At 70.0% G+C, this 55382-nt stretch carries 57 protein-coding genes (1 of these 57 running past the window's edge); 27 read left to right on the plus strand and 30 right to left on the minus strand.

What is annotated here, in order from left to right; all coding sequences use genetic code 11:
- Positions 1-66 precede the first annotated feature (66 nt).
- The gene (locus J4573_RS55040) at positions 67-702 is read right to left on the minus strand and encodes a M23 family metallopeptidase (RefSeq protein ID WP_307797552.1); all 636 of its coding nucleotides are present in this window, start codon (positions 700-702) and stop codon (positions 67-69) included.
- Positions 703-1084: 382 nt separating this feature from the next.
- Between J4573_RS55040 and rpsB the strand changes: the two genes are divergently transcribed.
- The 5 genes from rpsB (at position 1085) to J4573_RS51820 (ending at position 6440) form a co-directional block, all read left to right on the plus strand.
- Complete coding sequence (rpsB, locus tag J4573_RS51800) at positions 1085-2119, plus strand: 30S ribosomal protein S2 (protein WP_208263866.1); 1035 nt, start codon at positions 1085-1087, stop codon at positions 2117-2119.
- Between the two features lie 618 nt (positions 2120-2737).
- Positions 2738-3574, plus strand: a complete 837-nt coding sequence (gene tsf / locus J4573_RS51805; protein WP_208263867.1) for a translation elongation factor Ts — start codon at positions 2738-2740, stop codon at positions 3572-3574.
- A 234-nt stretch (positions 3575-3808) separates the two neighbouring features.
- A complete protein-coding gene (pyrH, locus tag J4573_RS51810; RefSeq protein ID WP_208263916.1) occupies positions 3809-4552 on the plus strand; it encodes a UMP kinase in 744 nt (247 codons plus the stop codon).
- Positions 4553-4620: 68 nt separating this feature from the next.
- Positions 4621-5178, plus strand: coding sequence for a ribosome recycling factor (frr, locus tag J4573_RS51815; RefSeq protein ID WP_208263917.1), 558 nt, complete (start codon positions 4621-4623; stop codon positions 5176-5178).
- Positions 5178-6440, plus strand: a complete 1263-nt coding sequence (locus tag J4573_RS51820; protein WP_208263868.1) for a phosphatidate cytidylyltransferase — start codon at positions 5178-5180, stop codon at positions 6438-6440. Before frr ends, J4573_RS51820 begins: the two co-directional genes overlap by 1 nt.
- Before the next feature lie 89 nt (positions 6441-6529).
- On the opposite strand, the gene J4573_RS51825 is transcribed toward J4573_RS51820, so the two are convergent.
- On the minus strand, positions 6530-7651 hold the full coding sequence (locus tag J4573_RS51825; protein ID WP_208263869.1) for a suppressor of fused domain protein: 1122 nt from the start codon (positions 7649-7651) through the stop codon (positions 6530-6532).
- A gap of 135 nt (positions 7652-7786) precedes the next feature.
- Here J4573_RS51825 and rlmN point away from each other — a divergent pair, with 135 nt between their 5' ends.
- Positions 7787-8986 (plus strand): dual-specificity RNA methyltransferase RlmN, encoded by a 1200-nt coding sequence (gene rlmN, locus J4573_RS51830; RefSeq protein ID WP_243774984.1) that lies wholly within the window; start codon positions 7787-7789, stop codon positions 8984-8986.
- A 704-nt stretch (positions 8987-9690) separates the two neighbouring features.
- On the opposite strand, the gene J4573_RS51835 is transcribed toward rlmN, so the two are convergent.
- Positions 9691-10590 (minus strand): maleylpyruvate isomerase family mycothiol-dependent enzyme, encoded by a 900-nt coding sequence (locus tag J4573_RS51835; RefSeq protein ID WP_208263870.1) that lies wholly within the window; start codon positions 10588-10590, stop codon positions 9691-9693.
- Positions 10587-11129, minus strand: coding sequence for a sigma-70 family RNA polymerase sigma factor (locus tag J4573_RS51840; protein WP_208263871.1), 543 nt, complete (start codon positions 11127-11129; stop codon positions 10587-10589). Before J4573_RS51840 ends, J4573_RS51835 begins: the two co-directional genes overlap by 4 nt.
- A 143-nt stretch (positions 11130-11272) precedes the next feature.
- Between J4573_RS51840 and J4573_RS51845 the strand changes: the two genes are divergently transcribed.
- Both J4573_RS51845 and J4573_RS51850 read left to right on the plus strand, forming a co-directional pair.
- A complete protein-coding gene (locus J4573_RS51845) occupies positions 11273-11803 on the plus strand; it encodes a DivIVA domain-containing protein (RefSeq protein ID WP_307797553.1) in 531 nt (176 codons plus the stop codon).
- A 154-nt stretch (positions 11804-11957) separates the two neighbouring features.
- Positions 11958-12737 carry a DUF1963 domain-containing protein gene (locus J4573_RS51850; protein WP_208263873.1) on the plus strand — a complete coding sequence of 260 codons (780 nt, stop codon included), beginning with the start codon at positions 11958-11960 and terminating at the stop codon, positions 12735-12737.
- Between the two features lie 584 nt (positions 12738-13321).
- Here J4573_RS51850 and J4573_RS51855 read toward each other — a convergent pair.
- Complete coding sequence (locus J4573_RS51855) at positions 13322-14002, minus strand: hypothetical protein (RefSeq protein WP_208263874.1); 681 nt, start codon at positions 14000-14002, stop codon at positions 13322-13324.
- Entirely contained in the window at positions 13999-14703 is a 705-nt protein-coding gene (locus J4573_RS51860; RefSeq protein WP_208263875.1) for an ATP-binding cassette domain-containing protein, read from the minus strand. Before J4573_RS51860 ends, J4573_RS51855 begins: the two co-directional genes overlap by 4 nt.
- Before the next feature lie 50 nt (positions 14704-14753).
- Between J4573_RS51860 and J4573_RS51865 the strand changes: the two genes are divergently transcribed.
- Positions 14754-15182, plus strand: coding sequence for an HIT family protein (locus tag J4573_RS51865; RefSeq protein ID WP_208263876.1), 429 nt, complete (start codon positions 14754-14756; stop codon positions 15180-15182).
- Positions 15183-15439: 257 nt separating this feature from the next.
- On the opposite strand, the gene J4573_RS51870 is transcribed toward J4573_RS51865, so the two are convergent.
- Both J4573_RS51870 and J4573_RS51875 read right to left on the minus strand, forming a co-directional pair.
- Positions 15440-15718: a type II toxin -antitoxin system TacA 1-like antitoxin gene (locus J4573_RS51870; RefSeq protein WP_208263877.1), complete on the minus strand. Its 279-nt coding sequence runs from the start codon at positions 15716-15718 to the stop codon at positions 15440-15442.
- Positions 15719-15846: 128 nt separating this feature from the next.
- Positions 15847-16332, minus strand: coding sequence for an Lrp/AsnC family transcriptional regulator (locus tag J4573_RS51875; protein ID WP_208263878.1), 486 nt, complete (start codon positions 16330-16332; stop codon positions 15847-15849).
- Between the two features lie 194 nt (positions 16333-16526).
- Between J4573_RS51875 and J4573_RS51880 the strand changes: the two genes are divergently transcribed.
- The 6 genes from J4573_RS51880 (at position 16527) to J4573_RS51905 (ending at position 23866) form a co-directional block, all read left to right on the plus strand.
- Complete coding sequence (locus tag J4573_RS51880; protein WP_208263879.1) at positions 16527-17969, plus strand: gamma-aminobutyraldehyde dehydrogenase; 1443 nt, start codon at positions 16527-16529, stop codon at positions 17967-17969.
- Between the two features lie 195 nt (positions 17970-18164).
- Complete coding sequence (locus tag J4573_RS51885) at positions 18165-19352, plus strand: ABC transporter ATP-binding protein (protein ID WP_208263880.1); 1188 nt, start codon at positions 18165-18167, stop codon at positions 19350-19352.
- The gene (locus tag J4573_RS51890) at positions 19349-20650 is read left to right on the plus strand and encodes an ABC transporter substrate-binding protein (RefSeq protein ID WP_243774986.1); all 1302 of its coding nucleotides are present in this window, start codon (positions 19349-19351) and stop codon (positions 20648-20650) included. Before J4573_RS51885 ends, J4573_RS51890 begins: the two co-directional genes overlap by 4 nt.
- 9 nt (positions 20651-20659) lie before the next feature.
- Positions 20660-21523, plus strand: coding sequence for an ABC transporter permease (locus tag J4573_RS51895; protein WP_208263881.1), 864 nt, complete (start codon positions 20660-20662; stop codon positions 21521-21523).
- Positions 21520-22362, plus strand: coding sequence for an ABC transporter permease (locus J4573_RS51900; RefSeq protein WP_208263882.1), 843 nt, complete (start codon positions 21520-21522; stop codon positions 22360-22362). Before J4573_RS51895 ends, J4573_RS51900 begins: the two co-directional genes overlap by 4 nt.
- A gap of 97 nt (positions 22363-22459) precedes the next feature.
- Positions 22460-23866, plus strand: coding sequence for an NAD(P)/FAD-dependent oxidoreductase (locus J4573_RS51905; protein ID WP_208263883.1), 1407 nt, complete (start codon positions 22460-22462; stop codon positions 23864-23866).
- Between the two features lie 114 nt (positions 23867-23980).
- Here the strand turns inward: J4573_RS51905 and J4573_RS51910 are convergent, their stop codons facing one another.
- The 6 genes from J4573_RS51910 to J4573_RS51935 form a co-directional block, all read right to left on the minus strand.
- On the minus strand, positions 23981-24226 hold the full coding sequence (locus tag J4573_RS51910) for an ATP synthase subunit C-like protein (protein ID WP_208263884.1): 246 nt from the start codon (positions 24224-24226) through the stop codon (positions 23981-23983).
- 195 nt (positions 24227-24421) lie between these two features.
- Positions 24422-25885, minus strand: a complete 1464-nt coding sequence (locus J4573_RS51915) for a hypothetical protein (RefSeq protein ID WP_208263885.1) — start codon at positions 25883-25885, stop codon at positions 24422-24424.
- A complete protein-coding gene (locus J4573_RS51920) occupies positions 25882-27621 on the minus strand; it encodes an NAD(P)/FAD-dependent oxidoreductase (RefSeq protein ID WP_208263886.1) in 1740 nt (579 codons plus the stop codon). The genes J4573_RS51915 and J4573_RS51920 overlap by 4 nt, the downstream gene beginning before the upstream one ends.
- A gap of 88 nt (positions 27622-27709) precedes the next feature.
- Entirely contained in the window at positions 27710-28876 is a 1167-nt protein-coding gene (locus J4573_RS51925; protein WP_208263887.1) for an FAD-dependent oxidoreductase, read from the minus strand.
- A gap of 4 nt (positions 28877-28880) precedes the next feature.
- Positions 28881-29798, minus strand: coding sequence for an RNA polymerase sigma factor SigJ (gene sigJ, locus J4573_RS51930; protein WP_208263888.1), 918 nt, complete (start codon positions 29796-29798; stop codon positions 28881-28883).
- A complete protein-coding gene (locus tag J4573_RS51935; protein WP_208263889.1) occupies positions 29795-30109 on the minus strand; it encodes a putative quinol monooxygenase in 315 nt (104 codons plus the stop codon). Before J4573_RS51935 ends, sigJ begins: the two co-directional genes overlap by 4 nt.
- 127 nt (positions 30110-30236) lie before the next feature.
- Between J4573_RS51935 and J4573_RS51940 the strand changes: the two genes are divergently transcribed.
- Positions 30237-30812 carry a dihydrofolate reductase family protein gene (locus J4573_RS51940; RefSeq protein ID WP_208263890.1) on the plus strand — a complete coding sequence of 192 codons (576 nt, stop codon included), beginning with the start codon at positions 30237-30239 and terminating at the stop codon, positions 30810-30812.
- Positions 30813-30815: 3 nt separating this feature from the next.
- On the opposite strand, the gene J4573_RS51945 is transcribed toward J4573_RS51940, so the two are convergent.
- Positions 30816-31247, minus strand: a complete 432-nt coding sequence (locus J4573_RS51945) for a MarR family winged helix-turn-helix transcriptional regulator (protein WP_208263891.1) — start codon at positions 31245-31247, stop codon at positions 30816-30818.
- A 71-nt stretch (positions 31248-31318) separates the two neighbouring features.
- On the opposite strand from J4573_RS51945, the gene J4573_RS51950 reads away from it, so the two are divergent.
- From J4573_RS51950 to J4573_RS51960, 3 genes are read left to right on the plus strand one after another with little or no spacing between them, the layout of a single operon-like run.
- Positions 31319-32128 carry an alpha/beta fold hydrolase gene (locus tag J4573_RS51950; protein ID WP_208263892.1) on the plus strand — a complete coding sequence of 270 codons (810 nt, stop codon included), beginning with the start codon at positions 31319-31321 and terminating at the stop codon, positions 32126-32128.
- A gap of 29 nt (positions 32129-32157) precedes the next feature.
- On the plus strand, positions 32158-32508 hold the full coding sequence (locus tag J4573_RS51955; protein WP_208263927.1) for an MmcQ/YjbR family DNA-binding protein: 351 nt from the start codon (positions 32158-32160) through the stop codon (positions 32506-32508).
- A 20-nt stretch (positions 32509-32528) separates the two neighbouring features.
- Positions 32529-32981 carry a pyridoxamine 5'-phosphate oxidase family protein gene (locus J4573_RS51960; protein ID WP_208263893.1) on the plus strand — a complete coding sequence of 151 codons (453 nt, stop codon included), beginning with the start codon at positions 32529-32531 and terminating at the stop codon, positions 32979-32981.
- A gap of 81 nt (positions 32982-33062) precedes the next feature.
- Here J4573_RS51960 and J4573_RS51965 read toward each other — a convergent pair whose 3' ends face one another.
- Positions 33063-33488, minus strand: coding sequence for an ATP-binding protein (locus tag J4573_RS51965; RefSeq protein WP_208263894.1), 426 nt, complete (start codon positions 33486-33488; stop codon positions 33063-33065).
- A gap of 129 nt (positions 33489-33617) precedes the next feature.
- Between J4573_RS51965 and J4573_RS51970 the strand changes: the two genes are divergently transcribed.
- The 3 genes from J4573_RS51970 (at position 33618) to J4573_RS51980 (ending at position 35320) form a co-directional block, all read left to right on the plus strand.
- Positions 33618-34418, plus strand: a complete 801-nt coding sequence (locus J4573_RS51970; protein WP_208263895.1) for a helix-turn-helix domain-containing protein — start codon at positions 33618-33620, stop codon at positions 34416-34418.
- 2 nt (positions 34419-34420) lie between these two features.
- Positions 34421-34609 carry a DUF397 domain-containing protein gene (locus J4573_RS51975; protein WP_208263896.1) on the plus strand — a complete coding sequence of 63 codons (189 nt, stop codon included), beginning with the start codon at positions 34421-34423 and terminating at the stop codon, positions 34607-34609.
- 159 nt (positions 34610-34768) lie between these two features.
- Positions 34769-35320 carry a hypothetical protein gene (locus J4573_RS51980; RefSeq protein WP_208263897.1) on the plus strand — a complete coding sequence of 184 codons (552 nt, stop codon included), beginning with the start codon at positions 34769-34771 and terminating at the stop codon, positions 35318-35320.
- A gap of 114 nt (positions 35321-35434) precedes the next feature.
- On the opposite strand, the gene J4573_RS51985 is transcribed toward J4573_RS51980, so the two are convergent.
- Complete coding sequence (locus J4573_RS51985; protein WP_372443053.1) at positions 35435-35935, minus strand: PH domain-containing protein; 501 nt, start codon at positions 35933-35935, stop codon at positions 35435-35437.
- A gap of 138 nt (positions 35936-36073) precedes the next feature.
- On the opposite strand from J4573_RS51985, the gene J4573_RS51990 reads away from it, so the two are divergent.
- On the plus strand, positions 36074-36664 hold the full coding sequence (locus tag J4573_RS51990) for a hypothetical protein (protein ID WP_208263898.1): 591 nt from the start codon (positions 36074-36076) through the stop codon (positions 36662-36664).
- Here the strand turns inward: J4573_RS51990 and J4573_RS51995 are convergent.
- From J4573_RS51995 to J4573_RS52030, 8 genes are all read right to left on the minus strand, one after another.
- Entirely contained in the window at positions 36625-37809 is a 1185-nt protein-coding gene (locus J4573_RS51995; protein WP_208263899.1) for a hypothetical protein, read from the minus strand. The two genes, J4573_RS51990 and J4573_RS51995, sit on opposite strands and share 40 nt — an antisense overlap.
- A 139-nt stretch (positions 37810-37948) precedes the next feature.
- The gene (locus J4573_RS52000; RefSeq protein WP_208263900.1) at positions 37949-38794 is read right to left on the minus strand and encodes a glutamate ABC transporter substrate-binding protein; all 846 of its coding nucleotides are present in this window, start codon (positions 38792-38794) and stop codon (positions 37949-37951) included.
- A 53-nt stretch (positions 38795-38847) separates the two neighbouring features.
- Positions 38848-40362 carry a GlnX family signal transduction membrane protein gene (locus J4573_RS52005; RefSeq protein WP_243774987.1) on the minus strand — a complete coding sequence of 505 codons (1515 nt, stop codon included), beginning with the start codon at positions 40360-40362 and terminating at the stop codon, positions 38848-38850.
- Complete coding sequence (locus J4573_RS55835; RefSeq protein ID WP_279575899.1) at positions 40359-41306, minus strand: FHA domain-containing protein; 948 nt, start codon at positions 41304-41306, stop codon at positions 40359-40361. Before J4573_RS55835 ends, J4573_RS52005 begins: the two co-directional genes overlap by 4 nt.
- A 9-nt stretch (positions 41307-41315) precedes the next feature.
- Entirely contained in the window at positions 41316-42614 is a 1299-nt protein-coding gene (locus J4573_RS52015; protein ID WP_208263901.1) for a vWA domain-containing protein, read from the minus strand.
- Positions 42611-43681, minus strand: coding sequence for a PP2C family protein-serine/threonine phosphatase (locus tag J4573_RS52020; protein WP_208263902.1), 1071 nt, complete (start codon positions 43679-43681; stop codon positions 42611-42613). Before J4573_RS52020 ends, J4573_RS52015 begins: the two co-directional genes overlap by 4 nt.
- 113 nt (positions 43682-43794) lie before the next feature.
- Positions 43795-46272, minus strand: coding sequence for a serine/threonine-protein kinase (locus J4573_RS52025; RefSeq protein ID WP_243774988.1), 2478 nt, complete (start codon positions 46270-46272; stop codon positions 43795-43797).
- Between the two features lie 62 nt (positions 46273-46334).
- Entirely contained in the window at positions 46335-47546 is a 1212-nt protein-coding gene (locus tag J4573_RS52030) for a hypothetical protein (RefSeq protein WP_208263903.1), read from the minus strand.
- Positions 47547-47745: 199 nt separating this feature from the next.
- Between J4573_RS52030 and J4573_RS52035 the strand changes: the two genes are divergently transcribed.
- Positions 47746-48237 (plus strand): helix-turn-helix transcriptional regulator, encoded by a 492-nt coding sequence (locus J4573_RS52035; protein WP_208263904.1) that lies wholly within the window; start codon positions 47746-47748, stop codon positions 48235-48237.
- A 163-nt stretch (positions 48238-48400) separates the two neighbouring features.
- Here the strand turns inward: J4573_RS52035 and J4573_RS52040 are convergent, their stop codons facing one another.
- The 3 genes from J4573_RS52040 to J4573_RS52050 all read right to left on the minus strand — a co-directional run bounded on the left by J4573_RS52040 (position 48401) and on the right by J4573_RS52050 (position 50842).
- Positions 48401-49285 carry a lysophospholipid acyltransferase family protein gene (locus J4573_RS52040; protein WP_208263905.1) on the minus strand — a complete coding sequence of 295 codons (885 nt, stop codon included), beginning with the start codon at positions 49283-49285 and terminating at the stop codon, positions 48401-48403.
- 129 nt (positions 49286-49414) lie between these two features.
- The gene (locus tag J4573_RS52045) at positions 49415-50161 is read right to left on the minus strand and encodes an SDR family oxidoreductase (protein ID WP_208263906.1); all 747 of its coding nucleotides are present in this window, start codon (positions 50159-50161) and stop codon (positions 49415-49417) included.
- A gap of 39 nt (positions 50162-50200) precedes the next feature.
- Complete coding sequence (locus J4573_RS52050; protein WP_243774989.1) at positions 50201-50842, minus strand: class I SAM-dependent methyltransferase; 642 nt, start codon at positions 50840-50842, stop codon at positions 50201-50203.
- Positions 50843-50885: 43 nt separating this feature from the next.
- Here J4573_RS52050 and J4573_RS52055 point away from each other — a divergent pair, with 43 nt between their 5' ends.
- Together J4573_RS52055 and J4573_RS56535 are read left to right on the plus strand one after the other, a co-directional pair.
- Complete coding sequence (locus tag J4573_RS52055; protein ID WP_208263907.1) at positions 50886-51671, plus strand: TrmB family transcriptional regulator; 786 nt, start codon at positions 50886-50888, stop codon at positions 51669-51671.
- A 92-nt stretch (positions 51672-51763) separates the two neighbouring features.
- Positions 51764-52861 carry an NAD(P)H-dependent amine dehydrogenase family protein gene (locus J4573_RS56535; protein WP_208263908.1) on the plus strand — a complete coding sequence of 366 codons (1098 nt, stop codon included), beginning with the start codon at positions 51764-51766 and terminating at the stop codon, positions 52859-52861.
- Positions 52862-52900: 39 nt separating this feature from the next.
- Here the strand turns inward: J4573_RS56535 and J4573_RS52065 are convergent, their stop codons facing one another.
- Together J4573_RS52065 and J4573_RS52070 are read right to left on the minus strand one after the other, a co-directional pair.
- Positions 52901-53665, minus strand: a complete 765-nt coding sequence (locus J4573_RS52065; protein WP_208263909.1) for an alpha/beta fold hydrolase — start codon at positions 53663-53665, stop codon at positions 52901-52903.
- Positions 53666-53675: 10 nt separating this feature from the next.
- The gene (locus J4573_RS52070; RefSeq protein WP_307797554.1) at positions 53676-54590 is read right to left on the minus strand and encodes an aminoglycoside phosphotransferase family protein; all 915 of its coding nucleotides are present in this window, start codon (positions 54588-54590) and stop codon (positions 53676-53678) included.
- Positions 54591-54738: 148 nt separating this feature from the next.
- Between J4573_RS52070 and J4573_RS52075 the strand changes: the two genes are divergently transcribed.
- Positions 54739-55382, plus strand: partial view of an NAD(P)/FAD-dependent oxidoreductase gene (locus J4573_RS52075; protein WP_243774990.1) — the start only. Its footprint extends 1327 nt past the window's final position; the window shows 644 of its 1971 coding nt (coding positions 1-644); it begins with the start codon at positions 54739-54741; its stop codon lies off the right edge, out of view.

Genomic DNA, 55382 nt, shown 5'->3' on the forward strand with positions numbered 1-55382 from the left:
GGGGGGCGGTTGGGGGGGGGGGGGGGGGTGGTGGGGGGGGCGGGGGGCCCTCTAGCCACGCGGGGGTCAGATGGGGCGGTCGGGGAGGGGACGGCGGTGGCGGCGTTCCTTGGCCAGGTCGATCACGCCGGGCGGTAGGCGGCGGGATCGCGTGCGGGTGCGGGCCGTACGGGCCAGGAGGGTGAGCGTGAAGGCCAGCAGCATTCCGGCCATGGCGCCGCCTGTGGCCGTGGTGGCGCTGCGTAGGGCCATGGGGGAGTCGGGCTGGCGCTGGGGCGGAGACGGCGGCGGTGAGGGAGTTTGGGGCGTTGAGGGTGAGGGTGGGTGGTTGTACGGGGGCCATAGGGGGAGCAGGCGGACGTGGGGGCGGACCAGGGAGAGCGGGTCGCGGTAGATGTGGCCCTCTAGGAGGCCCCAGTGGAGGCAGGGCTCGGTGGGGCAGTGCTGGGAGGGCTCCAGGACGCCTATGCGGGTGCCGGCTTTGACTTGGGCGCCCCTATGGACGGTTGGGTGGACCGGGAGATAGGTCGTACGGAACGGGCCGTGGGTGACGGCCACCACACCTCGGCCGGCGAGGGTTCCCGCGTACGAGACGCGCCCGGCGCCTGCGGAGTAGACGGGTTGGCCGGGTCGGGCCGCCAGATCGACGCCGCGGTGGCCTGGGCCCCAGGGGACGGCGGGCGGCGAGAAGCCCCGGATCACCCGGGGAACGGGGCTTAACGGCCAATGCCACGGCTGTGGGACGGCGATCATGGCGGTGAGGATCAGTGTGACGAGGGTCATACTGGGGAGCGTGCCGGGCGTGGTGGGTCACGATCCAGGGCCTGGGCGGATTGTGGAAAACCTTGGCGATGTGGGGTGCGCGGCAGCGGTTGATTCCACGTGCACGCCGGTCATCCCATAGAATCTAGGCACGGTCGCGTGGGTGCTAACCCAAGCGACCGAATTCACGCGCTCGCAGGCCACCTGATTCTGGTGGGACATGGCCTCTCGGTCCGTCTTCGACGGCGGGGTCGGTGTCCGGGCGCTGGCACATAACCGAGAACGTGGCCCGTACATCGGGCCGGACAGGAGAACACGGGCAATGGCACCCGTCGTCACCATGCGGCAGCTGCTGGAAAGCGGCGTCCACTTCGGCCACCAGACCCGCCGGTGGAACCCGAAGATGAAGCGGTTCATCCTCACCGACCGCAACGGCATCTACATCATCGACCTGCAGCAGTCGCTGTCCTACATCGACCGGGCCTTCGAGTTCGTCAAGGCCACGGTCGCGCACGGCGGCACGATCCTGTTCGTCGGGACCAAGAAGCAGGGCCAGGAGGCCATCTCCGAGCAGGCCACGCGGGTCGGCATGCCGTACGTCAACCAGCGCTGGCTGGGCGGCATGCTCACGAACTTCTCCACCGTCCACAAGCGGCTCACCCGGCTCAAGGAGCTGGAGGAGATCAACTACGACGACGTCGCGGGCTCCGGCATGACCAAGAAGGAGCTCCTGGGTCTCCGCCGCGAGAAGGACAAGCTCGAGCGCACCCTCGGCGGTATCCGCGACATGGCGAAGGTTCCCAGCGCCGTGTGGATCGTGGACACCAAGAAGGAGCACATCGCCGTCAACGAGGCCCGCAAGCTGGGCATCCCGGTCGTGGCGATCCTGGACACCAACTGCGACCCCGACGAGGTCGACTACCCGATCCCGGGTAACGACGACGCGATCCGCAGCGTCAGCCTGCTGACCCGCGTGGTCGCCGACGCCGTCGCCGACGGTCTGATCGCGCGCGCCGGCTCGGGTTCGGGCGGGGACGAGAAGCCCGCCGAGGGTGGCGCCACCGCCGCCGAGCCGCTGGCCGAGTGGGAGCGCGAGCTGCTGGAGAACAAGGAGCAGGAGTCCGGCGCCGAGACCGCCAAGGTCGCCGACGCCGAGACCCCGGCCGCCGAGGCCGTCGCGACCGGTGAGGACGCGGCCGACGCCGCTGCCGCCGCCGAGGCCAAGGACGGCGAGGCCGCTCCCGAGGCCCCCGCTGCCGAGGCCCCCGCTGAGGCCGCCGCCGACGCTCCGGCTCCCGAGGCCCCCGCTGAGGCCGCCCCCGAGGCTCCGGCCGACGGCGACGCCCCGCAGGCCTGAACGACGTGATCCCCTGGGGAACCGGGGTACGGCAGGGATAGGGGCCGGGACGGTACGGTCTACATGACCGACTGCTCCAGGCCCCGGTCCTCCGGGCCCCGGTTCCATCGGGCTCCACGGGCTCTGGTCCACGGGCTCCGGCTCGTACGGGCCGCCGGGCTCTGGCCTGACGGGTTTCGGCCCACCTGGCTGAGGCTCAATGGGTTTCGGCTCGCCGGGCCTGGGCTGGTGGGTCTGGCTGGTGGGTCTGGCCTTCCGGGGCCGGGCTCAACGGGACCCGGGCCGCCTGGCCGAAAGGCCGGGAGGCTTGGAACGCCGGAGCGAGCTTGGGTCGCGAGGCCTGAGCACGCCGGGTACTGGGCTTCCGGGCACTGGGCTTCCGGGCTCAGGTCCAGCTCCCGGGCTGGGTCTGGATGGTCCGGGACGGGTCTGGCTAGTTCGGCTGGGCCTGCAGGACCTGGTCCAGGCCGGATCGGGCGGCCGGTTCCGGCTGATCCGGTCCGTACTCAAGGTTCGGAACGGTCGGTCGGCCGGCAGGCCGAACGGCCGGGCTTCAGGGGGATCGCCCTCCATCCGCAGACTTCCATCACGACCATCACGACAGAGACGAAGAGAACGATGGCGAACTTCACCGCCGCTGACGTCAAGCGGCTCCGCGAGCTGACCGGCTCCGGCATGATGGCTGTAAAGAACGCTCTCACCGAGGCGGACGGCGACTTCGAGAAGGCCACCGAGATCCTGCGCCTCAAGGGCGCCAAGGACGTCGGCAAGCGGGCCGAGCGCACCGCGGCCAACGGCCTGGTGGCCGAGTTCTTCGACGGCTCCGGCGACGGCGCCCTCCTCGAGCTCAAGTGCGAGACCGACTTCGTCGCCAAGAACTCCGAGTTCATCGAGCTGGCGAACCGGATCGTCGAGTTCGCCGCCAAGAGCGGCGCGGCCGACGCGGAGGCCCTCAAGGCCGCCGAGATCGAGCCTGGCAAGACCGTTCAGGCCCTCGTCGAGGAGAACGGCGCCAAGATCGGCGAGAAGCTGGAGATCGGCCGTTTCGCGCACTTCAAGGGCGTGTACGTGGCCAGCTACCTCCACAAGTCCGACCCGGCCCTGCCGCCGACCACCGGCGTGCTGGTCGAGCTCGACACCGAGAACGCCGAGGTCGCCAAGGACATCGCGCAGCAGGTCGCGGCGATGGCTCCCAAGTACCTCACCCGTGAGGAGATCCCGGCCGAGGCGGTCGAGAAGGAGCGCGCGCTCGCCGAGCAGCTGACTCGCGACGAGGGCAAGCCCGAGCAGGCTATCCCCAAGATCGTCGAGGGTCGCGTCAACGCCTACTTCCGGGACTTCGTTCTGGTCGAGCAGGCGTTCGTCAAGGACAGCAAGAAGACGATCGCCAAGGTCCTCCAGGAGGCCGGCGTCAACGTCAAGCGCTTCGCCCGCTTCAAGGTCGGGCAGGTCTGAGGGCACTCTGGAGACAGAGGACCCCAGACTTAGAAGAGGCAAACCGAGGAGGCCGCCGACGTGCAGGAATCAACCACCAACACGACGGCGGCCTCGTCGTCTGCGCAAGGGCGATCCGCGCAATCGCAAGAGCAGTCCGCGCAATCGCAATCCCAGCAGCAATCGCAATCCCAGCAGCAATCGCAGTCCCAGCAGCAATCGCAGCAGGCCACTCCGGCGTCCACGTCGGCGCACATCCCGGGGGAGCAGCATCCCCACCGGGCGGGCTGGAAGCGCGTTCTGCTGAAGCTTTCCGGCGAGGCGTTCGCCGGCGGTGACCCGCTCGGCATCGACCCCGAGGTCGTGCAGCACGTCGCGGAGGCCATCGCCGAGGCCGTACGCGACGGCGTGCAGGTCGCGGTGGTCTGCGGCGGCGGCAACATGTTCCGCGGCGCCGCCCTGGCCGAACGCGGCATGGACCGCGGCCGCGGCGACTACATGGGCATGATCGGCACCGTGATCAACTGCCTGGCGCTCCAGGACTTCCTGGAGAAGCTCGGGCTCGACACCCGCGTACAGACCGCGATCACGATGAGCCAGGTCGCCGAGCCGTACATCCCCCGGCGCGCCATGCGGCACCTCGAGAAGGGCCGCGTGGTGATCTTCGGTGCGGGCCTCGGCCAGCCGTTCTTCTCCACCGACACCACCGCCGCCCAGCGCGCGCTGGAGATCGGTGCGCAGGCCGTTCTCAAGGGAACTCAGGTCGACGGGGTCTACGACGCGGATCCGCGAAAGAATCCTGACGCGGTCAAGTTCGACCGGTTGGATTACGGTGAAGTTCTACAGCGGGGTCTGAAGGTCATGGACGCCACGGCCATCAGTCTCTGCATGGACAACGCGTTGCCCATCGTGGTCTTCGACCTGATGGGCCAAGGCAACATCGTCCGGGCCGTCCGGGGTGAGAAGATCGGCACGCTGGTCAGCCCGGCCGAGGGCTGACGAGCGCCGACCGCAGGCACCGGCGTTCAGGTGACAGGACAGGCCGACCAGAAGACATGGGAGTCGAAGTGATCGACGAGACCCTCCTCGAGGCCGAGGAGAAGATGGAGAAGGCGGTCGCGGTCGCCAAGGAGGACTTCCAGGCCATCCGCACCGGACGGGTCACGCCCGCGATGTTCAACAAGATCACCGCGGAGTACTACGGCACGCCGACGCCGATCAACCAGCTGGCGTCGTTCACGCTGCCCGAGCCGCGGATGGTCATCGTCCAGGTCTTCGACAAGTCGTCGATGGCCGCGGTCGAGAAGGCGATCCGCGACAGCGATCTCGGCGTGAACCCCACCAACGACGGCAATGTCATCCGGGTGGTCTTCCCCGACCTCTCCGAGGAGCGCCGCCGGGAGTTCATCAAGGTCGCCAGCGGCAAGGCCGAGGACAGCCGGATCTCGATCCGCAACATCCGCCGCCGCGCCAAGGACACGCTCGACAAGCTGGCCAAGGACGGCGAGGCCGGCGAGGACGACGTCCACCGTGCCGAGAAGGAACTCGACGACACCACGCACCGCTACGTGGCGCAGATCGACGAGCTCCTCGAGCACAAGAAGGCCGAACTCCTCGAGGTTTGATGGAACTGGACGAGGCCGGGGAGCCAGCGCGCTCCCCGGGTGACCCGGAGGCCGGCGGCCCGCCGCCGGCCGAACCGGCGGCGGACGGCCCCGCTGAGCAGGCCGAGCCCGCCAACGGCCTGGCCGAACGTACTACCGGCACGCCCGCAACCCCTGGCGCGCCCGCAGGTAGTTCCAGCGAGCCCGCCGCTTCTGCCGAGCCCGTCGCTTCCGCCGCTTCTGGCGGTACGTCTGGCGATGCTGCCATTCCGCCCGGCTCCTCTAACGGCGCGGTCGCCCCCGCCAACGAGTCGCCCGCCGATTCAGGCGATGCACCTACTGAACGAGCCGTTCCGGCCGAGGCGGCCAGCGGTCCAGCTGACCCTGCGGACGAACCGCCCGCGCCTGGAACGACCGGCCCGGCAGCAACCGAGTCCGGGGCGCCGCCCGCCGAGCCTGCCAAGAAGAGCCGGACCGGCCGCAACCTGCCCGCCGCCATCGGCGTTGGGGTCGTGCTGGGCGGGATGGTGCTGCTGTCCCTCTACACGGTGAAGGTCATCTTCCTGGCCGTCATGGCCGTCTTCCTGATCCTCGGCCTGCGCGAGATGACCGACGCGTTCAAGGCCCGCGAGATCCAGGTACCGCTGCTCCCACTGGCCGCGGGCCTGCTGGCCGCCGCCGTCGGCGCGTACTGGTGGGGCGCCGAGCCGCTCCTCGCGATCACCGCGCTGACCGTTCTGACCGTGCTCGTGTGGCGGATGGCCGACGGCCCGACCGACGGTTATGTACGCGACGTCACCGCCGGTGTCTTCATCACCGGCTACGTGGTCCTCATGGGCGGCATCGTCGCCCTCCTGATGGCCCCGCACGATGGCGACGACCGCATCGTGATCTTCATCGCCACCACGGTCGCCAGTGACATCGGCGGTTACTTCGCCGGTACGTTCCTGGGCCGCCACAAGCTCGTTCCGCGCATCAGCCCCAAGAAGACCTGGGAAGGCGCGGCGGGCTCCATCATCACCTGCATGCTGATCGGCGGCTGGCTGGTGTGGTGGCTGCTGAACGACGGCCAGGTCTGGCAGGGCGCGATCATCGGCGCCGCAGCGGCCGTGGTCGCCATCGCCGGTGACCTCATCGTCTCGATGATCAAGCGCGACCTGGGCCTCAAGGACATGGGCAACCTCCTGCCCGGTCACGGCGGCGTCATGGACCGCCTCGACTCCCTGATCGCCACCGCCCCCGTGGTCTGGGTCCTTCTAGAGATCTTCGTCCCCGCCGGCTAAACCGCACCCGGCCCGGCCCAGGCCAGGCCAGGGGCCGGGCCAGGCCAGGGGCCAGGCCAGGGGCCAGGCCAGGGGCCGGGGTCGTTGGTCTAGGAGACGACCCAGGACTTGCCTTGGCCTGACAGGCGGGTGATCAAGGCCTCTGCGCCCTCCGCCTTGGCGTACTGGTGGTCCTCGCGGGTGATCGGGACGAGCCACAGCCAACGAACGGGGTCGCCGCCCGCGGTGAAACCGGTCAGATCAGGTGCCTCCGGCCCGTTCAGGCGGCTCGGGTCGCCCAGGAGCAGCAGGCCCTCGCCGTTGCCGAGCGGGAATGTCCGGGGCTCGTGGTACCACTTGACCACGTCGTCGGGCGCGAACCAGGTCACCGAACGCCAGGGGTACTGCGCCAGCCAGGGGAAGATGCTGCCCGCGCGCTGGCTGGGCATCGTGGTGGCGACGGCGAGCTCGATCCGGGCGAACGGGGCGACGTCGTCCTCGTACAGCTCGATCGTCGGCATGCGCTGCCTGCTCATGCCCACCGTGCTCAGGACGGTGTACTCGCGGTCGCCGCGCGCGGGTCGCTCGGACACGCCCACCATCGGCGAGCCCGGGCCCTTGCCGTTGTGCAGCTGACGGCCGACGTCATGCCAGTAGTTACCGCCGGGACCAAGGCGATGGAGGAGGTGACCGAGCACGGACTGCTGATAATCGGCCCACGATCCCTCGGCGTCGCACAGTTCCCAGTGCCGGCGCGCGTGATCGATCCGCGGCTCGAACTCCTCGATCTCGTCCGCCAGCGGAAACGCGAAAGGAGTCTGCGCGGCGGCGTCCCGGCTGTATCCGGGGACGCCCCGTTCCATATCGGACCAGCCAGGTATCACGCAGAGGAGATCACCGGCCTCGAGCAGCGCCACGCCGTCGCCTTCCTCGAACCACACGGCCTCGAGCGATTCCAGTGGCCCCCGCCCGTCCCGATGCCGTACGTGCTCGGCGGGCAGCACCGGCGCCTGCCCGGCGTCCAGGCGCGCCTTGTCGAACGCCTCGGGCGCCGCCTGGTGGTTCGCCAGCCACGCCGCGCCGATCACGACGTCCCGGGCGTCCTGAACGTAAGCCACGCTGGCCGCGCCGTCGGTCTCGACCACGAGCCGCCTGCTGCCGTACGGGCTGACCTCGTCCAGGACGATCTTGGACCGGTGTGCCGAACCGGACCCCCTGCGCAGTACCGACATGATCGGAAGCCTATTGCCAGCCCAAGGTCATGTGCAGGTATCCGTGAGGTAATCCCGGCGCGTCTCCGGCGCGTCCCGCGCGGACCGGGGTTTACGGACAAGGCATGCCCCAGGGTTTGCGACACTGGAAGGACCATGTCTGCAACCACTGAGCCCGCTGCCGGAGCACAGGCCGAACCCGAGCCTGCTAAGCCCACCGACGCCACCGGGCGCACCGACGCCACCGAGGCCAAGACGCCAGCGAAGCTGGTTTTTGCGGCGCCGCGGAGGGCTAAGCCGCCGCGTCATCTTGCGGACCTGACCACCGCCGAACGGCGTGCTGCCGTTGCTGAGCTGGGGGAGAAGCCGTTCCGGGCCGACCAGCTCTCGCGGCATTACTTCACTCGACTGGCCGACGACCCGGCCGAGATGACGGACCTGCCTGCCGCGCTGCGCGAGCGCCTGACGTCCGAGCTGCTGCCTGATCTGCTCACGTCTGTACGCGAGCTCACCTGTGATGGCGGCAAGACGCTCAAGACCGTCTGGAAGGCCTTCGACGGCGTCCTGTTCGAGTCGGTCCTGATGCGTTACCCGGACCGCGCGACGATGTGCGTCTCGTCGCAGGCCGGCTGCGGCATGAACTGTCCGTTCTGCGCCACCGGCCAGGCGGGCCTCACCCGCAACCTGTCCACCGCCGAGATCGTGGAGCAGGTCGCCGCCGGTGCCCGCGCCATGTCGCGGGGCAAGATCGCGGGCGGCCCCGGGCGCGTGTCCAACATCGTGTTCATGGGCATGGGTGAGCCGCTGGCCAACTACAAGGCGGTGATCGGTGCGGTTCGCCGCATCACCGACCCGGCCCCCGCAGGCCTCGGCATCTCGCAGCGTTCGGTCACGGTCTCGACCGTCGGCCTCGTGCCCGCCATCGAGAAGCTGGCGGCCGAGGACATGTCCGTACGCCTCGCCCTGTCGCTGCACGCCCCGGACGACGAGCTGCGCGACGAGCTCGTGCCGATCAACAACCGGTGGAAGGTCAGCGAGGTCCTGGACGCAGCCTGGGCGTACGCCGACAAGTCGGGCCGCCGGGTCTCGATCGAGTACGCGTTGATCAAGGACATCAACGACCAGGCATGGCGTGCCGACCTGCTCGGCAAGCTCCTGCGCGGCCACCTGGTGCACGTCAACCTGATCCCGCTGAACCCCACGCCCGGCTCCAAGTGGACCGCGTCTCGCCCGGAGGATGAACGTGAGTTCGTCCGCCGCCTGGAGTCTCACGGCGTCGCCGTCACCGTCCGCGACACCCGAGGCCGCGAGATCGACGGCGCCTGCGGCCAGCTAGCCGCCACCACCAAGGACTGACCCCAACAACACCCACCGCCTAAGCCGCCGCCCGCCCGCGCTAGCCCGCCCACGCCCATGCTTCCGCTAGCCCGTGGCCCGTGCCGGTGGCCCGCGCCCGCGTTCGCCCGTGCCCGCGTTCGCCCGTGCCCGCGTTCGCCCGTGCCCGCGTTCGCCCGTGCCCGCGTTCGCCCGTGCCCGCGTTCGCCCGTGCCCGCGTTCGCCGTGCCCGCGTTCGCCCGTGCCCGCATTTGCCCGCGCCTGCCCGCGTTCACCCACGCCCGGGTTCGCATGCGCTCGCGCTCACGCACGTCCGTGCCCGCCCATGCTCGCGCTCACGCCTGCCCGCGCCCGCTCACGCCTGCCCGCGCCCGCTCACGCCCGCGCCCGCGCCCGCTCACGCCCGCGCCCGCTCACGCCCGCGCCCGCTCACGCCTGCGTTCGCTCACGCCTGCGTTCGCCCGTGCCCGCGCTCGCGCACGCCCGTGCCTGCTCATGCCTGCCCGTGTTCCCCGCGCTCGCGCTCACGCACGCCTGTGGTCACGCGCGCATGCGCCGCAAAGGATCAGCCCACTTCGCAGATGGCTAGTCGCGCTACGCAGGGCTCTTGCAGCGGAACGGCGAGCGGGAGAGTGACAGCTTCTTCGCGGGGTGGCATGGGCTCCTCGCGGCGTACGCCCATGAGACGTCCTCGAGGGACTGCCGCTGCTCCTCGGTCGCGGCGGTCAGGGGCCGGAGAGGGAGGGGGCGGCTGTAAGGAGGACGCGGGCTAGGGCCTGGTCGCCGCTGATTTCGGCGGGGAGGGTCTCCGGGTTGGTGCGGCCGCCTAGGAGGAAGCAGAGGTCCACCACGTCGGTCGTGATGTGGGCGTCGGCGTTGCCGGGGGCGTCCTCGCGGACGGGGTGGGCGATGTCCAGCGGGATGAGCCAGGTGCCGCCGCCTGGGCCGGTCATGGTCACGCGTACGGTTCCGGTGGCGTCGCCGCCTGCCGCCAGGAGTGCCCAGGGGAGCAGGCGGGCGCAGAGGTCGGCCATGGGATGAACGTGGGCGGCTACGGGGGCGGGCATTTCGTAGCCGGACGCACGGGCGGCATCGTCGCCGTGGATCCACGTTTCCAGGGCGCGGGCGAGCATGGCGTCGGAGACGGGGATGGGGAGGCCGTCCGGGGATGTGCGCGTGGTGGGTTCGACGTTGATGAGGTGCAGGCAGAGCGCGTCGGCTTGGGCACGCCAGGACTCGCGGGTCTGCTCCGGCATGCGGGTGCTCTCGGCGGCCTGGACTTCGGCCGTACGGTCGAGGGGATCGCGTGAGCCGATGGGCGGGCCCAGTACGGGCGCACCGATGTCATCGGCAACTAGGCCGTCCTTTGCGCTGAGGTGCGCTACCAGTTGCTGGAGCGTCCAGCCTTCTATGACCTCCACGGCCCACTCTTCGTCCGACAGGGACATCAGTACGGCGTCCATGGCGGCGACCCTGCTCGCGTAAGGGGCGGCCCAGGGCGTCGTGGAAGGTGCGGGGCGACGGCGCGTACGGGCTGAGGAGAGGAGACGGGTGCGCGGGGGTACTTCGTGGCGTCGTCCGTCGGCCTCCAGGGCGTCCAGGTAGATCCGGTCCAGGGGATTCATCGCACGCCCTCCTCGGCCAGCATTTCGGCGAGGTGCCGCAACCCTTGCCGGATCCGCGTCTTCACGGTTCCCTCTGGGAGGCCCAGCCGTTCGGCTACCTGTCGATAGGTACTTCCACCGTAATAGGCAAGTTCGAGTGCCTCTCGCTGGCCGGGAGGGAGACTTTGCAGGGCTTGCTTCACCCGCAGGGCCTCATCAGCGGCGAGGATGCCTTCCTCTGGCGGTTCAGGGGCCCGTTCAAAAAGGCGGGGACCCAGCAGCGACGCCTTGCGACGTTCCTCCGCGCGTACGTGGTCCACCGAACGGCGATGCGCGATCGTGGCCAGCCAGGCCCGCAACGTACCCCTGCCGGGATCGAAGCCGAGCGGGCGCTCCCAGTACGTCAGGAAGACCTCTTGCGTGATGTCCTCGGCTATGGCGCGGTCGCGGGTGACCCTTACGCACAGACCGAAAACGAGGGGCGACAGCAGGTCGTACAGCTCGGCCAAGGCCGCCTCGTCACCGCTCACCACGCGCTGGTGCAGCAGCCGGTCGTCCACCTGGCACCACGCTCCCGTAGGTCCATCGCTGGCCGCAGAACCGAGCATGTCATCATCGGGGCAAATTGGGGAGAACATGCCGATCTCTACAGAACGGCGGGAACCAGTTGCGCCGTTCCGCCGCCACGCGTCAACCTGATCCCGTGCCGCACGAAGAGCTGCTGGAACCGGCGAAGCAACGCCGCCTGCCGGTCGCGTTGCGCGGTTACGATCGCGGTCAGGTGGACGAGTTGCTCGGCCGGATCAGGACCCGGCTGGCGGGCAGCGGAACGCTGACCGCCGACGAGGTACGCGCGACCCGCTTCGACATCGTGCTTCGCGGCTACGAACCGCGCACCGTGGACGAACTCCTCCAGGAATGCATCCGCGAGCTGCAAACGGTGGGACCGATCGGCCGCCGACCCGGCCGCCCTCGCGTTCACCCGGGCTGGCTCATCAACTGGATCCAGAACGCGAAGTTCGCGGGAGCGGGACTGCGCACCGGCTATGACGTACGCGACGTGGACGCGTTCCTTGACCGCGTGGTGTTGGGCCTGCGCGGCACGGTTCCGCCGGTGACCGCTCGTGACGTGCGCGAATGCGTGTTCCGTACGACCCGTATCGGCCCTGGCTATGACGAACGCGAGGTCGACGCGTTCCTCACTCAGCTGGCCTCCGCGCTCGAGCGCCGCTGAACGCCTGAACGCCGCTGAGCGCTCGAGTGCCGCTGAGTGCCTGAGCGCCGCTGAGCGCTGATGAACGGCCGCTGGCCGCAAGAAGACCGGCCGGTTATCCACAGATCTCTGAAGGTACTGGCGCACGGCCTCCGGACACGGAACGCTACGTGACATGGATCACTTCGTCGCGCAGCGCCAGCGGCTGCGCTCCCTGTTCGGGGTCTTCTTCGCGCCCGAGGTCACCGGCGCGCTCCTGCCGCTGGCCCGCCCCGCCCTCCGGCTCGGTGTCGGCGGCGACGCGACCGTGCATCTGGGCGGCGACCCGCTGCTCCCGCCCGGCGAACCGTGGCCGACCTGGCAGGACCGCCCGCTCGACTTCCTCGCCTCGTTCGACTTCGGCGAGCTGGCCGAGGTCCTGGCCGTTCCCGGCCTACCCCAAGAGGGCCGCGCCGCCTTCTACTACGCAGCCTCGGCCCCGCGCCCGTGGGGAGACGACGCCGCCCAGCGCGACGGCTGGCGCCTGTTCACCGGCGATCTGGTGGCCACCGAGGCACAGGGCCAGACCTTCCCCCAGCTCTCCCTGGGCGTGGCCCCGTTCCTTTCCCTGCCCGCTCCCCAAGAGCCCGCCGTGCACCAGCTCGACGAGCGCTACAGCGGCGTACGGCAGGTGTACGAGCAACTCCACGCCGCCTGGCTCCAGCACGTCTGGCCCGACGACGCCCCCGTCCACCAGCTCGGCGGCTGGCCCGCCCTGGTCCAGACCCCTCTCGACCAGGGTGACCTGAGCTCGATGATCCCCAAACAGGCTGCCGCCGACCAGGAGCGCAGCCTCCTCCTCCAGCTCGACTCCGACCCCCGCCTCGGCTGGGACTGGGGCGCCCCCGGCCGCATCTACTTCTCCGCCTGCACCAACGAACCTCTGGAGAACGCCTGGCTGACCCTCCAAGCCTGACCCACCACCCACGCACCGCCCGCCGCCCGCCGGGCGCGGGATGCCGGGTACCGCACGTCGTGCGCCCCAGGTCGGGGCGCTGCATGTCGGGCGCCGCGCTCCGGGCGCTGATCCTGCGTGCCGGATGCCGGATGCCGGATGTTGCGTGCCGCCCGCCGGACGTTGCCCGCCGGGCGCCGAGCACCGGGTGCGGGATGCCGGGTACCGCACGTCAGGCGCCCCAGGTCGGGGCGCTGCATGTCGGGCGCCGCGCTCCGGGCGCTGACCCTGCGCGCCGGATGCCGGACGTTGCGTGCCGGGTGCGGGGTGGGGGGTGCTGGACTCTGTATGCCGGGCGTCGGGCGGCTCGGCAGGGGGTGGGTATTCGGCTGCACGCGTGCGGGCGATGGACCCAAGGGTGGCGTGCACGTGGTGACGCGCGGGTGTGGCAGTGGAGGCACGTGGGGTGCTTCAGGCTTCGGTGGCCGCGCAGTGCATTAGGGACGGGTGGCTGGGGGCGCGGTCTGTGCTGTGCCGGGGCACGGGCGTGCGGTGTGCTGGGGTGGGCGTGCCTGCTGTGGCTGTCCTTCAGGCCGCGCGTGGGGTTAGGGGCGGGTGCGGCGGTGGAGGATGTAGGCGGTGGCTACCAGGGCGGTCCAGATGGCTATGTGGGCTGCCAGGGCTGGGAGAGCGTTCACTAGGGCTGCGGGGCCGTCGTGGCCTGCCTTGAGCCACTCGACCATGGGGATGGTGAGCCAGGCCAGGGGGCCGAGGCTGAGGAGGAGGATCGCGGCGGCGCCGCCCAGGAGGGAGAGGAGGGAGATGCCGGGGTCGGGGATGATGGCGCGGCTGGTCCAAGCACCGAGCATCGTGGCGGCGGCCGCTACCAGGGCGTTCAGCGCCAGGCCGGAGAGGATGGCCTGGCCGGTGACACCCGTGGAGGCGGCGTAGAGGGTCGGCACGGCCAGGACGATCGCGCCCAGGGCCACGTTCACCGTGTAGGCGGCGATCAGGCCGGCGAACGCGGGGGTCGTCCGGGCGCCGGCGGCCGTGGCGGAGAGGGAACGCTGCTCGTCCGGCTGGGTGTCGAGGAGAGCGCGTGCGGCCCAGGCCCACAGGGGGAACATGAAGGCGGCCACGTCGACCAGGGTTCCGGCGGCCAGCTTCGCGCCGGCGGGCTTCTGCAGCAGGATCATCGTGATGAAGAGGAACGCGACGATCAGCGGCTGCAGCGCGCGGAGCGAGCGGACGTAGCCGGAGACCTGGAAGCGGGCCAGTGCGATCACTGCGGCCTCCTGACCTCGTAGCCCTCGGCGCGGAGCTTGGCCTCTACGGCTTCCAGGTCCTCCTGGTCAACGACCACTTCCAGTAGCGCCTTGTCGGATGGGGCGGTCGCCTGGGTGAGGGTGGCTTCTTCTATGCGGACGCGGGTGATGCCGGGGACGGCCTCGATGACGCGCTGGTGGTCGCTCACCACGACGGTGGTGCCCGCGTCGGCCAGGTCGGTGATGAGGGCCGGCAGTTCGTCGCGGGTCTGGGCGTCCAGGCCCGCGAACGGTTCGTCCAGGATGAGGAGGGCGGGGTCGGCCATCAGGGCTTGGGCTAGCCCTACCTTTTGGGCGCTTCCCTTGGAGAGGTCGGGCAGCTTCACGTTCAGGAGGTGGTCGAAGCGGAGGCGGTCGGCCCAGGTGGTGATGGAGGACTCGGAGATGCCCCGGATCGCCGCCATGTGCTTCAGGTAGGCCAGGACGGTGAACGGCTGGTCCACCGGGAAGCGTTCGGGGGCGTAGCCGACTCGCGTGGGGCGGCCGGTGACGGTGCCCCGGGTGGGGGTGCGGAGGCCGGCCAGGAGGCGGAGCAGGGTGGATTTACCTGCGCCGTTGCGGCCGGTCACCTCGGTGACGCCTTCGGGGAGGGTGAACGAGACGTCGCGGAGCACCCACGGGGACTTCCGGTGGTAGCGGAAGGCAACTTCGGTCAGCTGCATAGGCTACGCACGGTAGCGAGCCCGGTGTAAGGGCCATGTTAGGTGGCACAATGCCGCGCATGGCCTGTGTGTTCTGCGAGATCATCAAGGGGGAACGGCCGGCGTTCTTCGTCATGGAGGCGGAGGACGCGGTGGCGTTCCTGGACACTCGGCCCTTGTTCAAGGGGCACACGCTTCTCGTTCCGCGTGAGCATTACGAGACGTTGACCGATGTGCCCGCCGAGTTGGTCGGACCCTTCTTCGCGCACGCGCAGCGCCTTGCCGGAGCGATGGAAGAGGTACTGGGGGCGGCCGGGTCGTTCGTCGCCATGAACAACCGGATCAGCCAGAGCGTTCCGCACCTGCATGTGCACGTGGTGCCGCGCAATCGCAAGGACGGCCTGCGCGGGTTCTTCTGGCCCCGCGGCAAGTACGAGTCCGACGAGGAGGCGGCGGACTATGCCGCGCGCCTCCGGGACGGAATTCAGCCTCACGCGTGAGCGTGCGCCGTCAGTTGAGCGTGTGTGCAGTTAGTTGAGCGTGTGTGCGGCTAGTTGGGCGTGTGTGGTCAGCCAAGCGTGTGCCGTCAGTTGAGCGTGGGTGGTCGGCTGGATGCGCTGCGGTTGAACGCGTGTGACCAGCTAAGCAGTTGAACGTGTGCGTTCAGCGGCGCGGGTGGCGTCGGCTTGGGGCTTGAGCAGGAGTCGTTGGCCGGGGGTGTGAGCGGTGCCAGCGGTGACGGCGTGAGCGGGTGCCATCAGCCGAGGGCGTGAACGAGGGCCAGCAGGGGTTCGGCGGCGTTCTCGTCGGAACCGCCGGGGCCCGGGCTTGTGCGCACGACGCCGGCGGCCGCGGCGTGCTCGTACAGATCGCGTTCCGCACGGTCGAGGACCGCGGACATCACGTACTGCGGGACCGTCCAGCCGAGTAGATCGGCCGCCTTACGGATCACAAGGCCTTGCTCATCGGAAAGATCGAACTCGATGTGATCTGTGTGCCGGGAGGCGGGAAGGTCCGGGCGAACCGACTCAGACATGGCCGGTCTCCTTCCTTACAGCATCCAAAAGTACGCCCGCGGACGCTGCTGGGGCATCCCCAATAAGAAGGAGAATATGAAGGCCGCCGGTTATCGGTCGCCCTCAACGGCGGGAAAAGCGCGCAGGATCAGCGGGTTCCCCACGAATAGGTCTGCTTGCGGAGCTTGAGGTAGACGAAGCTCTCGGTGGCGACGACGCCGGGGACCGTCCGGATGCGGCCGAGGAGCTCCAGGAGCTGCTCGTCGCTCTCGCAGACCAGCTCCAGCAGGATGTCGAACGAGCCGGCGGTGATGACGACGTAGTCGATCTCCTCGACCGCGGCGAGCTCGTCGGCGACCTTCTCCAGGTCGCCCTCGCACCGGACGCCGATCATCATCTGCCGGGAGAAGCCCAGGCTGAGCGGGTCGGTGACGCCGACGATCTGCATCACGCCGGTGTCCAGCAGCTTCTGGACCCGTTGTCGGACGGCGGCCTCCGAGAGCCCGACCGCCTTGCCGATCGCGGCGTACGAGCGCCGGCCGTCCTGCTGGAGCTGCTCGATGATCTGCTTGGAGGTCTCGTCCAGCTGCACGGGCGGGCGAGCGGACGACCGCGCCGGGGGGCGCTCGGTCATGGTGGCCTCCTCATGCGGCATCGTGTCCGCCTAGGCATAGAACCAAGGGAATCCGTCGTGAAATCCGATCGTAACAACGGAATCACTTGTATTGACGCTCGACCTCTGTCAAGGTCGGGCCTAAAGCAGGTTATGGGGGATGTGGGGCACCGATCCCACGATGTCAGGACACATCCGGCTGTGGAGGGGCGAAGGTGACCAGCGACGGCAGGACCAGGCTGCGCAACTTTATCGGCGGCGAGTACGTGGACGCCAAGGACGGCCGGACCATGGAGGTGGTCGACCCCAGCACCGGTGAGGTGTACGGGGAGGCGCCGGTGTCCGGGGCCGGTGACGTCGACGCAGCCTTCCGCGCCGCCGCCGAGGCGTTCCCGGCCTGGCGGGACGCCACGCCGAAGGACCGCAGCCTCGCGCTCCTGCGCTTCGCGGACGCGGTGGAGGCACGGGCGCAGGACCTGGTCGAGGCCGAGAGCCGCGACACCGGCAAGCCGCTCCAGCTGACCGCCGACGAAGAGATCCCGCCGATGGTGGACAACATCCGCTTCTTCGCGGGAGCCGGACGTGTCCTGGAGGGCAAGGCGTCGGGCGAGTACATGGAGGACCACACCTCCACGATCCGCCGCGAGCCGATCGGGGTGTGCGCCCAGGTCACGCCCTGGAACTACCCGATGATGATGGCGGTCTGGAAGTTCGGCCCCGCCCTCACGGCCGGCAACACCGTCGTCCTGAAGCCTTCCGAGACCACGCCCGCCAGCACGCTGCTGCTCGCCGAGATCGCGGCCGAGTTCCTGCCGCCGGGCGTCTTCAATGTGATCTGCGGCGACCGCGACACCGGCCGCGAGCTGGTCAGGCACCCGGCGCCGCAGATGGTGTCGATCACCGGCAGCGTACGGGCCGGGATGGAGGTCGCGCGGGCCGCCGCCGACGATCTGAAGCGCGTACACCTTGAACTGGGCGGCAAGGCCCCGGTGGTCGTGTTCGACGACGCCGACATCGCGTCCGCCGCCGAGGGCATCGCGGGCGCCGGATACTTCAACGCCGGTCAGGACTGCACCGCCGCCACCCGCGTCCTGGTCGCCGAACGGCTTGCGGACGACTTCACCGCGGCCCTCGCCGAGGCGGCGCGCGGCACCAAGGTCGGCCCGCCGACCCAGGACGACGCCGACTTCGGCCCGGTCAACAACGAGAACCAGCTCTCCCGCGTTCAGGGGTTCCTGGACCGCACGCCGGACCACGCCGAGGTGCTGGCGGGCGGCGAACGGGTCGGCGACCGCGGCTACTTCTTCGCCCCGACCGTCGTCGGCGGCCTCCGCCAGGACGACGAGATGGTCCAGAACGAGATCTTCGGCCCGGTCATCACCGTTCAGCGCTTCTCGGCGGAGGAGCAGGCGATCGAGTGGGCCAACGGCGTGAAGTACGGCCTGGCCGCCAGCGTCTGGACCCGCGACCACGGCCGCGCCATGCGCATGACCAAGGCGCTGGACTTCGGTGCCGTCTGGGTCAACACACACATCCCCTTCGTGTCGGAGATGCCGCACGGCGGCTTCAAGCACTCCGGTTACGGCAAGGACATGTCGCTGTACGGAATCGAGGACTACACCCGCATCAAGCACGTCATGCACTACATCGGCACCTGAGCGACCACAACGGCGCCTGAGCGACCACAACGGCGCCTGAGCGACCACATCAGCACCTGAACGACCACATCAGCACCTGAGCGACCACAACGGCGCCCTGAACGACCGCATCAGCACCTGAACGACCACATCGCCTATCGCCTATAGAGTCCCGCCCCCCGCGTAAGAGGAACCCCGCGACAAAGGAACCACGCCATGACGGAGACCAGGAACGTCCCCGTGCGCGACGACCCGGACGGGCCGGACTCCGCGCTTCCCGCCATCGAGCTCTCTGGCGTGGTCAAGGAGTACCACGCGCATGGAGAGACCGTGATGGCGGTCAGGGGCATCGACGTGACGATCGGGCAGGGGGAGTTCTTCTCCCTGCTCGGCCCGTCCGGCTGCGGCAAGACCACGACGATGCGGATGATCGCGGGCTTCGAGGAGCTCACCGAGGGCTCGGTCTTCCTGCACGGCAAGGACGTCAGCGACGTCCCGGCCAACAAGCGCGACGTCAACATGGTGTTCCAGTCGTACGCGCTGTTCCCGCACATGAGCGTGTTCGAGAACGTCGCGTTCGGCCTCCGCCGCAAGGGCACGCCCAAGGACGAGGTCAAGAAGCGCGTCGGCGAGATCCTGGAGATCGTCGACCTCACCGGCCGCGAGAAGCGGCGGCCGCGGGAGATGTCGGGCGGCCAGCAGCAGCGGGTCGCGCTGGCCCGCGCGCTGGTCAACCGGCCGCGCGCGCTGCTGCTGGACGAGCCGCTCGGCGCGCTGGACCTGAAGCTGCGCCAGCAGATGCAGGTGGAGCTGAAGCGCATCCAGCGCGAGGTCGGCATCACGTTCGTGTACGTCACGCACGACCAGGGCGAGGCGCTGACGATGTCGGACCGGATCGCGGTCATGAACGACGGCAGCATCGAGCAGCTCGGCGCGCCCCGCGACATCTACGAACGGCCCGCGACCAAGTTCGTCGCCGGGTTCATCGGCACGTCCAACCTGCTGACCGGTGAGGTCGGCGAGGTCACCGGCGAGCACGCGATCATCTCCTACGGCGAGGACGAGCGGATCATGGTGCCGCTCGGCACCGGCGCGAGCGCCTCGACGGGCGACCGGCTGGAGCTGACCGTACGGCCGGAGAAGATCGAGATCGGCACCGACCGGCCCGGCGACGAGAACGGCTCGCGCGTGCGCGCCACGGTCTCGGAGGTCGTCTATCTCGGCACGTCCACGAACTACCACGTCACGACCGCCTCCGGCGACGACGTGACGGTCTTCCTGCAGAACGCCACCAACGCCGACGACATCGCCGTGCGCGGCGACGTCGTCTGGCTGTCCTGGGAGCCGCGCCACTCGTACGCGATCGGCACCTCCGACGCCACCACCACCGTGGGCGCGCCATGACCAGCCCCAACCCCCCGGGCGGCCACCACGCGCCCGATCTCCGCAGCGACCCCGCGTTCATCAGGGGCATGACCACCCGCCGCGGCGCCGCAGCGGCGACCCTCGGCGGGCCGATGACCTCGCGCCGCGACGCGTTGCGCCTCTTCGGCGCGTCCGCCGCCGGCCTTGCGCTCGCAGCCTGTTCCATTCCCGGGCAGGGCGGACGCGGGAACGTCACCCAGGCCACCATCAACGCGTACTGGAAGGGCAAGGAGAGCAAGGGCCACGTCAACTGGGCCAACTGGCCGGGCTATATGCAGGACGACCGGGCCACTATCAAGGCGTTCACCAAGGCCACCGGCATCCAGGTGACCTACAAGGAGGTCATCCAGGAGGCCTCCGAGTGGTTCGGCAAGATTCAGGCACCTCTCGCTGCCAACCAGTCCATCGGCTTTGACCTGATGGTCGTCACTACGGGCATCCAGGCGACCAAGTGCATCGAGCTCGGTTACCTTGCCCCGCTTGACCACTCCCGGCTGCAGAGGTTCGAGAAGTACGCCGGTGCGCATTTCAAGAACCAGTCCTACGACCCGGGCAACGCGTTCACCATCCCCTACGAGTCCGGGGTAACCGGCATCGCGTACAACACCAAGTACGTGAAGGAGCCGATCACCAGCATCGCCCAGCTCTTCGACCCCAAGTACAAGGGCAAGGTCGGGATGATGGGCGACTCCCAGGAGCTCGGTAACTTCGGGATGTTCGCGATCGGGGTCGATCCGCAGAAGTCCACCCCCAAGGACTGGGAGGCCGCCGCGCACAAGCTCCGCGAGCAGCGCGAGGCCGGGATCGTACGCAAGTACTACGAGCAGAACTACATCGACGCCGTCACCAAGGGCGACACCTGGCTGACGATGGCCTGGTCCGGGGACGTGTACTCGCTCGCCAGCGACGATGTGAAATTCGTGGTGCCCAAGGAGGGCGGGACGTTGTGGACCGACCTCATGATGATTCCCAAAACGGCGAGCAACCCGGTCGACGCCCTCACGCTGATGGACTGGCTCTACGATCCACGCCAGAACGCCACGCTGACCGAGTTCATCAACTACATCCCGCCCGTCCCGTCGGCGCAGAAGTACGTCCAGGCTGACGCCAACACGGCCACCGGTGATGACAAGGCCGATCTCGAACGGCTCTCCACCAGCCCCCTGGTGTTCCCCTCCGAGGCCGACCTCGCCAAGCTGCGCACCTACCGGGTCCTGACCCAGCAGGAGGAGACGCAGTACCAGAAGATCTTCCTCCCCATCGCGCAGGGAAGCTGAGGGACCGGGATGCGACGTCTCAAGGGGCGGCTGACCCCCTACCTGCTGATGCTCCCCGCCGGGCTGTGGCTCGTGGTCTTCTTCGCGATACCGATGATCTACATGGCGTCGGTGTCGCTGATGACCGGCAACCTGATCGACGGCTGGAAGCAGACCTGGCACTGGCAGAACTACACCGACGGCCTGGACGTGTACGGCGACAAGCTGGTCCGGTCGCTCTGGTACGGGCTGATCGCCACGGTCGCGTGCATCGCGCTCGCCTATCCGGCCGCGTACTGGATCGCGTTCAAGGGCGGGCGGCACAAGTCGACCTGGCTGTTCATGCTGCTGCTGCCGTTCTTCGTTTCGTTCGTGCTGCGGACGGTCGCGTGGAAGCTGGTGCTGACCGACAACGGGCCGGTGCTGTCGCCGCTGAAGAGCTGGGGCCTGCTGCCGAACGACTACCACGTGCTGGACAGCGGCTTCGCGGTGATCTCCGGGCTCACCTACAACTTCCTGCCGTTCATGGTGCTGCCGATCTACGTGGCGCTGGAACGGATCGACTACCGGGTGATCGAGGCCGCCTACGACCTGTACGCGGGGCGGTTCGAGGTGTTCCGGCGGGTGGTCTTCCCGCTGTCGCTGCCGGGCGTGTTCGCCGGGGTCATCATGACGTTCGTCCCGGTGACCTCCGACTACGTGAACGCCTCGGTGCTCGGCGGGCCGGACAACACGATGATCGGCAACGTGATCCAGGCCGAGTACTTCACCAACAGCAACTACGCGTCGGCCTCGGCGCTGTCGTTCACCCTGATGGCGCTGCTGCTGGTCGGGATCTTCGTCTACGCACGGGCGCTCGGGACCGAGGACGTTCTGGAGGCGGCAGGCCGATGACCACCACACTCGCCCCGAACCGGCCGACCCCCGCGCGCCGCCGGCGCCGCCGCTTCCCGCTCCGCGGCAAGGGCCTGCAGGTCTACACCGTCGTTCTCGTCGCGTGGCTGCTGCTGCCGATCGCCGTGATGATCCTCTTCGGGTTCAACGACACGCACAGCAAGCAGAACTTCCAGTGGGAGGGCTTCACGCTCAAGTGGTACCGCCACTTGTTCGACAAGAAGGACCTCACCGACGCGCTGGTCAACTCGATCACGATCGCGCTGCTCACGACCGTGATCGCGACCGTTCTCGGCACGCTGCTGGGCCTGGCCATCGGCCGGTACCGCTTCCGCGGGCAGGGCGTGGCGAACCTGGTCATGTTCGCGGCGATCTCCTGCCCCGAGCTGGTCATGGGCGCCTCGCTGCTGTCGATGTTCGTCGCGACCGAGACCCCGCGCGGCTACCTCACGATCCTCGCCGCGCACGTGATGTTCTCGGTGTCGTTCGTCGCCATCACCGTCCGGGCGCGCGCCGTCGGCCTGGACGCCTCCATCGAGGAGGCGGCCCGCGACCTCGGCGCCGGCCCCTGGGACACCTTCCGCCTGGTCACCCTGCCGATGATCATGCCGGGCGTCCTGTCCGGCGCGCTGCTGGCGTTCGCCCTGTCGGTGGACGACTTCGTCATCACCAACTTCACCAGCGGCGCCACCACGACGTTCCCGCTCTGGGTCTGGGCCTCCACCCGCACCGGCACCCCGCCCCAGGTCAACGTCATGGGCACCCTGATCTTCGCCGTCGGCGTCCTCCTGGCGGCCGTCAACATCGTCGCCGCGCGCCGCCGTTCCCGCCGCACCTAACCTTCGACCGCGCAGACCACCGAACGCCACCGAACATCGTCATCACCGGGCTCCGCCGCGCCGACCTCGGCTCGCAGCCCCGCAGGGAGTTGAAAATGTGAACGCGCTGAAGTCTCTCGCCGAGGCCGAGCCCACCCCGTACTGGCTTGAGGATCCTGGGCGTCCTGAGGCGGGGGCTGCGCTCGTGCGGCGGGAGACCTGCGACCTGGCGGTGGTGGGGGGTGGCTACACCGGGTTGTGGGCCGCCTTGCGGGCCAAGGAACGCGATCCTTCGCTGGACGTGGTGGTGCTGGAGGCCGATCGGATCGGGGCCGCCGCGTCCGGGCGTAACGGCGGGTTCTGCGCGGCCAGCCTTACGCATGGGCTGGGGAACGGGTTGGAGCGCTGGCCTGACGAGATGGCCGCGTTGGAGCGGTTGGGGCGCGACAACCTGCAGGCCATAGGCGAGACCCTGGAACGCTACGGAATCGACGCCGAGTGGGAGCGTACGGGGGAGCTCCATGTGGCGACCGAGGCGTGGCAGGTGCCTGAGCTTGCGGAGGAGGCCGAAGCGGCGCGTGAGCTAGGGCGCGAGCCTGTGCTCATGTCTTCTGCGGAGGTACGGGCTGAGGTCGCCTCGCCTACATATCTGGCCGGCCTGTGGGATCGGGACGGGGTGGCCATGGTCAACCCTGCCAAGCTGGCCTGGGGGCTTGCCGAGGCGTGCCGTTCCCTGGGCGTGCGTATTTACGAGAACACGCGGGTGACCGGGCTGTGTGCCGATCGGCGCCTTCACCTGACCACCCCGTACGGGACGATCGAGGCGCGGCAGGTGGCCTTGGGAACGGGTGTTTTCCCGCCTCTATTGAGGAGGCTGCGGCACTTCCTGGTTCCTGTGTACGACTACGCCTTGGTGACCGAGCCGTTGAGCAAGGAGCAGCGGGAATCGCTTGGCTGGGAACGGCGGCAGGGGCTGGGGGACAGCGCCAACCAGTTCCACTACTACCGGCTGACGAGTGACGACCGGATCCTGTGGGGCGGGTATGACGCGATTTACCACTTCGGTAACGAGATCCATGCGGAGCTGGAGCGGCGGCCTGCCACGTTCGCGACGTTGGCCCGGCACTTCTTCACCACGTTCCCGCAGCTGGAAGGGGTCGGCTTCAGCAACGCGTGGGGCGGGGTCATCGACACGTGCAGCCGCTTCTGCGCGTTCTTCGGAACGGCCTACGACGGGCGGCTCGCCTATGCGGCGGGCTATACCGGCCTCGGGGTCGGGGCTACGCGCTTCGGGGCGGACGTGATGCTGGACCGGCTGGGGGTCGGTCTTGCGGAGGGGGAGGAGACCGAGCGCACGCGGCTCAAGATGGTGCGCTCCAAGCCGATTCCGTTCCCGCCCGAGCCTCTTCGTTACGGAGTCATCGAGCTGACGCGCAGAGAGATTGCGCGTGCGGATCGCAATGCCGGACGCCGTGGCCTCTGGTTGCGGACTCTTGACCGGCTGGGGCTCGGCTTCGATTCATAGACCGCGAGTCTGCGCGTCCGGGCGTTCGCCCGCCTGGGGACCGTCGCCCCCTTTTACGGGGCGACGGTGCGCGTCTTTGGTGCTTGCCCTGCCTTGTAGGTCAGGCTCGGGCGGTCAGTCCAGGTTCGCGTACACGAACGGTACGACGAACGCGATCAGTGCCAGGGCCTCCGCCATCGCGAATCCCAGGATCATGTTCTGCCTGATCACGGCGGTGAGCTCGGGCTGCCTGGCGATGGCGAGGCACCCCATTCCGAAGATCAGGCCGATCGCGATGCCGGGTCCGACGGTGGCGATGCCGAAGGCGACGGCATCGATGTGCCCCTTCACCTCGGCGGCGGCCAGTGGCGCATTGGACATGTGTGATCACCTCACTGTGCGCGAGGCTCTCGCGGTCGCCTGCCGCGTTGCTAAGGAGGATGGCTGCCGAACACGAGGAACCTCGTCTCTGAAATGGATGTTTCGGGGTGATCATGCCCAGTTCGCCGGGACTTCATGATCGGGGCCGTGGGCCGAAACCGGCCGCCCACAGTGACCGAATCTCTGATAAAGCGCTCACGGGGGAGCCACCAGGACGGGGATGGTGAGGGCGATGAGGACGGTCAGGATCCAGAGCGCGGGGGCCGAGCCGAGGACCTGGTCGCGGCGGGCGGTGGCTCGTACGGCCTCGGTCTGGCTGCGGGCGACCCACCAGGGGTTCTCGCGGTGCTCCAGCCAGGCGAAGATCGCGCCGAGGCCGGCGCCGTAGGCCAGGTGGCCGACCAGGCCGGGGAACGCGGTGGCGATGGCGGTCGCGTTCCAGCGGGGTGGCTGGCCGAGCAGCACGGGCAGGAGGGTGAGGGCGCCGAACACCCACCAGAAGAAGCCGTACGACAGGCCCCAGCCGAGCCCGGACGCCAGGTCGTAGCTGCGCCCGCGGAAGAGCAGCGCGTACGAGACGCCGATGATCTGCGCGATGACGAGGTGAACGATCCAGCCGGCGACCTCGCCTTGCGCGCCGACCAGCCGGGCCACGCTGGGCAGGACGTCGACCGTTCCCCAGACGAAGCCGAAGATGATGCCGCCGATGAGGCCGGACAGGGCGCCGTAGGCGAGGACGCGCAGGCCGCGGGTGCTCGTCTCGTGGTGAAGGAGGCGGACGTCGTCCACGAAGAGATTGCGGGCCAGGCCTCCGAGCCAGCCGAAGATGGCCGCGATGCCTGCGCCCGCCAGGAGGTACGGGGGTAGGCGGGTGGTGGCCGCCGCGATGGTCGGCTGGGACCAGTCCAGGCGATTGCCGTCCAGGAGGGGCGGGAGGGTGAGGCTTACCACCACCCACCAGAGGAAGCCGTAGGCCGTACCGCGGATGAGGGCCGGGCCGGTGCCTTCCGCCTTGCCGGTGAAGACGAGCGGGTAGCCGATCCCCATGCACACGGCCACGGCGGGCAGCCACCCTAGGCGGGCCCCAGCACCGACGCCGAACGAGAGGACGAGGAGGCCGCCGACTATGGCGGCGGCTATCAAGCCGCGGAGGAGGGTTCGGGGCCGCAGGTGTTCGCGGGCCACGGCGGCGGCTTTGCCGTCGCGGTGAAGGAGCGCGAACGCGACGGCGGTGACCGCGCCGTAGTAGAGGTGGCCGAGCAGGCTTGGAAGGGACGCTTGGGCGGTCTTGAGGCTCCATGTCATAGGGAGGCCGGACAGGAGGGGGAGGAGCGTCAGCGTTCCTAGGAACCACCAGAACATGCCGTACGCCAGGCCCCAGAAGAGGAGTTCGCTGGACCGGATCTGCTGATGTACGACCAGCAGGCCGAAGACCGCGCCGACGACGACCGCGATCGCCATGTGCAGCGCGAAGCCCACCCAGGGCACGTCCGACCGTACGAGAGCGGCGACTGTGGGGAGGGCGCCCAGGGAGGCCATCGCCCCGCCGAAGACAAGGCCTCCCGCGATACCCGCGAGCGCGCCGGGAAGCGCACCGTTCCGCAGGTAGGAGGTGGGCGTGCCCTCGCGGACGGGCACGGGGGAAACCGCGGTGGTCATCGCCCCTCCCGTACGGGCGCAGGGGCCTCAGCCGAGGACGAGTGGGCCGGGGGAGAGGTGACGACGATGTCGCGTGGGAAGACCAGGTCCAAGCCCCAGTCGAGCAGGACCCTAACCCTGCGTTCGATGCCGGGAAGCTTGGCGAGGTAGATGCCCCGCCACATCAGCCAGGCGATCAGGCCCGAGAAGGGGCGGCCACGGATTTCCCCGGCGGCCGTGCGGTGGCCTAGCGCGACGAAGATGCCGATGGTGGCGAAGCGGAACGGCTTGGGGCGGCGCTTGCGGACGACCGCTGCGATGTTCTCGGCGACGGCCTTGCCCTCGCGCATCGCGTGCTGAGCGGTCGGCGGGTACGGGTTGCCGCCCGCGTCGGGAATCTGGGCGCAGTCGCCGATCGCCCACACGCCTTCGAGTTCGAATGCGCGCAGTGTGGCGTCCACGATCACCGACCCGCCACGGCCGCGTTCGCCGGGCAACGAGGCGAGTAGAGGGCTCGGGCGGTTGCCCGCGGTCCACACAAATGTGGCGGTCGGGATCACCGATCCGTCGTTCAGGCGTACGTCACCCGCTGAAGCGGAGGCCGCGCGGACGCCGAGACGGAAGTTGATCCCGCGCGCCTCCAGCTTGCCCAGCGCGTACGCGCCGAGGCGTTCCGACAGCTCGGGCAGGATACGCCGGCCAGAGTGGATCAGGATGAAGCGCGGCTCGTCCGGGTCGATGCCGGGGTAGAAGTGCAGGACGTCGTGGGTGAGGTCGTACAGCTCGGCGACCGCCTCGGTGCCCGCGAACCCGCCGCCCGCGACCACGAACGTCAGCATCCGGGCGCGTTCGGCGGGATCGGTCTCCTGGTCCGCGCGCTCCAGCATCGTCAGTACCTGGTCGCGCAGCAGGGCGGCGTCCGCGAGCGACTTGAGCGTGAACGCGTGCTCGGCCATCCCGGGCAGGTCCAGGAAGTGCGGGACCGACCCGACCGCGAGCACCAGATGGTCGTACGGCACGTCCTCGTCGCCGAGCCGGACCGTGCGCCGGGCGACGTCGAGTGCCGTGACGCGGCCGTGCCGGAAGCGGGTGTGCGGGACGGCCGCGCGGACCGGCGCGCTGATGTGCTGCGCCTCCAGCCCGCCCGAGGCGACCTCGGCGAGCATCGGTGTGAACAGCAGGAAGTTGGAGTCGCTGATCAGCGTGACCGCGAAGCGCTGCCCGCGCAGGTTGAGGCGTTCGAACCGCCGCGCCGCGCTCACGCCGCCGAACCCGCCGCCGACGATCACCACCCGCGCCGACGGCTCCCGCTTCTTCCCGGCGGGCTCCACTTCACCGACCCTGACCCTGACCAGGTGGAACAGCGCCCCGGCGAGCGTGCCCTGCAGCAGCGAGCCGACCAGCTCCGGGTAGGCGGCCGTCGCCGCGGCGATCGACCAGGCCGGCGTGCGCCCGTGTAGGAGCGGATCGACGGTCAGCCACCACACCACCCAGCCGAGCAGGCCGAGCAGCAGCCCGCCCGCCGCCGACACCGCGGGCCCGTACGGCCGCCGCCCGACGACCGCGCCGAGCAGGCTGCCGGTGATCGCCGCATAGAGCGCGAACGCGGCCCACGAGTGCGTGCCGTGGGACTCCAGAAGCCCCTGCCACGACATCAGCGCGCCGAACGCCAGGCCCGACGCCAGGCCGCTGCCGACCCCGAACAGCAGCGCCGCCCGGCCGCCCGGTGCCGTAGGTCCGTACTCCTGAAGCCGCATGTCGCCCACCGCCCGCCTCAGCGTTGAGCGTCGCACGAACCGCAGACCCTGTCCCAGGCAGCCGGACCCTCTCGCAGGCCAGGAACGGTCAGGCCCGGTTCGCGACTCTGGCTGTAACGGTGGTGGCGAGGGCCGCGGCCCTGACGGCGCTGTTGATGGAGGTCTCGCCGCGCATCCCCGGGGCGGCGACCATGTCACCTACCAGGTAGATACCGTTGCCCCGGTCGATGGCGGGCCGGTCGCGCCAGGTCTGCCCGGGCAGGTCCAGGGCGCCGGTCCGTCCCTTGGCGATGGCGGTGCGCTGGAACGTGACGCGGTCGGACCAGTTCGGCAGGAGCTGGTCGGCGAACGAACGCAGACGTTCGTGCGTGCGTTCATGGGCTTCCCCTTCCCTCACCGGCATTTGAAGCTGGTAGAGGGACTCGCCCTTGGGTGCGATGGTGTCGTCCTGCATGGTGTAGCACTCGTGGAACCCGCCCTCGTCCAGGTCGAACGCCAGGTTCAGGTCCTTGCGATTGAGACTGACACCTATGTCCAGCAGGGCCGCGTTCCCGCTGGTCCACGCCAACCCCTCCTCGCCGAGCAACCTGCCCGCCGAGGCCAAGTCGGTCGCGATGATGACGGGCCCGTCCTCTGGGAGGGCATCGACCCGCGTTCCGGTCTCGATCCGTACGCCCAGCTCCTCCGCGCGTGCCTCCATGCGATCCAGCACGGTCTGCCAGCCGCCGCGCACCCACCGGATGCCGGGCACGTTCGGCCCCAGCACTCGCTGGAACAGGTCCCAGACGAACGCCGCAGACAGACGCCCGGTGTCCGCGTCATAGGTGACCACGCTGATGGCGTTGGCGATGTGCCGCGCGGTGTCCTCGCCCCATCTGCCGGAGGCCCACGCATGGAAGTCCTCGTCGACCGGCGCCTTCAGCCACTTGCGGGACTGGGCGCGCAGCACTCCCACCGGCGGCGCAAGCCGCAGCTTCCCGCCGGTCCGAAACCGCAACCGCGTGAAGGCCGCCGGGGACGGCCACCCGAGACCCTTCACGAAGCCCCGTTCCGCCAGCCACGTGTAGTGCGGCCCGTCCGCGTAGAAGACATGCGCCCCGTCATGGGTCACATAGGGCGCGGGCGTCGCTCGCCCGCGTCCGCCAAGGGTCTTGTGCGCCTCGTACAGAACGACTTGGGAGCCGCCCTCCGCGGATGCGATCGCAGCGGTCAGCCCGCCGATGCCACCACCGATGACAGTGATTCTGTTGGTCATGCCGTCAAGGACGCAGCACCCATTCGTCCTGTGACACGACGCCCCCGAGCTTCTCCGGATTCACCACGAGATAGCAGGCGCTCACCACCCCGTCGGTCACCTGCAGCTGGAAATGCACGATCGGCCGTTCGCCCGCCACGACCTGGATCGCCGGCCCCGCGTTCGCCATGACCATCCTGTACTCGGTCTGCGCGCGGTCCTCCACGCCCACCGACGCGAGGAACGACCCGGTCAGCTGCATGATCTTGAGCACGAACCGCGCCACCTGCTCGGCCCCGACGATCGCCCGGCGCGGCGCGACCGCGTTCCCGCCGCTGTCGGGGATCAGCCGAACGTCCGGCGCGAGCAGTTCCATCAGCCCCTGGACGCCGCCGTTCAGGCACGCCGCGACGAACCGGTCGGTCACCTCGCGCCACGTCTCCGGATCGACCTCGAACCGAGGCCGCCCCTCCCGCACATGCGCCCGTGCCCGCGTCGCCAGCTGCCGTACGGCCGCCTCGTTCTTCTCCAGCGCCGCCGCGATCTCCGGATACCCGAACTCGAAGACGTCCCGCAGTACGAAGACAGCCCGTTCCAAAGGCGACAGGCTCTCAAGCACGACCAACAGGGCCATCGAAACGGACTCGGCCCGTTCAACGCCCTCGGCCACGTCCCCGGCCACGTCCTCGCTGGTCATCAGCGGCTCGGGAAGCCACTCGCCCACATAGGTCTCCCGCCGGGCCTGCACCCGCCGTAGCCGGTCGATCGCCAGCCGCGTCGTCACGGTGACCAGGAAGGCTTCGGGATCCTCGACCTCGTCCTCGGCCTTCGCCCACCGCAGCCAGGCCTCCTGCACCACGTCCTCGGCGTCGGTGACCCGGCCCAGCACCCGATAGGCCACGCCCATCATCATGTCCCGATGCGCGGCGAAGACCTCGCTCATCGCGGCCCGGCCACGCCCTTCGACAGCACCGGCCGCCCAACGAGCAGCTCAACCTCTGCGATGACGTCGCCCAACAGGGGCCCGGCCGCCGCCATGGCCGCGCTGTCACGATGCAGCTCGAACGCCTCCTGGTCCGCGTAGATCTCCGACACCCAGAAGAGATCGGCATCGTCACCGGACCGGTTGACCACATAAGACAGCGTGCCCGGCTCCTTCTCGACCGCCTCGAACACGCCCCGGAACGCGGCGACGAAGTCCTCGCCCCGGCCCGCCTTCACCTTGACTCGGGACAACAAAGCGACCTGGGCCATAAAGGAAGCACCTCCGATCCCCGGATCATAACTTTGAAGAAAGTCCGGGAGGTGTGTCGGGTCGGGGCGGTGGTGTTCGTGGAAGGGGTGAGGCCGCCACAAGGCGCGGCACGACCAAGGAGACACCATGACTGCCACCTACACCTTCGACATCTTCTCCACGCTCGATGGCTTCGCCAACCACAAGGGCGACTGGGGCGGCTACTGGGGCAAGCAGGGGCCCGAATTCCTCGCGCACCGCGCCGCCGCCTACCGCGACCCGCTGCGCATGGTGCTCGGGGCCACGACCTACTCGTCGAACGCCCCGTTCCTCAGCCCGGGCTTTGACCGCGGCCTGTTCGACGGGTGGATCACGCGCATGTTCGACTCTCCGGTCACGGTGCTCTCCAGCAAGCTGACCGAGCCGCTCAACTGGCCGGGCACCACCATCGAGTCCGGCGATCCGATCGAGGTGGTCAAGCGGCTCAAGGCCGAATCCGACGTGCCGCTGCGCTCCCACGGCAGCCTGACGCTCAACCGTGCGCTGCTGAACGCGGGCCTGGTCGACACCATCGAGGTGACGGTCTTCCCGGTGATCTCCGGGGCGACCGGCGTGGACCGGATCTTCGACGGTGCGGACGACTTCGACCTGGAGCTGATCGAGGCCCGGACCTTCGACCGCGACACGCAGGTGCTGACCTACCGCCCGACCCGGCACGGCTGAACGTCAGCGATGCCCCTGCCCCAGATGCCGAGCGAGAGTCTCCAAGGCCGCGGTCACCTCGCCCGCGACCTTGGAGTCATCGTTTCCGAGCGCCTGCGCCAGAGCCGCGTCGATCGTCGTCGCGCGGACCTCGGCGACGCGGTCGGAGATCTTGTCGGCCTTGCGGATCAGAGTGCGCCTGCGATCCGCCGGATCCACGGTCGTGACGATGGAGCCCGCCTCCCGCAACCGGGCGACGGCCGCCGACACCGCGCTCTGCGGTAGCCCGGTACGCCCCGCGATCTCTCCCACCGTGCTGTCGGTGTTCTCCAGAACGTCGCTGGCCACGACCATGACCGCCCGGTGCCCGCCGCCCTCGATCCCGTCCGTGGGCAGCGCGTCCTCGCCGATCTTCATCAGCGTCCGGCCCAGCAGGAACAGCTCCACTCCGTTCATGTGCGCCAGGTTACATCAAAAAAGATGCATCACTCTTGATGCATCACTTCTGATGGATTACTGTCAGAGCCATGAAGACCAACACCCTCCAGGTCCCCGGCGGCGAGCTCTACTACGAGATCCAGGGCGCCGGCCCCCTCCTCCTCATCTCCCAGAGCGGCGAGGGCGACGCCCGCCGCAGCCGGCACCTCGTCGATCGCCTGATCGGGGACTACACGGTCATCACCTACGACCGCCGGGGCCTCGCGCACAGCCGTACCGACGAGCCCGCGACCATGGCCACCCACGCCGACGACGTCCACCGCCTCCTGGCCGCGCTGACGAACGAGCCCGTCGCCATGCTCGGCTGCAGCATGGGCGCAGCCATCGGCCTCCACCTGGCCGTACGGCATCCCGAGCAACTGAGCACCCTGGTCGCCCACGAACCCGTCACCCCGTGGATGCTCGGTGCCGCCGAACGCGCCCACCACTGCCGCGAGCTGGAGGAATGCCAAGAGGTCTTCCACCGCGACGGCTGGCAGGCCGCCCTCAAGCCCATGGTGAAGACCCTGGGCATCAACCCCGCCGCCCAAGACCTGGAGCCCGGCGTTCAACTCCCGCCCATCACCCCTGAACGCGCGGCCGGTTTCGCCTACTTCATCGCCCACGACTTCACCGCCGTACGCGAAGACCACCTGGACGCGTCCGCCCTGCAGAAGTCCCCGGTCCGCATCATCCCGGCGACCGGCCGCACCACGCCCCGCCAGGTCTTCGACCACAAATGCGCCGTGGAACTGGCCGCCCTGAGGGGAGTCCCGCTCGAGGAGTTCCCCGGCGGCCACAACGGCAACATGACCCACCCCACCGCCTACGCAGACCGCCTCCGCACGCTCCTGAGTTGAACGCCGGGTGGCCGGGCAGGAAGGCTCTTGTGAGTGATGATCCGGTGGAACGGCTGCGAAAGCTGTGCCTTGGCCTGCCCGAGGTGACCGAACGCCTCAACCACGGGGAGCCGTCGTGGGCGGTCCGCCGGAAGACTCTCGTGACGTACTCCGAGCGCAAGCCGGAGGGCCGCGTCGGGTTCTGGTGCCCGGCGCCACCGGGTGAGCTTGAGGCCCTGGTCGCCTCGGAGCCCGAACGCTTCTTCCAGCCTCCGTTCGGCGGACCGGGCTGGCTCGGGGTCTACCTGGACGTACCGGTGGACTGGGCCGAGGTCCGCGAGATCGTCATCGAGGCCTACCGCCTGATCGCCCCGAAGAAGCTGCGAGAGAAATTGTCGTAGGGACTCGGCAGACTCGTTCGGTGGCCAAGTGGGAAGAGTTCGAACGCGAGGCAGCCGATCTCGCCGGGGTCGTCCGAGCGCGGTTTGAGGCCGCTGACACGCATGTGCTGGCGACGCTTCGGGTGGACGGGTCGCCGCGCGTGAGCGGGACCGAGGTCGACTTCATGAACGGTGACCTGTCGTTCGGGTCCATGCTCAACGCGAGGAAGGCCCACGACCTGCGACGTGACGGCCGGTGCGCGATCCACGCCCATCCGAGCAGTGACGGGGACGCCAAGGCGACCGGGGCGGCGATCGAGATCACCTCGCCGGAGGAGAAGAAGGCCTATACGACCGGCTCGGAGCCGCCAGGCGACTTTCACGTCTTCCGGCTGGAGTTGCGCGAGGTCGTGGTCACCGGGGTCGAGGGTGACGCGCTGGTCATCCGCCTCTGGCGCCCCGGCCGTCCGGTCGAGACCCTGCGGCGACAGTGACCTTGGGTCCACGAGATCCAGGGCCCGCGCCCACTTGTGGAGCGCCACCTCGTGGGGTGCCACGAAGTCGAACGCACTCCTTCATCGTTCGGTCTCGTTGGGTTTGGGGCCGAGCCGGGCCCACACATACTTGCCGCCGAGGGCGTCCGTCGGCTCCCAGCCGCATTCGTTGGAAACGGCTCGGGTGATCAGTAGTCCCCGGCCGCCATCGGACGCGAGGTCCATTTCTCGCTCCTCCGGAAGCCCCGGGCCGTCGTCCCACACCGTCACGTTCACTTGTCCGTCCGCCTCGCGAACGAGGAACAGGATGATGGCGTCGGCGTGGCTCTCCAGCGAGTTGGTCACCAGTTCCGACGTCACCAGTACGACGTCATCGACAAGGCAGTCGAGCGCCCACTCCTCCAGGGCGGCTTTGGTCAATGTCCTCGCCGCTTTCACCGCCTGCGGTCGGACCGAAAGGGGCACGGCGAAATAGGGCCTGGCGGCGGCCGAGGGGCTCTTGTCCACGGGGGGTTGTCCTCACGCGAAAACCGATGGTGGCGGCACTTCACAACCTTGTTGGTTCTCCTGACAGAGTGTCGTCGTCCGGTTACCTTTGCGCTGTCTTGTGAGGGAGACGAGAGTCATGGAGGGCCGATGCAAGGCATCGCAGAGTCGATTGATCCGCTGGGCGGCCTATGGTCCATGCTGGCCGTTCAGCTGCGAGAACTCAGGAAGCGGCACGGCCTGTCACAGGCGGCCGTGGGGCGCCTCGTGAACGTTGATCATAAGACGGTCTCGAATTGGGAGGCCGGGCGTAACCATCCGCCCGTGGACGCCCTGCGCACTCTCGACGAGGAGTGGAAGACCGGGCAGCTGCTCGAATGCATTCACCACTACGCCAACACCATGCAGGCTCCAGCCAGGTTTCTCGCCGTCGTCGAGTACGAGGCCATGGCCGATGTGATCAGGATGAACGGTGTCGCGTTCATCCCCGGCCTTCTCCAGACCCCCGAGTACGCCCGAGAAGTTTTCACGATGGCTGGCATTGCAGACGTCGAAGGGCAGGTCGCACGGCGAATCGAGCGGCAAGCGGTTCTCACTCGCGAGAATCCGCCCTACGTCTCCATCCTGCTCTCAGAGGTGGCGATCCGACTCATCCCACCGGCCCTGCGAGAGGGGCAGCTCAGGAGACTGCTGGAGGTCGCCGAACTTCCCCACGTCACGCTCCGGATATTCACTCTTGAAGCGGGTCTTCAGGTGGGACTCGACGGCGAGTTCTATCTCTTCTCCACCCCGCACCGAGAAGTCGGGTTTGTCGAGACTGCTGCTCGTGGAAGACTGGTAACCGAGTCAGACGACCTGCGGACACTCGCGGTCGCGTTTGATCGAACCAGCGGGCGCGCACTCTCGCCTGAGGCCACCCGTGACCGCCTCCTAGAGATGATCGAGGGGTAATCGTGACCACATGGCGCAAGTCCAGCCACAGTGCCAGCAGCGGTCAGGAGGACTGTGTGGAGCTGGCTCGGCTCGCCCCGGCGATCGGGGTGCGGGATTCCAAGGCTCCCGGGGCAGGGCACCTGGCGCTGTCGGTCGAGAGTCTTGCTGACCTCGTTGCCCGTGTGAAGCGGAACGAGCTCGACCTTTAGACCACCCCCACAAGCCCAGAGAGCCTCGAGTGCTTCTCGGGGCTCTTTGCGTTCGGCGGTCCCGGGCCGGGAGGGCCGTGACCAGGTCGGCGCGTCTCGAAATGATCTCTTTCGCGGGGAAGAAAGAACCTTCCGGCCTGCAGCCGGTACTCAGTGATCATGATCAATGTGATGAAGGTCGCGGGGTTCGCCGCGGTCGTCAGCCTGGGGCTGGCCGGGTGCTCGTCCGGCTCCGACCCCAAGGCCGCCGACGGCTCCCCGACCACGAGTGCTTCCGCCGCGACGACTGCTCCGGTGGCAGCTCCGGCCTCCGGGGCGACCGCCCCCGGCAACGGAACCAAGGGCACGGCCAAGCAGGGCGGGGCCGTCAACCTGACGGTCTCGAGCGAGCTGCGCAGGTTGCTCGGGGACGTCTACTACGCGGCCACCAAGAAGGAGGCCAAGGACAACGCCTCCGGGATCCGGCGAGACAAGGTCATCGGCCCCGAGCAGGTGTCGTACGGAAAGATCGTGGGCTCGACTCCGGCCAAGGACGTCTTCTACGCCATGGGCAGTACCGGATATTCCGACGACCCGGCGTCGCGCCAGGACGGGCCGCACGTGTGGCGCAAGCGCGGTGCCTCATGGGAGTACCTGGGCGACACCGGCGGGGCCTTCTGCAGCAAGGTGCCGGCGGCGCTCGTCAAGGTGTGGGGCAAAGCCTGCTCCTAGGCGCCGGCACCTCGAAGACCTAACCCCCCACTAACCCTGAACCCCCGAAAGCAGCGTGGCGCAGGCCCACGACGTAGGCCTGCGCCCGCCAGATCCGCGCCGCGCGCTTGTTGGTCAGTCGGGGGAGCCGTCTTCTGCGGCGAAGATGACCGAGGAGACCTCTAGGTAGAGCTGCTCGGGGTAGGGCATGAAGCCGACGTTGCGGAGGGCCTGTTTCTGGCCTGCGGACTCCATGACGAACTCGCCGTAGCCCAGCATGCGGCCGAGGACCGAGCGGTCGAGGGCGATGTCGGTGACCTTGGCGAGGGGCATCATCGCCACCTGGCGGTTGAGGACGCCGCTGATGAGCATGACGCGGTGCTCGGTGACCAGGAAGAACTCGATCGACCAGGCGATGACCTTCCAGAGCAGGTAGCCGAGGGTCAGCAGCCAGAGCCACCAGATCCACATGAGGCCGAACGCGGTGGCGGCGACGCCGCAGAGCAGGAGACCGCCCACGACGGCCGTGACGGGCAGGAGGAGCACTGCGGGGTGGCGGCGGACTGCGATCACGCGGCCCTCATAGGCCATCAGGTACCGGTCGACGGTCCGCGATCCGGCGTCACGCTGGACCATCATGTCTTGAAAGTTCACCGCGGGCACCCTCGTCTTGATCTGTTGATTCAACGGTAGCCGAACCGACTGTGGCGAGGCAGGCACCGCGCGGTCACGATCGGCTTGTGCGAACGGTCTTGAGCCTTAAGGATGTTGGTCATGGAGGCTCCGGAGGCGCGCGGCGGCCGGGGGGAGTTCGTTCCGGACGTGACCGGGCGGGCTGTCTGGCGGTTGTTCCTGCGCGGGCTCGGCGTGTACCTGCCGGGCTGGCAGGTACCGGACGGGGCGGAGAGGGTGGGCGAGGTCGTCGGGCCGCCTGCCTTCCTGAACGGGGACGCGGGGTTCGGGCTGCATCTGGCGCACCGGCGGCAGGGGCTTGAGCCCGATCGCGAGATTTATGTGCGGGGGAAGGAAGATCCCAGTTTCGGGATCGTCATCGCCGGGCCGGCCGAGGCGATCGGGACGCGGGTCGTCGATGCCGAGGAGCTGTTGAGGTACGCGCGGAAGCTCACGTTCGAGGAGCTTTTTGATACTGCGGATGCTGATTCGGTGTCCTATGCGGTGCGGGCTGCCAGAGCTGTGGAGAACGTGGTGTTTCTCGATCGCGCTGCGGGGGTCGGGCTGGCCGCTGAGGTCGATCCGGTGACGCGTGGGGTTACCTGCCCGCTGTTCGTACGGCTGGGGGAGCCTCATGAACGGACCGTGCGGGCCTATGGGGTCGCGGCCCAGGTGGTCAGGTCCCACAGCTGATGCGTGGGGAGCCTGCGTAGGCGAACGGTGGCTGAGGCGGGGTCCCAGTAGACCTCGTCGCTTTCCAGCTCCAGGGACTGAACGGGTGTCAGAACGGCGCAGAAGAGCTCATCGCGGGTCCGTACGGCCATCAGAGGGCCGATCTGCGCTACCGCGCCAGAGCTCTCGTAGAGGGTCCTCAGGAGGGCTTTGAGGGCCGCCTCGTCCTCTGGCTGGCGAGGGGTTTCCACGCCCTGAGGGAGAACGGGGCGGGAACGGGAGAGGCCGTTGCCGTTGTGGGGGATGTCCGCGCCGGTGGAGATGAGCAGCGCGGTGAACGCCCCGGCCAGGTCCTCCATGTTGTGGCCCGCCAGGAAGTAGCGGCGGCGTTCGGGAGCGCCTGGCCCCGAGCCGTTCGGGCCCTCGACCGTACGGAAGCGGACCGTGAGCGTGGCGGTGCGCACGCAGCGCTCGTAGACCTCGGCGAGGATGTCGTCGAGCTGGTCGTCGCGGGTCCACAGGCGGCCGGTGGCGGTGACGGCGGCCGCGTCGCCCTCGACGCCGCGCGGCTGGCCGGTGAGGGCGGAGGTGACGCTCTCGTCGAGCTCGCCCTCGGTGAACTGCAGGAGCTCGGCGACGACGTCCTCGACGTCCTCCAGCGTGCGGGTGAGGGTGCGCTGCAGCTCGAGGATCTCGGTGCCGCTGCGTTCCATCTCCGAGAGCCGGTCCAGGGCGCTGTCGACCTTGCCCTCGACGGCCGCGGTGCCCGCCGCGGTGACGGAGCGGACGGAGGTCTCGACCTCGGACAGCTTGCGGCGCAGCGCGGCGAGGGTCACGCGCTGCTTCTCCAGGTCGTGCAGGCGCGTGGACTGCGCCCGCAGGTACTCGTCGGCCTGATGGACGAGCGCGGCCAGCTCCTCGACCTGGCCGGTGTTCTGCCGCAGCCGCGAGTCCAGGGCGGGCAGCACCTCGCGCTTCACCTTCGACAGCTCGGCGGTCAGCTGCTCGCCGACCGTGACCAGCACGCTGTTCTGCTTGGTGACCTGGTCGTTCAGCTCGTCGATGCGGCGCACGAACGCGCGCTGCTGGTCCTTGCTCTGCCTGCCGGCGTAGAGCTCCAGGCCCCCGACGACGACACACATCACCACCAGGATGACCGTCGTCATGGCACTCCCCGCGTTCCCCGCACTCTGCTCGGCGGCCGGTGGCAATAACTACCGGAAAGGCTTTTGATCGCGACCATAACGTACGATCTTCGGCCGGGAACGCCAGTTGCGTAACGGACTCATCTCCGTGACCGTGCGGTCAGGAGCACCCCTCGAACTGGGGAACGGTCGTCGTGTAATCAAGCCCGACGGGCCGGAACCACTTGTCCAGGTAACGCTGCGCCACCCCGTCCAGATACATGCCCGTGATGGCCTTGTTGACCGCTTCGCAGCCGTCGGTGTCGCCGAGCTTCAGGCCCACGCCGTAGCCCTCGTCGGAGATCGGCGCGTTCACGATCCGCAGCTTCGCGCCGCTCGTCAGGGTGGCCTCGCGGGCCAGCCCGGCCAGGATCAGGTCGTCGGTGGAGACGGCGTCCACGACGCGCGAGGTGAGCTTGTCGAGGCACTCCTTGTAGCCGTTCGCCGTGATCGGCTTCGCGGGCACGCCGTGCTGCTCGATGACGCGCTTCCACGAGACCGAGCCCGTCACCGCGCACAGGTTCTTGCCCGCGAGGTTCTGGATGCTCTTGACGCCCGGCTCGTCCGAACGGACCAGGGTGTCCTGGTGGGAGACGTAGTACGGCCCGGCGAAGGCGACCTTGGTCTTGCGTTCGGGCGTGATGGAGTAGCTGCCCACGACCAGGTCGACCGAACCGTCCCGGATCTTGTCCTCGCGGGTGGCCGAGGTGATCGGCTTGAACGTGACGGACGTGACCCCGAGGCGCCTGGCGATCTCGCGGGCGACCTCGATGTCGAAGCCCTCGTAGCCGCCGTTGTCGCCCTTGCCGGTCTTCAGGCCGAGCCCCGGCTGGTCGCCGTTCACCCCGATCACCAGGTGGTCCTTGCGCGCGATCGACGACTCGTCGGCGCTGGCGATGCCGCAGGCCCCCGCCGCCATGACCGAGACCGCGCTCAGGGCGAGGGCCCCGATCCGGCGTGCTCGCATGCTCAACTCCTTCTTCGTCGTCGCGCTCTTCGCCTGTCGCACGAGCCCCGGCGTCACCTGTATTCCGCCAGGCGGGGGCGGACGCCGATCAGGACGAGCACGACGATGACCAGCCCGGCGCCGGGGATCACCAGGTTCCAGCCCTTGGTGCCGTCGTCGCCCTTGGCGACCGCGTCCTTGAACACGTCGCTGTGGATGGCGATCAGCTTGCCCAGCGAGGTGTCATAGGTGGCGTAGTCACGGCCGTTCGTCGAGGTCCGCGCCGCGATGGCCTGAGAACGCCGCCCGGACGCGACCAGCTGCCGCATCGCGTGGTCGTCCCGCTGGAACGTGCGGTAGTCGTTCAGCACCTTGTCCAGCGCCGCACGCTGACCAGGAAGCCCTGTGCCCCCGAACTCGGCGCCGAAGAAGCCGAGGATCTCCTTGCGCCCAGGCTCCAGCCCCTGCTGCACGCCGCTGCTGTACTGCGCCAGGTTGTCGGCCTTCAGGTAGAGCAGCGACTGGGACTTGTCCAGGAAAAGCTGCTCGTAGGTGTCGGCGCGCTTGGGATCGAGGAGGAAGCGCGTCTGGTCGGCGTTGGCGCTGTTGCCGATGGCGCGCGCCCGCGAGAGAGCCAGAATCGAGTCGAAGCCGTCATGCTTGGCCTTGCTCAGGTGGCTCGCCTGCGACGACAGCATCGACCAGCTCATCACCGTCAGAACGAGGGTGACCAGCGTCGCGAGCGCGAGGAGCGGGTTGAGCAGCCGCCGGTACCGTACGGCCAGGTAGAGCTGCAGCCCGCCCAGCAGCACGATCAGCAGCAGCCCGGTGAGCGCGACCCAGATCCGGCCGTTCAGCACCGCGTCGTGCTTGTTCTCGTAGGTGTGGCGGACGAGCGTGCCGTTGTCGAGCGTCAGGTTGTACGCCTTGGGCAGCAGGTCCAGCTTCATCAGGTCGGTCGCGGCCTGGTACTTCTCGATCACCGCGTCCGAGGGCGGGCCGGGGGCGTGGGCCGAGTTCTGGTCGAGCAGGAGCGCCTGGCCGGCCAGCCGCTCGTAGCGGGCCAGCGCGTCCAGCGTGGCGCGCGCCGTGCGCTCCTCGGTCGGCTCGTCCGCGAGCTTGGACGCCTGCAGCAGGGCGGCGCCCGCCTTGAGACGGCTGTCGTCGTACTGCTGCAGCGCGGCGTCGCGGTTCACCCCGAGGCCCTGCGCGCGGCCGACCATCAGCGCGTTGGCGAGCTGGGCGTCCATGTTGGTCAGCTGGAAGTACAGGTCGCCGGTCGCCACGACCTGCGGGCCCGCGTCGTGCCCGATCACCCGTACGCCGTCGCGCGCGTTGTCCACGGCGACCCAGGAGGTGACCAGGACCGCGCCCAGCGCCAGGACGACCAGGACGGTCATCGCGCGTACCTGGCCCGCGAGCGTGCGCGGGAACAGCCGCCGGACGCCGGTGGCAGGCTCGGCGCGCTCGGCCGGGCCGCCGGGGAGCACGGGCCCGGAGCCGGTGCGCGCCGGGGGACCCCCGGCCTGCTGCCCGGCGGGAGGGCCGGGCGGTGGCCCGGGCGGGGGAGCGTGCTGTACGGCCGTCATGTCGCCTCGCCTCTCCGCAGCGTGATGGTGGTCCAGGCGCCGACGTGGATGCGGTCGCCTTCGCCGACCGGCACTTCCACGTTGAACGGGATGGGTTCGATGGAGCCGTTCAGGCAGGTGCGGTTGGTCGATCCCGGGTCGACCACCGTCCAGGTGCCGTCGGGCTTGGCCAGCAGCACCGCGTGCACGTGCGAGACGCCGGGGTCCTCGGGCGGCTCGCGCAGGTCGATCTCGGGAACGTCGCCGGTGGCGCTGCTCCGCCGTCCGATCCGGATCTGCGGCCCGTTCAGCGGGATCCGCCGCTCCGGCGCGTACGGCGGGAACGCGATCCGCGCCACGTCCGGCCCCTCCTCGGCGACCACCGAGTCGAAGTAGTCGCGGTCGGCGATCACGTTCGCCACCCACCCCGTACCGACGCCGCCCGGACCCGCGGCACCCGACGCGGGACCACTCGCGGCACCCGACGCGGGACCACCCGCGGCGCCACCTGCGGGACCGGACGCCGGGCCACCCGCGGGACCCGAAGCCGGGCCACCTGCTGGACCCGACGCAGGCCCCGGGGCGGAGCCAGGCGCGGAGCCTGGGCCGGGCGCGGAGCCGGGCGAGGGGCCAGGGCCGGGTACGGGGCCTGGAACCGGCGCGGGGCCGGGGCCCGGCGGGGGAGGCGGAGTGGTGGTGGGGGCGGGGGTCGGCCGGCCGCCGCCGATCACGAAGTCGTAGCCGCACTGCTCGCAGAACCGGTCGACCGCGGGCGTGCCGCAGTCGGGGCAGGGCGTGCCGGAGGGCACGCCGCGGTTCGGTGACGACGGCGGCGCCATCTCCATCGTCGGCACCGGCGCGGCGCCCTGGTGACCGGACGGGGCCGGGGCGCCGCCGATGCGCTCGCCGCAGACGTCGCAGTACTCGGGGTCCGAGGAGGTGTGTCCGGTGGGACAGATCGCCATGTTCAGCCCTTACTTACGCGTCCGTACGGTCTTGGTCGACCGGGTGTTCAGCGACATCTCGTCGGCCTTCTCGACGTTCTTCTTCAGGCGGACGGTGCCGGTGGCGGGGTCGACCACGTCCACGACCTTGCGCAGCAGCGAGGTGATCTCGTCGTTGCCCGCCTCCTCGGCGAGCTGGACGGCGCGGCCCAGGCGCGCGGTGGCGGCGTCCTCGTCGCCGTCCTTGCGGGCCTGCAGGCCCTGCTGGATCGCGTCGGCGAGCTCGGCCTGGCCGGTGTAGTGGGCCACGCGCGGGTTGAGGCGGGTCGAGGCGGCCTCGTCGTCGGTCCACTGGGCGAGGATGTTGCCTCTGGCCAGCTCGACGTCCTCCTGGCCCGGTCCGCCGGGCACGACCAGCTTGACCCAGCCGACGCGCAGCTCCTTGCCGAGTCCGGCCGGGGTGACCTCGACCGAGATGTGGTAGTCGCGGCTCTCGGCGCCCCACGCGCCGAGCGGGTAGTCGCCCGCCAGGGGAGCCGAGTCCTTGCGCTTGCCGGTGAGGTCCTCGACGGTCGGCAGGACCTGCTTGACGAAGCGCAGCTTGGCCGTCTGCGGCGTCCACACGCGCAGCGCGACGTCGGCGACGGCCTTGCCCATGGCGGCCTCGGTCATCGCCTGGAAGTCGGCGACCAGGTCCTTGGGGTCGGCGACGATGTCGACGCTGCCGAGCATCGCGGACGACACCTTGCGCAGCTCCTCGACCTCCCAGTCCGTTCCGACGCCGCGGCAGTCGCAGACGAACCGCCCGCTGCAGCGGGCGAGGGCCGCGCTCAGCTCCTCGTCGGTCTCGTGCTGGTTCTTGCCGTCGGTCAGCAGGATGGCGTGCCGGATGCCCTCCTGGTGAGCGTCGAACAGCTGGTCGGCCAGCCGCAGCCACGACCCGATCGCCGTACCGCCGTGGGCCTGGAGGCGGCTCAGTGCCTGCTTGGCCTGCCCGCGCGTGTTCGCGTCCGCCGGTACGAGGGTCGGGTGCTGCGGGAAGACCATCGAGGCGGTGTTGGCGCCCGAGATGATCGCGAAGTTCACGCCGTCCCGGATGGTGTCCACCGCGACCTGCGCGGCCGCGATGGCGGCGCGCAGCTTGGCGTCGGGGTAGGACATCGACCCCGAGGTGTCGATGATGATGACCTCGGCGGCACTGGTGGCCTGTGCGACCCCGGTGGGCCCGCCGGTCGACTCCACCGAGACGATCGCGTGGACCTCGCGGCCGTTCTCGGAGAGGTACTTGTTCTGGTCGACCTTGATGCTGAACTGGGGCTGCTCGGTCATGAGGGGCTCTCCATGTTCGGGGTGACCGGAATGAGGGCCACCGATATGTTGTCGCGGCCGCCGGAGTCGAGCGCGTGCTGGACCAGGGTCCGCGCCGCGCCGAGGGGATCGGCTGCCGGGTCGCTCGAGGCGGCGGCGAGCACGGCGGTGAGGTCCGCCGGCGCCCCCGCGTAGTTCCAGAGGCCGTCGCTGCAGACGACGACGGTGCCGGGCCCGGACGGGGTGAACGTCGCGACGCTCGGACGGACCTCGTCGGCGTCGGCGCCGAGCCAGGCGGTGATGACGTGCGCGTTCGGGTGCGCCTCGGCCTCGGCCTCGGTCAGCGCGCCCTCGGCGACCATGAACGCCGCCCACGAGTCGTCCACGCTGAGCTGAGCGGAGGCCTCGTTCGCTCCGTTGGCCAGCCAGTAGGCGCGGCTGTCGCCGACCCAGCCGATGGTGATCGAGCCGGGTGTGGTCACGGCCGACACGTACGTGCAGGAGGGAGCCTCGTGCGGCGACTCGGCCAGCGCGGCGACGGCTTCGGCGGCCTTCAGCACGGCCTTGTGCGTCGCGGTCTCGGGGTCGGCGCCCGCCTCCAGGCCCGCCAGCAGCTCGGCGACACCGGTCTGCGCGGCGGCCAGGGAGGCCTCGTCGGGACGCGGTGAGGAGCCGACGCCGTCGCACACCACGGCCGCGACGCCGGACGGATGAGTGGAGAGGGCGAGGGCGTCCTCGTTGCGCGGGTAGCGCTTGCCCCGGTCGCTCGCGCCCGCCGCGACGCGTTCGGGCAGCTCGATCTCGATGTGGTCGCGGTCGGCGGGCTGCCGGAGGCCGCACTCCTCGCAGTAGCCGTCGGCGTCGATGGAGGTCGCGCCGCAGCCGGTGCAGGGCCGCTTGGGCTTCACCGGGTCGGTACGGCGGGTCACCGGCCGGCTCATCCCGGACGCGTCGGCGCGCGCGATCGCGTGGGCGCGCGCCGCGACCGCCTTCTCCGACAGCGCGTGCCCGCACGCCTCGCAGAAGTCCTCGCCCTCGAAGACCCCCTCGCCGCAGTTGGGGCAGGGCTTGGTCGCTGCTTCGGCCACGTTCTGGTCCTCCGTCGCTGCCGTTCGGTCTGCCGCTGCCGCTGCCGGTGGCGGATCGGCCACGGTCGGGTCCGCCGTGGTCGGCCGCGCCGTCGCGGGCGCCTGGTCCTCCGTCACAGCAGCGTCCTCGGCCGTACGGCGTTGGCGCGGTCGATGAGCACCCGTCTGTCCTCGCGGTCCTGGGAGTGGCGGGCCAGCGCCCGGTAGAGCTCGTCGAGCCCGTTCCGCACGGCCTGGTCGGTCAGCGGCCGGCCGAGCAGCGAGGCGCCCTGCGTGACCCCGGTGTGCGCGGTGCCCAGGCCCAGCCAGCCGAGCGCGCCCTCCAGGACCTCGGCGGCGAGGCGTTCGTGCCGTTCACCCTCCAGCTGCAGGCGCGCCAGCCGGTCGCCCGCGCCGACCAGGTCCGCGGCGGTCAGCTCGTTGACGGGACGGCGCCGTACGGCCGTCGTCACCGCCGCCACCTGCGCCGCGACGAAGCGGATCGAGGTCTTCGGCACCGAGTCCAGCACGGCCACGGCCGCCGCCCGGTTGCCCCCGGCCAGGTGGATGCGGGCCAGGCCGAACGCGGCGTTGATGTAGCTGTTGTCGGTGCGCCAGACCATCTCGTACAGCCGTACGGCCTCCATCGGCGCGCGCTCCTCGCGGCACGCGGCGAGCGCGAGCTTGGGCGCGGCCTCGCCGGGCAGCAGCGAGTAGAGCGCGTCGAAGCGCGGCTCGGCCTCGGTGACGCGGCCCTCGGCCAGCAGCGCGACCGCGCGGTACCAGTCGACGCGCCAGTCGCCGGGACGTTCGGCCGCGACCTGGTCGAGCAGCGCGTGCGCCGCCGGGGCCTCGCCGAGCTCGATGCGCACCCGCGCCAGCGTCAGCGTGATCTCGGGCGTCTGCTGCTGCGCGTTGGCGACCGTGACGGCCAGCTGCGCGGGCTCCAGCGCGGTCAGCCCGGCCAGGAAGCCGGCCTGCGGGTCCGACCCGTCCACCAGCGGAACGGGCAGCGACGCGGCGGCGGCCGCGCGGGTGAGCGGCGGCAGCGCGCCGGCGTCGCGGCGCGCACCGGTGCCGTCGCCTCGCGCGCCGTTGTCGTTGCCGCGTGCACCGGTGTCGGTGCCCGAGGCGAAGCGTTCCGGGCCGAAGAGACCGGACGGTGCCGAACGCGGGTGGCCGTCCTCGGCGGCGAGCACCTCGCGCAGCACGCCGGTGAGCTGCTCGGCCATCTCGGCCGCGTCCTGGAAGCGCTGCGCCGGGTCGCGGTGGGTGGCGCGGCGCAGCAGCCGGTCGTAGGACTCGAACCGCGCCAGGATCGGGACCTGGTCGCGCGGCGGGAGCTTCTCGGCGTAGTCGCGCGTGTAGCCGGTGAACTTGAACGTCAGTGTGGCCAGCGCCCGGCCGACCGTGTAGAGGTCGGAGCTGACCGAGGGACCGTCGTCGGCGATCTCGGGGGCCTGGTAGCCGACCGTTCCGTAGATCGCGCCCTCCGGGTCGTCGATCCGCCGCACCGCGCCCATGTCGATCAGGCGCAGCTGCTCCTCGGTCTGGATGATGTTGTCGGGCTTGAAGTCGCAGTAGACCAGACCCTGGGAGTGCAGGTAGCCGAACGCGTTCAGCGCCTCCAGCGCGTAGGCGATCGCGTGGCTGAGCGGCATCGCCTCCTCGCCGAGCTGGTTGCGGCGGTAGAGCAGGATGTCCTTCAGCGACTGGCCGCCGACGTACTCCATGACGATGTAACCGGAGCCGGCGTGCTGCACGAAGTTGTAGATCTTGACGATGTTGGGGTGCTCGACCTCGGCGAGGAACGCGCGCTCGGCTGCGGCTGCGGCCATCGCGTCGGCGTCGCCCGAGTCCAGCAGGCCCTTGAGGACGACCCAGCGGTCGCTGACGTTCTTGTCCCTGGCGAGGTAGATCCAGCCGAGACCGCCGTGGGCCAGGCAGCCGAGCACCTCGTACTGCCCGACGATCAGGTCGCCGGGGTTCAGCTTGGGCGTGAACGAGAAGCGCGAGCCGCACTTGGGGCAGAACCCCTCCGTACGGCTGGGCCGGTCGCCCTTGCTGCGGCCGACCGGCTCACCGCAGTCGCTGCAGAACCGCTTGTTCTCGGCGACCTCGGGGTTGGCTAGCACGGCGGTCGACGGGTCGCGGTACGGAACGCGCGGCACCTCGACCATCCCGGCGCCGAGCCCGCCGCGCCGCCCGGACGAGCGGGCCGAGCCGGTGCGGGTGCTGCCCGTTCGCGTGCTGCCGGTGGCGTACGTACCGGACGGCACGCTGCCGGTCGGGCTCGACGACGCGGTGACGGGCGCGATGGAGCCCGAGGCTGCGGAGGGGGTCGAGGGTGGCATGCCGCAGGTATCGCAGTAGCCGTCCTCGATCGTTCCGCCGCACCCGGGCTGCGCGCACTTGCCGGGAGCGAACGCGGCGGGAGCTGGAGCTGGGGGAGTTGAGGCTGCTGCCGGAGCCGGGGGCGCGGCGGTCTCGGGCGGCATGCCGCACGTGTCGCAGTAGCCGTCCTCGATCGTTCCGCCGCAGCCGGGCTGGGCGCACCCGGCCGGACCTGCGGCGGGGCCAGCTGCCTGACCCGGACTCGCGTTGGCTGCCATGCCACATTGGACGCAGTAGCCGTCTTCGATGGTTCCGGAACAGCCCGGCGCCACGCATCGACTCATCGGTCGGATCCCTTCGATGAGATGACCCGCTGGTAGTCCGACAGCGTGGCCGTCGCCTTGCGCAGGTCGCAGGGGGATGTCCAGAGCAGGTCGCGCGCCTCGGAGTAGAGGCGGGTGAGTTCGGCGTCCTCGGCGAGGCCGAGCCTGGCGGCCTTCATCTTGTAGGCGCCGAGCCGGCCGCGCAGTTCCTCGCGGCGGTCCAGCAGGCCCGTGATGAGGGAGGCGTCGCCGCGCGCCCGCTGCAGCGCGGTGGCGACGGCCTGTTCGAGATCGGCGACGCGGTCGGCGAGCTCGCCCCACCGCCGCGCGTCGCGCAGCACGTGCAGCGCGCCGAGCCGGTCGGCCAGGGCGGGCGACAGGTCGCGCAGGTCCGGCAGCGCCGGGGAGGCGATCTTGATGAGCACCTGGTCGCGTGCGTGCCTGGCCTCGGCCTCGGCCGCGCGCACCTGGTCGATGGAGGCCGCGACGCGTTCGATCCGGGACGCGGCGTCCGCGCGGAACGAGCCGGCCTCGGCCAGCCGCCGCCGCAGGTCGGCGAGGTCCTTGCGGGCGGTCCGCAGCCGCGTGGTGTCGGCGTGCCCGCCGCGGCCGAACGACATGGGGTCGGTGCGCACGGCCTGGGAGAGCGCGTCGACGTCGCGGAAGACCCGTTCGGCCTCGGGGTCGGTCGCGGGGCCGGTCGCGCCCAGCTCCTGCGCGAGGCCGGTCACGGCGCGGCGCTCCTGGTCGACCTCGGCGAGCGCGTTCAGCAGCTCGGACCAGACGACGTCGACGGCGGCGGCCATCTTCGCCGCCTCCTCGAAGAGCGGCGTCATCCGCGCGACCACCGCGCGCAGGCTGAGCTTCTCGCCGCCGGGCGCGGACAGCAGCGTGCGGCGTTCGAGGGGGACCTCAACGGCCGGGAGCTCGACCGAGGGGCCGGTCAGCAGGTGTGTCAGCTCGGCGAGCTGGGCCTGCCCGGGCTTGGAGTGGCGGGCGCGCAGCTCCTCGGCCGCGGCGAGCGTGCCGCCGTACAGGTCGAACAGCCCCCACAGGCTGGTCGTACGGGACTGCAGCTCGCCCTGCCGACGCGCGGTCTCACCGGTGACGGCCGCGCCCTCGAGCAGGCGGAAGCCCTGGTGGCTCTCCAGATCCAGAAGCGCGGTGCTGATCCGCTCCTTCTCGTCCCGCAGGTCCTGAAGCGCGCGGTCCACCTCGTCGCGATTCATCGGCGGGCACACCGGTGACGACACCGGTGAACGCACCGGCGGACACACCGGTCCCTGCACCATGCACGCATTCGCGCTGTTTCCCCCATCCGACCCCGTTTGCGGGAACAGTGTTCACCATGCGCGGTGGGCTTCTCAAGGTCTGGTGACGCAGGCCCGGGCCCTCCAAAATGTCAGTGTTCGAACGTATGATCGAACCATGCAGAACATCGCGACCGGCCAGCAGGACCAGACCGACACCGCGCTCACCGCCTCCGAGATCGCCGCGCTGGCGCTCTCCCTGGCTCACCTGGGCGCGGGGCCGCAGGCCACCACCGCCCGCCGCGCCCTGCGTCACCTCGTCGACGCCGACAACCACGACGACGTCGTCACCGCCACCCTGTCCACCCTCACCAGGCCGCTCACGGTCTCCACCGCCGACCGTGCCCGCGTGATCGCCGCCGCGATCACCGAGCACCGCGTGGTCCGGCTCTGTTACGGCGACGCCGCCGCCAACGTGACGATCCGCGAGGTCGAGCCCGTCACCTGCCTGGTCCACCGCGACCACTGGTACCTCGTCGGCTGGTGCCGGATGCGCCGTTCCATCCGCGCCTTCCGCTTCGACCGCATCCTCGCGGTCGAGTCCACCGGCCTGCCCGCACGGCCGCGCCGGGCCGAGCGCTACCTGCCGTTCCAGCGGCGCAGCGCATGATCCCGTCTCCTGGGCGTGGTCCGCGCGGCCGTTCCCTCTGACCCGTTCGGCGGTCGCCGTCGCCCCCTGTCCGGCGGCCGCCGAACGGCACCACCGATCGCCGGCGGCCGATGCGGCGCCGCTCGTGGCCGATGCGCGGCCGCTGGCAGCTGATGCGCGGTCGCTAGCGGCTGATGAGGCCGGGGACCACGCGGGGGAGCATGCGGGCTCCCCCGGCGAGGCCGCGGCCGAGCCGGCCCATGGGTGTGCGGCCCGGATCGGTGGCCTGCTCCGCACGCAGGCCGTCGATGATCTCCTCGACGGCCTTGCGGGCCTCGTCGCGCGCGGCGGTCACGGCGCCGACGTCGCCGGCGAGGCCCGCCCAGCGCGTGGTGTCGATCGGCTTGCCGAAGCCGTAGTAGAGGCGTTCGGGACGCGGGACCGGGGTGAGGCCGATGCCGCGCGACAGCGGCACCATCACGTCGTCGCGGCGGCCCCGTTCGCCCAGCACGAGCCGGCCGAAGCCGCGCGCGGGCGCCAGCAGGCGGCTGTCGGGGTCCAGGACGGTCGTGAACATCTCCTCGACGCCGACCGTGCCGAACGGGACGATCGGGCAGCCCGCCTCGATGGCCATCCGGGCGAAGCCGAGCCGGGTGTCCCACTGCAGCTGGTACGCGTCGTCGCGGTGCCGGGTGGCCTCCCTGGCGCCGCCGGGGAAGACCACGACCATCTGGCCCGTGCGCAGGAGCTCGCGGCAGTTCTCGCGGGTGCCGTCGACCGAGCCGCCCATGTCCATGATCGTTCGCCAGCCGGGGATCTGCCAGTGCACGTGGTCGGCCAGCGAACGCACCCACACGCCCCGGCGCCGGTGGATCTCGAAGAAGATCAGCGGCGCGTCGATGACCCCGTAGACGGTGTGGTTGCCGACCAGCAGCGCGGGCCCGTGCTCGGGGATGTTCTCCAGCCCGTGGAAGACCGGGGAGGTCCAGGCGCGCCACGGCTCCAGAGCCAGGCTCGCCGCCCGGATCAGGTGCTCGGAAGGGGGTGTCCAGTCCGCAAGGGGGGCCATGACCGGCAATCGTAAAGGACCGGTCAGCGCTTGCTTACGCGGTGCCTTGTGAGATTGGTGACAAGGCCCGCAGGTGAACCCCGCGCCCGGCTTACAACTCGTCGCCTGGCTTACAAGAGGTCGCTCTGCTTACAACATGCCGCGGTATTCGCCGCCGTCGACGGGGATCGCGCTGCCGGTCACGTACCCGGCCTGCTCCGAGCAGAGGAATGCGACGAACGCGCCGAAGTCCCCGGGGTCGCCGACCTTGCCCGCCGGGATCTCGTTCGCGACCTTGTCCCAGTCGCCGCCGCGCAGGGTCCGGAGGCGTTCGGTGGCATGGAAGCCGGGCAGCAGCGAGTTGACGGTCACGCCGTCCCCGGCCACCTCCATCGCCAGCGTCTTGAGGAAGCCCGTGGCCCCCGCCCGCGCGGTGTTGGACAGGATCAGCGTCGGGATCGGCTGCCGGACGGTGATCGAGGTGATCGCGACGACCCGGCCCCAGCCGCGTTCCTGCATCGCCGGAACGGCCGCCTTGCACATGGCCACGGTCGACATCAGGTTGAGGTCGATCGCGCTCTGGTAGGCGTCCAGCGGCGTGCCCGCGAACCCGCCCGGCGGCGGACCGCCCGCGTTGGTGACCAGGATGTCCACGCCGCCCAGCGCGTCCTGCGCCTCCCGTACGAACGCGGTCGCGCCCTCGGGCGTGCCCACGTCCGCGAGGATCGGCGTCGCCTCCGAGCCCAGCCGCTTGGCGGCCAGGCTGAGCCGGTCCCGGTCGCGCCCGCAGATCGCGACCTTCACGCCCTCGGCGATCAGCGCCTGCGCCGTCGCGAACCCCAAGCCACTGCTCGCCGCCGCAACCGCCGCCCGCCGGCCGGCCAATCCAAGATTCACAGTCCCGAGCCTAACCCGGCGCCCCCGTGTCGATCACCGTCAGCACCCCGATCGCCCATAGATCGAATCGACGGCGGGCTGGCCGGTGTAGTTGGGGCCCGCCTGGTCGTCGGCGCCCTGGTAGTCGTACGGGAAGGTCACCTCGCGGTGGCCGGTGAGCGAGACGCGGCGGCGGCGCGCGTCGTACGCGAAGCCCTGGCGCCGCAACTCGGCCGCGACCTGCCCCGGTGTGTGGATGCTTCGTGCGTCGAGGTTGGCCATGAAGCGGCCGTCCGATGCGAGCCAGGAGGCGATGCGGGCCAGCGCCCCCAGCTTGTCGCCGACGTAGTGCAGGCCGTGCACGCAGGTGATCAGGTCGAACGTGTCCGGCGGCGACCAGCGCGTGACCGAGCCGACGACAAGGCCGAGGTTGGGCAGGCGCTCACCCGGAACGAAGTGGTCGACCAGGTCGAGCCCGGTGATCTGGACGTGGGGGTGGAGGCGCGCCGCCTCGTGCAGCGCCCTGCCCGTACCGCAGCACAGGTCCAGCCAGCGGATCGGCGCCGCCAGGGCGGCGGACAGGTCCAGTCCCAGCTCCTTGGCGTAGCCGTTCGAGCCGGTCAGGGAGCGTTCGCGGTTCATGGCGCAGTTGGCCACCACCGATGAACGTTCCAGGGCGTCGTCGGGGAGGAGGCGCGTCATGGGGATCATTCTCCTCTCTCCTCGGCCGCGTAGCATTGCGGCGATGAGCACGCGGGACGTCCTCGAACACCTTCAGCGGCTGGGCATGTCGGGGTATGAGTCCAAGGCCTATGTCGCGCTGGTGGCGGCCGGGAAGCCGATCAACGGGTACGAGGTGGCCAAGCGGTCGGGCGTGCCTCGCAGCACGGTCTACGAGACGCTCGGCAAGCTGGTCGCGCGGGGCGCGGCGTACGAGGTCAAGGGGTCGGCGGACGCCACCGACTACCTGCCGCTGCCGCCCGAGGCGCTGCTGGAACGGATGCGCCGGGAGTTCGACGGATCGGTGGAGGCGCTGAAGTCGGCCTTGCCCAAGGTGGTCGCCCAGCCCGAGGCGCCCTTGATCCATGGGCTTCGCGATGGCGAGGCGATGCTGGCGCGCGCCGAGGACGTGGTCGCGGGTGCTCGCGGCGACCTGTTCCTGTCGGTGTGGCCGGACGAGGCGCGGCGGCTGGCGGTGGGCGTCAGGGCGGCGGCCGAACGGGGCGTCGCGGTCTCGGCAGTCTCGTACGGCGAGGACGAGCTGAAGGTCGGCACCGTTCACACGCGTGCGTCGGAGGACGGGCTCGGGTACCGGCTGCTCGTGGTGGTGGGGGACCGGCGCGAGGCCATCGTGGGCGGTTTCGGCGAGGGCGGGGCGTGGGGGATCTACACGGCCGATCCCGCCGTCGCCATGATGGCGGCCGAGTACGTACGGCAGGACATGGCGCTGCGGATCCTGGCGGAACGGGTCGGGCGCGAGGAGCTGCAGCGGCTGTTCGCCGAGGCGCCGGAGCTGCTCAGGCTCTTCTGAGCCGCCACGCTGGGCACGGCGCGCGGGTGTGGTGCCTGGACGGGTGTGCCTAGAATGGCGCATCTGTTGAGCGAGCGCTTGGTTGGAGAGCCGTGTCGTATCGCGTCGGGCAATGGGCCACCGGCAATGTGGGCAGGCAGGCGCTGCGGGCCATCATCGAGCATCCGGATCTTGAGCTGATCGGCGTCGTCGTGAGCGATCCGGCGAAGGTCGGCGTCGACGCGGGCGAGCTGGCCGGGCTCGACCAGCGGGTGGGCGTCGCGGCCACCGACGACCCGGCGCGGCTGATCGAGGCCGAGCCGGACGTGGTCGGCTACACCGCCGTCGGCACGTCCGGGCGCAAGGAGGTCGCGACGGGCGAACGGCCGCGCGGCGCGGTCGACGACCTGTGCCTGCTGCTGGAGGCGGGCATCAGTGTCGTCTCGACGGCGCTCATCCCGCTGGTGCATCCCGGCTCTGCCGACCCCGGCGACGTGCGGCGGCTGGAGGAGGCCTGCGAGACCGGCGGCGCCGCTCTGCTCACCACCGGCCTCGACCCGGGCCTGATGAACGACGTGCTGCCGTTGCTGCTGAGCGGCGTCTGCCTGCGGATCGACGCGGTCAAGGTCAGCGAGGTCATGTCGTACGGGCTGTGGGACAAGCCCGAGGCGATCGTCGGGAAGTTCGGGTTCGGCAAGCCGCTGGACCACCGCCCGCCGATCCTGCAGCCCGGCGTGCTCACGCTGATGTGGGGCTCGATCGTCCACCTCATGGCCGAGCAGCTGGACGTGACGCTCGACGAGGTCACCGAGTCGTACGAGCTGTGCCCGGCGCCCGAGAGGTTCGAGATCCCGGCGGGCGTCATCGAGAAGGGCATGTCGGCGGGCATGCGCTTCCAGGTCACCGGCGTGGTGAACGGGCGCCCCGCGATCGTCGTCGAGCACGTCACGCGGCTGCGCGAGGACGTCGGCCTGCCGCACTGGCCGGAGCCGCCGTTCGGGCAGGCCGGGGGCTACCGGGTGGAGATCGACGGGGAGCCGCCCTGGCGCCTGGACATCGCCAACCCCGGCGCGGCCGACCCGACCGTGCCGGGCACGCTCGCGACCGCGCTGCGCGTGGTGAACGCTATCCCGGCAGTGGCCGAGGCCCCGCCGGGCCTGCACACCCCGTTCACGCTCCCGCACATCACCGGCCGCCACCTCATGCGCTGAGCCGGCGCCGCGGCCGCTCGGCGCTCAGCCGCTCGGCGCTCAGTCGCCGAGCCAGTCCCGGAGGATCGCGCCGGTCTCGTCGAGACGGTCGAGATAGAGCAGATGCCCCGCGTCGATCTCGGTGACCGCGAAGTCGTCGCCGAGGTCGCGGCGGCAGGCGTTCACGAACACCGGCCGTACGATCCCCGCCCGCGTCGCGACGACCAGGTGCGTGGGAACGGTCGGCGTGACGAACGTGCGCGCCATCTCCGAGAACGCCGTCACGACCGCCGCGGGCTCGTACCGCCAGCGCCAGCGGCCGTCCTCGCCCTGCACGAGGTGGTCCATCTCGTCGTCGACGGCCCCCGGATAGGCCTCCGGCCAGCCCTTCTCCCGTACGTCCCGCGCCTCGTCGGGGTCGGCCCAAGACGGCTGGCTCAACGCGGCATGCGCCTTGCCGAGAGTGTCGCCGGACGGAAGCCCGATCGACGGATCGAGCAGAACGAGCCGCCGCACGCGTTCGGGCGCCATGCGGGTCACATGCACGGCGATCAGCCCGCCGAACGAGTGACCGACGACGTCGGCCTCCTCGATGCCCGAGTCGTCCAGCAGCGCCAGCACGTCGCCGGCATGCCGTTCCACGGTCCAGGGCGGGTTGTGCGACGACCGCCCATGCCCCCGCAAATCCGGCGCCAGAGTGCGGTGCCCCGGCAGATACTCCTCGGCGATCCGGCGCCAGCGGCCCCCGTGCGCCGTGATGCCGTGCAGCGCGACCACCGGCCGCCCGGAGGGATCGCCGAACCGTCCAACGTGCATGCCCGTCATGGCCGTAAGACTAGAGATAGACCGCCAAAGCCTCGGCGATCGCCAACTGCATCTCGTGCATGCCGGGCTCGCCGTCCTCCAGGTCCCACAGGGTGTTCTGCAGGACCCGCGCGTACGTCCAGCCCGCCGCACGCCGCCGGTCCAGGCCGAGGACCTCCACCATCAGGTCGAAGCGCGCCCGCACGGCCCGGGCCACGTCGCCGGTAGCGGTGATGTCCTCCCACCGGTTGTCCAGCGCGGGCAGCAGGTCGAACCCGGGGTCACCCGCCAGCGGATTGGGGTCGATCGCCAGCCACGGCTCACGTTCACCGGCCAGCACATTCTCGTAATGCAGATCCCAGTGCAGCAGCCGGTCGCCGGGCTCGCTCACCAGCTCCCTGATCAGCGCCGCACTAGTGTCCACCACCCGCTTCGCGCCGCCGTCCAGAACCTCCAGTGCGTCCGGCACCTGCGTGAGCATGGCGTTGGCGATGTCCTCCAGCCGCCGAATCCCCTCCGGGGCAGGCAACGCGACCAGCCGCTCCAGCAACTCGGCCAGGATCTGCAGCGCCTTGGTCGCGTCCTCCACATCATCAAGCGAACGATCGGGATCCAGCCGTTCCAGCAACATCGCGCCGGTCGCCTCGTCGTCCTCCAGCAGCAGGACCGCACCGTTGCCGTTCCACGCGCGCAGCCCCGCCGGCTCGCCCTCGCTCTCCTCGTCCAGGATCTGCAGCTTCAGCACAGCCCGCTCGCCATCTACGCGTACGACCGGCACCACGATCGCGGCCATCCCGTTCCGCGCCGGACCCTCAGGCCTGAGCCCCCACCCCTCCATCCGGTCCGCCAAAAGCCCCGGCAGCCGCTCGATCCAAGCCCGCCCCTTGTCCCCGTTGTGCTTAACCGCGAACCCGGCCAACTCCGCCGGCACCTCAACATCGATCACCCACCCGAGCCTACGATCCGTGCTCGCCGCCCCGGTACTTGTTTTCGTTCGGCGGCTGTGTGGAAGATCTCCCAGGGGCATGTCATCGGGGGGATTCATGTCGGGGGACAATTCGTACGAGCCTGTTTATTCTGACCGGGAACTCGGAATGGACAGGAGGATCAGCCGTCGGGATTTTCTGGACGGAATGGCGGTCGCGGCGGGGGCGCTCGTCGCGGGCGGGGCGCTGTCGGGATGCGCGGCGGGGAAATACGGCGGCATTCACAACGAGGTCGTCAACCCGCCTGACGGGTGGAAGTACGCGGGGACCGGCGACCCCGCTTATCCGCCCGCGATGCAGGGGCTGCGCGGCAGTACGAACCCGGCGATGCAGATTCCGCACAAGCTGCGCGACGGGGTGTTCTGGTCGGGGGACCAGAAGATCAACGCGTCGGGGGAGCACTACGACCTGGTCGTGGTCGGTGCCGGGATCAGCGGGCTGAGCTCGGCGTACTTCTTCCACCAGCAGAACCCGAACGCCAAGATCCTCGTTCTGGACAACCACGACGACTTCGGCGGGCACGCGCGCCGCAACGAGTTCCACCCCGACGGCAAGCTCCTCATCGGGTACGGCGGGTCCCAGTCGATCGAGGACCCGACGGTGTGGAGCCCGAACGCCAAGAAGCTCCTCGCCGACCTCGGCATCGAGGTGAAGAAGTTCGACAAGTATTACGACCAGGACTTCAACAAGCGCTGGAAGCTGAACGACTCGGTCTTCATGACCCGGGACATGTTCCCCAACGATTACCTCGC

The sequence above is a fragment of the Actinomadura barringtoniae genome, assembly GCF_017573505.1.
In the GTDB taxonomy this organism is placed as follows: Bacteria; Actinomycetota; Actinomycetes; order Streptosporangiales; family Streptosporangiaceae; genus Spirillospora; species Spirillospora barringtoniae.

Excerpts from the sequence above, each read along its gene's own strand:
- J4573_RS52025 (WP_243774988.1), bottom strand. The coding sequence starts at position 46,272 with ATGGCAGCCAACGCGAGTCCGGGTCAGGCAGCTGGCCCCGCCGCAGGT.
- J4573_RS52050 (WP_243774989.1), bottom strand. The coding sequence starts at position 50,842 with ATGACGCGCCTCCTCCCCGACGACGCCCTGGAACGTTCATCGGTGGTG.
- J4573_RS52040 (WP_208263905.1), bottom strand. The coding sequence starts at position 49,285 with ATGGCCCCCCTTGCGGACTGGACACCCCCTTCCGAGCACCTGATCCGG.
- J4573_RS52015 (WP_208263901.1), bottom strand. The coding sequence starts at position 42,614 with ATGACCGAGCAGCCCCAGTTCAGCATCAAGGTCGACCAGAACAAGTAC.
- J4573_RS52065 (WP_208263909.1), bottom strand. The coding sequence starts at position 53,665 with ATGACGGGCATGCACGTTGGACGGTTCGGCGATCCCTCCGGGCGGCCG.
- J4573_RS51935 (WP_208263889.1), bottom strand. The coding sequence starts at position 30,109 with ATGGCCCAGGTCGCTTTGTTGTCCCGAGTCAAGGTGAAGGCGGGCCGG.
- J4573_RS51970 (WP_208263895.1), top strand. The coding sequence starts at position 33,618 with ATGCAAGGCATCGCAGAGTCGATTGATCCGCTGGGCGGCCTATGGTCC.
- J4573_RS51945 (WP_208263891.1), bottom strand. The coding sequence starts at position 31,247 with ATGAACGGAGTGGAGCTGTTCCTGCTGGGCCGGACGCTGATGAAGATC.
- J4573_RS52005 (WP_243774987.1), bottom strand. The coding sequence starts at position 40,362 with ATGACGGCCGTACAGCACGCTCCCCCGCCCGGGCCACCGCCCGGCCCT.
- J4573_RS51820 (WP_208263868.1), top strand. The coding sequence starts at position 5,178 with ATGGAACTGGACGAGGCCGGGGAGCCAGCGCGCTCCCCGGGTGACCCG.
- J4573_RS52055 (WP_208263907.1), top strand. The coding sequence starts at position 50,886 with ATGAGCACGCGGGACGTCCTCGAACACCTTCAGCGGCTGGGCATGTCG.
- J4573_RS51940 (WP_208263890.1), top strand. The coding sequence starts at position 30,237 with ATGACTGCCACCTACACCTTCGACATCTTCTCCACGCTCGATGGCTTC.
- tsf (WP_208263867.1), top strand. The coding sequence starts at position 2,738 with ATGGCGAACTTCACCGCCGCTGACGTCAAGCGGCTCCGCGAGCTGACC.
- J4573_RS55835 (WP_279575899.1), bottom strand. The coding sequence starts at position 41,306 with ATGGCGATCTGTCCCACCGGACACACCTCCTCGGACCCCGAGTACTGC.
- J4573_RS51850 (WP_208263873.1), top strand. The coding sequence starts at position 11,958 with ATGGATCACTTCGTCGCGCAGCGCCAGCGGCTGCGCTCCCTGTTCGGG.
- J4573_RS52035 (WP_208263904.1), top strand. The coding sequence starts at position 47,746 with ATGCAGAACATCGCGACCGGCCAGCAGGACCAGACCGACACCGCGCTC.
- J4573_RS51875 (WP_208263878.1), bottom strand. The coding sequence starts at position 16,332 with ATGACCGAGCGCCCCCCGGCGCGGTCGTCCGCTCGCCCGCCCGTGCAG.
- J4573_RS51870 (WP_208263877.1), bottom strand. The coding sequence starts at position 15,718 with ATGTCTGAGTCGGTTCGCCCGGACCTTCCCGCCTCCCGGCACACAGAT.
- J4573_RS51915 (WP_208263885.1), bottom strand. The coding sequence starts at position 25,885 with ATGACCACCGCGGTTTCCCCCGTGCCCGTCCGCGAGGGCACGCCCACC.
- rpsB (WP_208263866.1), top strand. The coding sequence starts at position 1,085 with ATGGCACCCGTCGTCACCATGCGGCAGCTGCTGGAAAGCGGCGTCCAC.
- J4573_RS51925 (WP_208263887.1), bottom strand. The coding sequence starts at position 28,876 with ATGACCAACAGAATCACTGTCATCGGTGGTGGCATCGGCGGGCTGACC.
- J4573_RS51900 (WP_208263882.1), top strand. The coding sequence starts at position 21,520 with ATGACCACCACACTCGCCCCGAACCGGCCGACCCCCGCGCGCCGCCGG.
- J4573_RS52030 (WP_208263903.1), bottom strand. The coding sequence starts at position 47,546 with ATGAATCGCGACGAGGTGGACCGCGCGCTTCAGGACCTGCGGGACGAG.
- J4573_RS52000 (WP_208263900.1), bottom strand. The coding sequence starts at position 38,794 with ATGCGAGCACGCCGGATCGGGGCCCTCGCCCTGAGCGCGGTCTCGGTC.
- J4573_RS51990 (WP_208263898.1), top strand. The coding sequence starts at position 36,074 with ATGGAGGCTCCGGAGGCGCGCGGCGGCCGGGGGGAGTTCGTTCCGGAC.
- J4573_RS51885 (WP_208263880.1), top strand. The coding sequence starts at position 18,165 with ATGACGGAGACCAGGAACGTCCCCGTGCGCGACGACCCGGACGGGCCG.
- J4573_RS51985 (WP_372443053.1), bottom strand. The coding sequence starts at position 35,935 with ATGGTCCAGCGTGACGCCGGATCGCGGACCGTCGACCGGTACCTGATG.
- J4573_RS51860 (WP_208263875.1), bottom strand. The coding sequence starts at position 14,703 with ATGCAGCTGACCGAAGTTGCCTTCCGCTACCACCGGAAGTCCCCGTGG.
- J4573_RS51835 (WP_208263870.1), bottom strand. The coding sequence starts at position 10,590 with ATGAATCCCCTGGACCGGATCTACCTGGACGCCCTGGAGGCCGACGGA.
- J4573_RS51890 (WP_243774986.1), top strand. The coding sequence starts at position 19,349 with ATGACCAGCCCCAACCCCCCGGGCGGCCACCACGCGCCCGATCTCCGC.
- J4573_RS51995 (WP_208263899.1), bottom strand. The coding sequence starts at position 37,809 with ATGACGACGGTCATCCTGGTGGTGATGTGTGTCGTCGTCGGGGGCCTG.
- rlmN (WP_243774984.1), top strand. The coding sequence starts at position 7,787 with ATGTCTGCAACCACTGAGCCCGCTGCCGGAGCACAGGCCGAACCCGAG.
- J4573_RS51950 (WP_208263892.1), top strand. The coding sequence starts at position 31,319 with ATGAAGACCAACACCCTCCAGGTCCCCGGCGGCGAGCTCTACTACGAG.
- J4573_RS51920 (WP_208263886.1), bottom strand. The coding sequence starts at position 27,621 with ATGCGGCTTCAGGAGTACGGACCTACGGCACCGGGCGGCCGGGCGGCG.
- J4573_RS51825 (WP_208263869.1), bottom strand. The coding sequence starts at position 7,651 with ATGTCGGTACTGCGCAGGGGGTCCGGTTCGGCACACCGGTCCAAGATC.
- J4573_RS51865 (WP_208263876.1), top strand. The coding sequence starts at position 14,754 with ATGCCGCGCATGGCCTGTGTGTTCTGCGAGATCATCAAGGGGGAACGG.
- sigJ (WP_208263888.1), bottom strand. The coding sequence starts at position 29,798 with ATGAGCGAGGTCTTCGCCGCGCATCGGGACATGATGATGGGCGTGGCC.
- J4573_RS51895 (WP_208263881.1), top strand. The coding sequence starts at position 20,660 with ATGCGACGTCTCAAGGGGCGGCTGACCCCCTACCTGCTGATGCTCCCC.
- J4573_RS51980 (WP_208263897.1), top strand. The coding sequence starts at position 34,769 with ATGATCAATGTGATGAAGGTCGCGGGGTTCGCCGCGGTCGTCAGCCTG.
- J4573_RS51910 (WP_208263884.1), bottom strand. The coding sequence starts at position 24,226 with ATGTCCAATGCGCCACTGGCCGCCGCCGAGGTGAAGGGGCACATCGAT.